Origin of the sequence: Myxococcus sp. AB036A (assembly GCF_006547355.1) — a bacterium.
Taxonomy (GTDB): domain Bacteria; phylum Myxococcota; class Myxococcia; order Myxococcales; family Myxococcaceae; genus Myxococcus; species Myxococcus virescens.
The window spans coordinates 1-57,671 of sequence record NZ_VHLC01000012.1 but is presented as its reverse complement, the minus strand read 5'-3'; the positions used below and the strand labels follow the sequence as shown (position 1 = coordinate 57,671).

General features: G+C 69.5%; 48 protein-coding genes (1 of these 48 running past the window's edge). 31 read left to right on the top strand and 17 right to left on the bottom strand.

The features are described 5' to 3' along the window. Window positions 1–282 carry the 5' portion of an NAD-dependent DNA ligase LigA gene (gene ligA / locus FL344_RS07480; protein WP_141590772.1) on the bottom strand. 1,737 nt of this gene lie to the left of the window's left edge, so 282 of the gene's 2,019 nt are visible here — the first part of the coding sequence; its start codon is at window positions 280–282; its stop codon lies beyond the left edge, outside the window. A gap of 532 nt (window positions 283–814) precedes the next feature. Between ligA and rho the strand changes: the two genes are divergently transcribed. Together rho and FL344_RS07470 are read left to right on the top strand one after the other, a co-directional pair. After that, window positions 815–2,443 carry a transcription termination factor Rho gene (gene rho / locus FL344_RS07475; RefSeq protein ID WP_186817784.1) on the top strand — a complete coding sequence of 543 codons (1,629 nt, stop codon included), beginning with the start codon at window positions 815–817 and terminating at the stop codon, window positions 2,441–2,443. Between the two features lie 25 nt (window positions 2,444–2,468). Beyond that, window positions 2,469–2,783 carry a hypothetical protein gene (locus FL344_RS07470; RefSeq protein WP_141618027.1) on the top strand — a complete coding sequence of 105 codons (315 nt, stop codon included), beginning with the start codon at window positions 2,469–2,471 and terminating at the stop codon, window positions 2,781–2,783. A 3-nt stretch (window positions 2,784–2,786) separates the two neighbouring features. Here FL344_RS07470 and FL344_RS07465 read toward each other — a convergent pair whose 3' ends face one another. The 4 genes from FL344_RS07465 to FL344_RS07450 form a co-directional block, all read right to left on the bottom strand. Further along, entirely contained in the window at window positions 2,787–4,013 is a 1,227-nt protein-coding gene (locus tag FL344_RS07465) for an AI-2E family transporter (protein WP_141590769.1), read from the bottom strand. Between the two features lie 119 nt (window positions 4,014–4,132). Continuing rightward, the gene (locus FL344_RS07460; protein ID WP_141618026.1) at window positions 4,133–4,591 is read right to left on the bottom strand and encodes a hypothetical protein; all 459 of its coding nucleotides are present in this window, start codon (window positions 4,589–4,591) and stop codon (window positions 4,133–4,135) included. A gap of 15 nt (window positions 4,592–4,606) precedes the next feature. Then, a complete protein-coding gene (locus tag FL344_RS07455; protein WP_141618025.1) occupies window positions 4,607–5,095 on the bottom strand; it encodes a hypothetical protein in 489 nt (162 codons plus the stop codon). A gap of 17 nt (window positions 5,096–5,112) precedes the next feature. Then, entirely contained in the window at window positions 5,113–5,868 is a 756-nt protein-coding gene (locus tag FL344_RS07450; RefSeq protein ID WP_141618024.1) for a glutamine amidotransferase, read from the bottom strand. Between the two features lie 203 nt (window positions 5,869–6,071). Here FL344_RS07450 and FL344_RS07445 point away from each other — a divergent pair, with 203 nt between their 5' ends. Together FL344_RS07445 and FL344_RS07440 are read left to right on the top strand one after the other, a co-directional pair. After that, complete coding sequence (locus FL344_RS07445; RefSeq protein ID WP_228558010.1) at window positions 6,072–7,535, top strand: glutamine synthetase family protein; 1,464 nt, start codon at window positions 6,072–6,074, stop codon at window positions 7,533–7,535. 23 nt (window positions 7,536–7,558) lie between these two features. Beyond that, window positions 7,559–8,743, top strand: a complete 1,185-nt coding sequence (locus tag FL344_RS07440) for an iron-containing alcohol dehydrogenase (RefSeq protein WP_141618023.1) — start codon at window positions 7,559–7,561, stop codon at window positions 8,741–8,743. A gap of 51 nt (window positions 8,744–8,794) precedes the next feature. On the opposite strand, the gene FL344_RS07435 is transcribed toward FL344_RS07440, so the two are convergent. Next, window positions 8,795–9,370 carry a hypothetical protein gene (locus tag FL344_RS07435; protein ID WP_228558009.1) on the bottom strand — a complete coding sequence of 192 codons (576 nt, stop codon included), beginning with the start codon at window positions 9,368–9,370 and terminating at the stop codon, window positions 8,795–8,797. Window positions 9,371–9,573: 203 nt separating this feature from the next. Then, window positions 9,574–10,452 carry a hypothetical protein gene (locus FL344_RS07430; RefSeq protein ID WP_141618022.1) on the bottom strand — a complete coding sequence of 293 codons (879 nt, stop codon included), beginning with the start codon at window positions 10,450–10,452 and terminating at the stop codon, window positions 9,574–9,576. 193 nt (window positions 10,453–10,645) lie between these two features. Here FL344_RS07430 and FL344_RS07425 point away from each other — a divergent pair, with 193 nt between their 5' ends. After that, complete coding sequence (locus tag FL344_RS07425) at window positions 10,646–11,587, top strand: hypothetical protein (RefSeq protein ID WP_228564848.1); 942 nt, start codon at window positions 10,646–10,648, stop codon at window positions 11,585–11,587. A gap of 36 nt (window positions 11,588–11,623) precedes the next feature. On the opposite strand, the gene FL344_RS07420 is transcribed toward FL344_RS07425, so the two are convergent. The 6 genes from FL344_RS07420 to FL344_RS07395 form a co-directional block, all read right to left on the bottom strand. Next, the gene (locus FL344_RS07420) at window positions 11,624–13,474 is read right to left on the bottom strand and encodes a glycosyltransferase family 39 protein (RefSeq protein WP_141618020.1); all 1,851 of its coding nucleotides are present in this window, start codon (window positions 13,472–13,474) and stop codon (window positions 11,624–11,626) included. Further along, window positions 13,471–14,421 (bottom strand): hypothetical protein, encoded by a 951-nt coding sequence (locus tag FL344_RS07415; protein ID WP_141618019.1) that lies wholly within the window; start codon window positions 14,419–14,421, stop codon window positions 13,471–13,473. The genes FL344_RS07420 and FL344_RS07415 overlap by 4 nt, the downstream gene beginning before the upstream one ends. After that, on the bottom strand, window positions 14,408–14,920 hold the full coding sequence (locus FL344_RS07410) for a hypothetical protein (protein ID WP_141618018.1): 513 nt from the start codon (window positions 14,918–14,920) through the stop codon (window positions 14,408–14,410). Before FL344_RS07410 ends, FL344_RS07415 begins: the two co-directional genes overlap by 14 nt. Before the next feature lie 58 nt (window positions 14,921–14,978). Then, complete coding sequence (locus FL344_RS07405) at window positions 14,979–15,932, bottom strand: CarD family transcriptional regulator (protein ID WP_141590747.1); 954 nt, start codon at window positions 15,930–15,932, stop codon at window positions 14,979–14,981. A gap of 82 nt (window positions 15,933–16,014) precedes the next feature. Next, window positions 16,015–16,221: a hypothetical protein gene (locus FL344_RS07400; RefSeq protein ID WP_011555575.1), complete on the bottom strand. Its 207-nt coding sequence runs from the start codon at window positions 16,219–16,221 to the stop codon at window positions 16,015–16,017. A gap of 88 nt (window positions 16,222–16,309) precedes the next feature. Beyond that, complete coding sequence (locus FL344_RS07395; protein WP_141618017.1) at window positions 16,310–18,643, bottom strand: serine/threonine-protein kinase; 2,334 nt, start codon at window positions 18,641–18,643, stop codon at window positions 16,310–16,312. A gap of 324 nt (window positions 18,644–18,967) precedes the next feature. On the opposite strand from FL344_RS07395, the gene FL344_RS07390 reads away from it, so the two are divergent. From FL344_RS07390 to FL344_RS07375, 4 genes are all read left to right on the top strand, one after another. Further along, window positions 18,968–19,792, top strand: a complete 825-nt coding sequence (locus FL344_RS07390) for a hypothetical protein (protein ID WP_141618063.1) — start codon at window positions 18,968–18,970, stop codon at window positions 19,790–19,792. A 110-nt stretch (window positions 19,793–19,902) separates the two neighbouring features. Beyond that, window positions 19,903–20,562, top strand: a complete 660-nt coding sequence (locus FL344_RS07385; protein WP_141618016.1) for an SRPBCC family protein — start codon at window positions 19,903–19,905, stop codon at window positions 20,560–20,562. An 8-nt stretch (window positions 20,563–20,570) separates the two neighbouring features. Further along, on the top strand, window positions 20,571–20,924 hold the full coding sequence (locus FL344_RS07380) for a helix-turn-helix transcriptional regulator (RefSeq protein ID WP_141254383.1): 354 nt from the start codon (window positions 20,571–20,573) through the stop codon (window positions 20,922–20,924). 225 nt (window positions 20,925–21,149) lie between these two features. Further along, window positions 21,150–22,955 carry an acyl-CoA dehydrogenase family protein gene (locus FL344_RS07375; RefSeq protein WP_141618015.1) on the top strand — a complete coding sequence of 602 codons (1,806 nt, stop codon included), beginning with the start codon at window positions 21,150–21,152 and terminating at the stop codon, window positions 22,953–22,955. A 21-nt stretch (window positions 22,956–22,976) separates the two neighbouring features. On the opposite strand, the gene FL344_RS07370 is transcribed toward FL344_RS07375, so the two are convergent. Beyond that, entirely contained in the window at window positions 22,977–23,687 is a 711-nt protein-coding gene (locus FL344_RS07370) for a PilZ domain-containing protein (RefSeq protein ID WP_026113772.1), read from the bottom strand. Window positions 23,688–23,951: 264 nt separating this feature from the next. Between FL344_RS07370 and mraZ the strand changes: the two genes are divergently transcribed. The 18 genes from mraZ (at window position 23,952) to ftsZ (ending at window position 51,596) form a co-directional block, all read left to right on the top strand. Further along, complete coding sequence (mraZ, locus tag FL344_RS07365; protein ID WP_090490200.1) at window positions 23,952–24,404, top strand: division/cell wall cluster transcriptional repressor MraZ; 453 nt, start codon at window positions 23,952–23,954, stop codon at window positions 24,402–24,404. Between the two features lie 46 nt (window positions 24,405–24,450). Beyond that, entirely contained in the window at window positions 24,451–24,837 is a 387-nt protein-coding gene (locus FL344_RS07360; protein ID WP_011555567.1) for an STAS domain-containing protein, read from the top strand. 6 nt (window positions 24,838–24,843) lie between these two features. Beyond that, complete coding sequence (gene rsmH / locus FL344_RS07355) at window positions 24,844–25,758, top strand: 16S rRNA (cytosine(1402)-N(4))-methyltransferase RsmH (RefSeq protein WP_141618014.1); 915 nt, start codon at window positions 24,844–24,846, stop codon at window positions 25,756–25,758. Next, window positions 25,755–26,174, top strand: a complete 420-nt coding sequence (locus FL344_RS07350) for a cell division protein FtsL (protein ID WP_141590731.1) — start codon at window positions 25,755–25,757, stop codon at window positions 26,172–26,174. The genes rsmH and FL344_RS07350 overlap by 4 nt, the downstream gene beginning before the upstream one ends. Next, window positions 26,171–28,189 carry a penicillin-binding protein gene (locus FL344_RS07345; RefSeq protein WP_141590729.1) on the top strand — a complete coding sequence of 673 codons (2,019 nt, stop codon included), beginning with the start codon at window positions 26,171–26,173 and terminating at the stop codon, window positions 28,187–28,189. The genes FL344_RS07350 and FL344_RS07345 overlap by 4 nt, the downstream gene beginning before the upstream one ends. A gap of 51 nt (window positions 28,190–28,240) precedes the next feature. Next, window positions 28,241–29,764 carry a UDP-N-acetylmuramoyl-L-alanyl-D-glutamate--2,6-diaminopimelate ligase gene (locus tag FL344_RS07340; protein WP_090490195.1) on the top strand — a complete coding sequence of 508 codons (1,524 nt, stop codon included), beginning with the start codon at window positions 28,241–28,243 and terminating at the stop codon, window positions 29,762–29,764. A 44-nt stretch (window positions 29,765–29,808) separates the two neighbouring features. Then, window positions 29,809–31,209: a UDP-N-acetylmuramoyl-tripeptide--D-alanyl-D-alanine ligase gene (murF, locus tag FL344_RS07335; RefSeq protein WP_011555562.1), complete on the top strand. Its 1,401-nt coding sequence runs from the start codon at window positions 29,809–29,811 to the stop codon at window positions 31,207–31,209. Then, complete coding sequence (gene mraY, locus FL344_RS07330) at window positions 31,209–32,387, top strand: phospho-N-acetylmuramoyl-pentapeptide-transferase (RefSeq protein WP_141590725.1); 1,179 nt, start codon at window positions 31,209–31,211, stop codon at window positions 32,385–32,387. The genes murF and mraY overlap by 1 nt, the downstream gene beginning before the upstream one ends. Before the next feature lie 19 nt (window positions 32,388–32,406). Continuing rightward, on the top strand, window positions 32,407–33,774 hold the full coding sequence (murD, locus tag FL344_RS07325; RefSeq protein ID WP_141618013.1) for a UDP-N-acetylmuramoyl-L-alanine--D-glutamate ligase: 1,368 nt from the start codon (window positions 32,407–32,409) through the stop codon (window positions 33,772–33,774). 4 nt (window positions 33,775–33,778) lie between these two features. Continuing rightward, entirely contained in the window at window positions 33,779–34,945 is a 1,167-nt protein-coding gene (ftsW, locus tag FL344_RS07320) for a putative lipid II flippase FtsW (RefSeq protein ID WP_141590721.1), read from the top strand. Then, window positions 34,942–36,093 carry an undecaprenyldiphospho-muramoylpentapeptide beta-N-acetylglucosaminyltransferase gene (gene murG, locus FL344_RS07315; protein ID WP_141618012.1) on the top strand — a complete coding sequence of 384 codons (1,152 nt, stop codon included), beginning with the start codon at window positions 34,942–34,944 and terminating at the stop codon, window positions 36,091–36,093. Before ftsW ends, murG begins: the two co-directional genes overlap by 4 nt. Then, the gene (gene murC / locus FL344_RS07310; RefSeq protein WP_141590717.1) at window positions 36,090–37,508 is read left to right on the top strand and encodes a UDP-N-acetylmuramate--L-alanine ligase; all 1,419 of its coding nucleotides are present in this window, start codon (window positions 36,090–36,092) and stop codon (window positions 37,506–37,508) included. Before murG ends, murC begins: the two co-directional genes overlap by 4 nt. A 4-nt stretch (window positions 37,509–37,512) precedes the next feature. Then, the gene (gene murB / locus FL344_RS07305; protein WP_141618011.1) at window positions 37,513–38,445 is read left to right on the top strand and encodes a UDP-N-acetylmuramate dehydrogenase; all 933 of its coding nucleotides are present in this window, start codon (window positions 37,513–37,515) and stop codon (window positions 38,443–38,445) included. Continuing rightward, window positions 38,442–39,398, top strand: a complete 957-nt coding sequence (locus FL344_RS07300) for a D-alanine--D-alanine ligase (RefSeq protein ID WP_141618010.1) — start codon at window positions 38,442–38,444, stop codon at window positions 39,396–39,398. Before murB ends, FL344_RS07300 begins: the two co-directional genes overlap by 4 nt. Window positions 39,399–39,552: 154 nt before the next feature. Next, complete coding sequence (locus tag FL344_RS07295) at window positions 39,553–40,407, top strand: cell division protein FtsQ/DivIB (protein ID WP_186817786.1); 855 nt, start codon at window positions 39,553–39,555, stop codon at window positions 40,405–40,407. 46 nt (window positions 40,408–40,453) lie between these two features. Next, window positions 40,454–41,686, top strand: a complete 1,233-nt coding sequence (gene ftsA, locus FL344_RS07290) for a cell division protein FtsA (protein WP_011555553.1) — start codon at window positions 40,454–40,456, stop codon at window positions 41,684–41,686. Window positions 41,687–42,083: 397 nt separating this feature from the next. Next, the gene (locus tag FL344_RS07285) at window positions 42,084–50,045 is read left to right on the top strand and encodes an Ig-like domain-containing protein (protein WP_141618009.1); all 7,962 of its coding nucleotides are present in this window, start codon (window positions 42,084–42,086) and stop codon (window positions 50,043–50,045) included. Between the two features lie 333 nt (window positions 50,046–50,378). After that, window positions 50,379–51,596 (top strand): cell division protein FtsZ, encoded by a 1,218-nt coding sequence (ftsZ, locus tag FL344_RS07280; RefSeq protein WP_090490184.1) that lies wholly within the window; start codon window positions 50,379–50,381, stop codon window positions 51,594–51,596. A 21-nt stretch (window positions 51,597–51,617) separates the two neighbouring features. Here ftsZ and FL344_RS07275 read toward each other — a convergent pair whose 3' ends face one another. After that, complete coding sequence (locus tag FL344_RS07275; RefSeq protein WP_141590707.1) at window positions 51,618–52,007, bottom strand: hypothetical protein; 390 nt, start codon at window positions 52,005–52,007, stop codon at window positions 51,618–51,620. A 137-nt stretch (window positions 52,008–52,144) separates the two neighbouring features. Here FL344_RS07275 and FL344_RS07270 point away from each other — a divergent pair, with 137 nt between their 5' ends. Genes FL344_RS07270 through FL344_RS07260 form a run of 3 tightly spaced genes read left to right on the top strand, consistent with a single transcriptional unit; the run spans window position 52,145 to window position 54,540 of the window. Continuing rightward, window positions 52,145–53,497 carry an acetyl/propionyl/methylcrotonyl-CoA carboxylase subunit alpha gene (locus FL344_RS07270; RefSeq protein WP_141618008.1) on the top strand — a complete coding sequence of 451 codons (1,353 nt, stop codon included), beginning with the start codon at window positions 52,145–52,147 and terminating at the stop codon, window positions 53,495–53,497. A gap of 45 nt (window positions 53,498–53,542) precedes the next feature. Further along, window positions 53,543–53,755 (top strand): biotin/lipoyl-binding carrier protein, encoded by a 213-nt coding sequence (locus FL344_RS38935; RefSeq protein ID WP_011555548.1) that lies wholly within the window; start codon window positions 53,543–53,545, stop codon window positions 53,753–53,755. 2 nt (window positions 53,756–53,757) lie between these two features. Then, a complete protein-coding gene (locus FL344_RS07260; protein WP_141590702.1) occupies window positions 53,758–54,540 on the top strand; it encodes an enoyl-CoA hydratase/isomerase family protein in 783 nt (260 codons plus the stop codon). Between the two features lie 34 nt (window positions 54,541–54,574). Here FL344_RS07260 and FL344_RS07255 read toward each other — a convergent pair whose 3' ends face one another. Both FL344_RS07255 and FL344_RS07250 read right to left on the bottom strand, forming a co-directional pair. Next, window positions 54,575–55,168, bottom strand: coding sequence for a response regulator (locus FL344_RS07255; protein ID WP_002634367.1), 594 nt, complete (start codon window positions 55,166–55,168; stop codon window positions 54,575–54,577). A 73-nt stretch (window positions 55,169–55,241) separates the two neighbouring features. Next, window positions 55,242–56,966, bottom strand: a complete 1,725-nt coding sequence (locus tag FL344_RS07250) for an FHA domain-containing protein (protein ID WP_141618007.1) — start codon at window positions 56,964–56,966, stop codon at window positions 55,242–55,244. A gap of 135 nt (window positions 56,967–57,101) precedes the next feature. Here FL344_RS07250 and FL344_RS07245 point away from each other — a divergent pair. Continuing rightward, window positions 57,102–57,671: rhomboid family intramembrane serine protease (locus FL344_RS07245; protein ID WP_141618006.1), on the top strand; the 570-nt coding region annotated here is incomplete at its 3' end.

Below are 57,671 nucleotides of genomic sequence, written 5' to 3'. Positions count from 1 at the left end.
GAGGCCCTGGTCCTCGAAGATGTTGGCCAGCGAGAGCATGGGTGCCCGGTGCACCACCTCGCCAAACTCCTCGGCCGCCGCGCCGCCCACGCGCTGGGTGGGCGAGTCCGGCGTCTGGAGGCTCGGGTGCTTCGCCTCCAGGTCCTGCAGCTCGCGCATCAGCTTGTCGTATTGCGCGTCGCTGACCTCGGGCGAGTCGAGGACGTAGTAACGGTAGTTGTGGTGCGCCAGCTCACGGTGGAGCTCACGGGCTCGGGCTGCGGCTTTCTGGAAGTCGTCCACGGTTCGCGGTCCTTACTCCAAAACACGGCGCGTCGGCGCGTGCCTCGAAAGGCGGCCACTCTACGGTTCCCGACTGACAAGGTCCGGTCGTCGCCTCCGCGTGAACCGCCTCCTGAGGGGAAGCGGACCCGGAGGGCCGGGTGTTGTCGCTGGCAGTGGCGATGCCCGCGCGCCGACCCGCCGGGTCCTCAGGTCCGGGGCAGGGGACTCCGGAAGGCCCGCACGGCCGGGTGGAAATGAGGGCCCCGGGGGCGCGTGTTGCTCATCTGGAAGCGACGCAACCGTGGCCCTCAAGATGCCTTGACAGGCCAGGAGGGGGTCAATAACGTCCCTTGCGGTTCATGGCGCAGGTGTATTCCGACGGCGCCGACTCTTCTCCCAACCACAAGGCTCACGCCCGCGCAGTCCCTTCCTGGGATTCCGGCGGGGCCGTCCTCCTGGAAGGTGCTTCCGAGGGCCGCGCGGACGTCTCCCCCCGCCATTCCACCCGTCCGAGTCCTCGGGCGCTTCATTCCTCCCAAGCGTTACAGACATGCGTAAAGCCCGTACTTCGAGAGAGAAGGCTGCCGACACCGATGTCGCCGTCGAGGCCGACACGGAGAAGCCACGCCGCAAGCGCGCCGCGAAGACGGTGGAGCGGGACGAGGCCGAGAAGCCCGCCCCGCGCGCCCGCCGCAGCGCCGCCCGCCGCGACGAAGAGCCCGGCGCCGAGGTCGAGGAGGCCCCCGCCGAGCCACCCCGTCCGGTGCTCACCCCCATCTCCCGCCCGGTGCGGGACGACGACCTCCAGGAAGCTCGTATCTCCGGCGAGTCCGAAGAGCCGGCCGCCTCCCTGCCGCCTCCTCCGGAGTCCCCTGAGACTCCCGCCATCACCGAAGTCACCCGGGATGGCGAGCCCATGCAGGTCATCAAGCTCAATGACCTGAAGCGGATGAAGATTACCGACCTCTCGAAGATGGCCCACGACGTGGGCATCGAGGGGTACCAGGGCCTGAAGAAGCAGGACCTCATCTTCGCGCTGCTGGGCGGCATCGCCGACAAGCGCTTCGAGGTCCACGCGGAGGGCGTGCTGGAGCTGCTCAGCGACGGCTTCGGCTTCCTGCGCAGCGCGGACAGCGACTACCAGCCCAGCCCGGACGACATCTACGTGTCCCCGTCGCAGGTGCGCCGCTTCAACCTGCGCCCCGGCGACACGGTGACGGGCCCCATCCGCCAGCCCCGCGAGGGCGAGCGCTTCTTCGCGCTCCAGAAGGTGGACAAGGTCAACTTCGCGGACCCGATGTCGGACGCGGCGCGCGAGCGCATCCTGTTCGACAACCTCACGCCGCTCTATCCGACGCGCAAGCTCAAGCTGGAGCACGAGTCGTCGGAGATGACCACGCGCATCATCGACATGTTCTGCCCCATCGGTCTGGGCCAGCGCTGCCTCATCGTGGCGCCGCCGAAGGCCGGTAAGACGGTGCTGCTGCAGAACATCGCGCACGCCATCAGCCGCAACCATCCGGACGTGTACCTCATCGTGCTGCTCGTGGACGAGCGCCCGGAAGAGGTGACGGACATGGAGCGCAGCGTGCGCGGCGAGGTGGTGTCCTCCACCTTCGACGAGCCCGCCACGCGCCACGTGCAAGTGGCGGAGATGGTCATCGACAAGGCCAAGCGCCTGGTCGAGCAGAAGTACGACGTCTGCATCCTGCTGGACTCCATCACCCGTCTGGCGCGCGCCTACAACACCGTGGTGCCCGCGTCCGGCAAGATTCTGTCCGGCGGCGTGGACGCCAACGCGCTCCACAAGCCCAAGCGCTTCTTCGGCGCCGCGCGCAACATCGAAGAGGGTGGCTCGCTGACCATCATCGGCACCGCGCTCATCGACACCGGCAGCCGCATGGACGAAGTCATCTTCGAGGAGTTCAAGGGCACGGGTAACTCCGAAATCGTCCTGGACCGGAAGCTGATGGAGAAGCGCATCTTCCCGACGCTGGACATCAACAAGTCCGGTACGCGCAAGGAGGAGCTGCTGCTCGGCCCGGGCGACCTGGTGCGCATCACCGCCCTGCGGCAGGTGCTCCACCCGTTCACCCCCATCGACGCGATGGAGTTCGTGCTCAAACACATGCGGCCCACCGCGTCGAATGCGGACTTCCTCGGGTCGATGAACCGGTAGAGATTGTCTGAGCAAGGAGTGTCCATTGCTCAGACACGGACGTTTCCGCCTGCTCACCCTCGTGCTGGGGGTGACGCTGGGCGGCGGTGGAGTGGGGTGTGACGGTTTGGGAGACCTGCCGCTGGAGGACGTACCCCCGGTGCTGTCCGACCAGACCTGTTACACGGACGACGACTGCGTGGCCGACGCGTGCTGTGGGCTGGGAACCGCCGTCACGCACGCGGACGAAGGCCCGACGTGTAGTGGCCCCTGTACCAGTGGCTGCCCGGAGGGCTCCATCGACTGCGGGCGTTGCATTCCCACCTGCCGTGAAGCGCGCTGCGCCGCCGCCTGCCAGTAGAGCTCAGGCGGCGGGCGGCTGACGTTCAGCGGGCAGCGGTCCGGGCGTGGCCAGGGCCACCGCGGGCGCGGGCTGGGCCTTGAGCCGCGCGTAGTCGAAGCACGCCACCAGGACGGACGCCACGGGCACCGCGAAGAGGGCGCCCACCAGCCCGAAGAGCCGCTCTCCGGCGATGAGGGAGAAGGCGACGATGACGGGGTGCAGGTGCGCCGCCTGCCCCATGATTTTGGGGTTGAGGAAGTACGCCTCGACCGCGTGGATGCCGATGATCCACGCGAGAATCGCCAGCCCCTTCTGGAAGCCGTCCGCCAGCGCGATGAGGACGATGGGCACCGAGCTGAGGATGGTGCCGAAAATCGGGATGAGGCTGAAGAAGGTGGCGATGGTCGCCAGCAGGAACGCGAACTTCACGCCGAACAGCAGCAGTCCCATGAACGTCAGGATGCCGTTGACGATGCAGATGGTGACCTGTCCGCGCACCACGCCGGACAACGAGCGGTCGATGCGCTCCAGCAGTTGCCGCGCGTCGGTGGCGTACTCCGGCGGAATCAGCGTGCCGAAGTAGTGGCGGATGGCGTGCGCGTCGATGGAGAAGAACGCGGCCACCATCAGCACGAAGAAGAGCATGAAGACGCCCGCGGCCACGCTGGTGACGATGCTGCGGGACACGTTGACGATGTCGCCCAGGTTCTCCTGCACCAGGATGGACACGCGCTTCACCGCGTCCCCCAGGAACTGCTCCAAATCCAGCGCGAAGCCGAAGGTGCCGTTGCTGCTCCCCGCGTCCGCGCCCTCCAGCGCGCGGTTGGAGAGCGCCACCGGAATGCCTCGTGTGCTGAGCCACGTCTCCGCGCGCTGCGCGAGCTCCTGGACGTGCTCCGGGGTGAGCGTGTTGGCGAACGTCACCGCCTCACGGCTGACGCGGGACAGCTCGCGGTAGAGCTGTGGCACCAGCGCGACGATGAAGAGGTACACGCCCACGAAGAAGCCTGCGTAGATGAGCAGCAGCGCCGTCCAGCGCGGCACCGGCCGGCCGGCCACCTTCACCCGGGAGATGCGCCCCACCAGCGGCTGCACCAGGTAGGCGATGAGCGCGGCGCCCGCGAAGGGCATGACCACCGAGCGGAAGGCCAACAGGACCAGCGCCAGGCTCAGCCACAACACTCCCAAGAGGAGCAGGCGCTTGCGTCGGTTGGCGGAGGCGGTGGTGTCCGAAGGCTGCTGCGACATGCCGTCTGGCTTACGGCAGTGCCCTCCCGGTGACAAGGGCCGCCACGTGAGTCGCCCGCTCGCGTCCGGGGAAGGCGATGGTGCCTGTTCAACATTTCACCGGGTCACCCGGCGGCGGCTCAGGCGCCAGGCACCGGGAAGGCGCCGAGCTTTGACTGGAGCCGCTCCAGGCAGTCGCGCATGTGCTTGCGCTTGACGCGGCCCTCCGTGGCCTCGCCCAGGCCCAGCATCTGCTCGGTGAGCCAGCGGCTGAGGAGCAGCAGGGGCAGCCGGTCGCTCGGCACCAGGCCTCGCTCCAGGTAGCGCTTGTTGCGCATGTAGTCGTCGTAGGCGTCCGTTTCGCGCGCCAACTCCCACTGCGCCAGCCGGAACGCCTCCGTGTAGACGGCCCGGGACGGCCGGGGCCGGGGCTCCGTGAAGAGCGGCGCGAAGTGGCCACCGGTGTCCAGGTCCAGCTCCTCGACGGGCGGCGGCCACTGCAGCAGGTCCTTGTGCAGCAGCTTCGCCACCTCCTCCAGGAGGTGCTCCAGCAGGGAAGTCGGTTTGAGGTCGAAGAGGTGGTCCCAGCGAGACGCCATGGCTTCTTTTCTACCTCAAATGCCGGCGTCGGCCGTGCCCGCGTCGGGGACGCCCGCGTCACCGTCGCCCGTGCCCGCGTCGGTGCCGCCGTCGTCCGTGCCCAGGCCCTGGCAGCAGGCGGGCACCTGCGTGAAGTAGAGCGCTGACTGGGAGCAGGACACGCGGATGTCGCGGCGGTAGGCGCTGCAGCCGGTGACGAAGCGGTCGCTCCCGCAGGTGGGCGGGGCCGCGGTCGCCGGGTCGCAGGACTCCAGGGTGACGGCGCACACGGCGCGGGAGCGGTAGAAGCGTGCGTCGTTGCGGTCGCCGGGGACGACGGTGCACGTCGTGCGCTCGGTGCACGCCTGGAGGATGGGGCCGCTGGAGCACGGGCCCACCTTGCACTCCGGCTCGCAGTTGAGCGCTTCCGAATCGTCACAGCGGGGCGCCTGGGTGCACAGGTCTTCCGAGCACGCGGTGGTGAGCAGGGCGAGGAGGAGGGTCGGCAGGGCAAGACGGGACACGGAGGGCCTCTGTCAGGTCAGGTGAAGCGCTCGAGGAAGTTCAGCAGGATTCTGCGGCCTGCGGGAGAGGGCGTGAGGCCCGCCAGCAGCTGACGGACGTATTCGCCGGGCGCGGCGCCTCGCGCCACGGAGTCCCGCTCCAGGCCCTCCCTGCGGGCCTCGATGACGGCGCGAAGGGTGTCCACGCCGGCCTCTGGGTGGAACTGCACGCCGCGCACGGTGGGGCGAAAGGCCAGCGCCTGCGCGGCGGTGTTCGCGTTGCCCGCAAGCACCTGCGCGCCGTCAGGGAGGTGCGAGACGATGTCCTCGTGCGTCGCCTGCGCGATGAAGCGCTCCGGCACGCCGTCGAAGAGTGGGTCCTGCTTGCCGGCCTCGGTGAGCGTCACCTCGACGCTGCCCGTCTCCCGCCCCTGGGGATTGCGCGAGACGCGGCCGCCATACGCATGCGCCAGGAGTTGCTGGCCGAAGCACACGCCCAGCACGGGCGTGCCCCGCTCACCGGCCTCCACCATGAAGTCCGCGGCGCGCTTCATCCACGGCTCGAGCGCCGTCACCGACAGCGGCGAGCCCGTCATCATCACCGCGTCGTAGCCATCCGCGCGCGTGGGCAAGGGGGCGCCCCGGTGCGCCAGCACGATGTCGAAGCGGTAGCCGGACAGTCCGATGGCTTGCAGAAACCACCGGTCGTAATCGCCGACGGAGACGCGCACGGCCTCGGCCGCGTCACCGGCTTTCAGCAAGAGGACGTTCTTCACCGCCGTAGGTTGCCGCATCGCATCCCCATTCCTACCGTGTCGTGCCCCGCGTGTCCGTTCCTGGCCAGTCGCAGTGGAACGCGCCCGTGTGTTTCGAGGTACCCACATGACCAGCGCCTGTTGGCTCACCTCCTCATTCCTCGACCCCAGTCTGCGCATGGGCGGGCGGCGGGTGGAGCCTCAGGTGCCGGGCGTTTCCAGCAAGAGAGGGGATTGAATCGATGCCGACCCGACCCAAGGCGAAGGTCCTGACCCACCCTGCCATGGCTCGCCGGGTTCGCGGCAAGGCCTCGCGTGCTCCGGCGCGAGGCCCGGCGCTGCGGGACGCGGCGAGCGTGGACACGCTGCGCCGCTGGCTGGATGAGAAGGGCATCCAGAAGGTGAAGGTGGGCGCGGTGGACGTCGATGGCGTCTGGCGCGGCAAGTACATCTCCCTGGAGAAGTTCCTCAGCGCCGCCAAGGGCGGCCTGGGCTTCTGTGACGTCGTCTTCGGCTGGGACTTGAGCGACGACCTGCTCGACAACACCCAGGTGACGGGCTGGCACACCGGCTACCCGGATGCCCACGCGAAGGTGGACCTGTCCACCGGCCGCGTCATTCCCTGGGAGCCGGACACCGCGGCGTTCCTGCTCGACTTCGAAAACCCCGACGGCACGCCTTTCGAGGCGAGCCCCCGGCAACTGCTCCAGAAGGTGGCCGCCCGCGCGCGGTCGCTGGGGTACCTGCCGCGCTTCGGCGCGGAGTACGAGTTCTTCATCTTCAAGGAGCAGCCGCAGAGCCTGCGCGACAAGGACTTCCAGGGGCTGACGCCGCTGACGCCGGGCATGTTCGGCTATTCGTGGCTGCGCACGTCGCTCAACGCGCCGCTGGTGCATGCGCTCATCGACGGGTGCAACGCCTTCGGCCTGGGCATCGAGGGTTTCCACACGGAGACGGGGCCGGGCGTCTTCGAGGCGGCCATCCGCTACGACGACATCGAGAAGTCGGCGGACAAGGCCGCGCTCTTCAAGACGGTGGTGAAGGAGATTTGCGCCCGCCACGGCGTCACCGCGTGCTTCATGGCGAAGGTGGACGCGAAGCTGCCGGGGTGCTCGGGGCACGTCCACCAATCGCTGTGGGATTTGGACGGGGAGCAGAACCTCTTCCACGACGCGAAGGCGCCCCACGGCATGAGCAAGCTGCTGCGCCACTACATCGGCGGGCAGGTGGCGCTGATGCCGGAGCTCACCGCGCTCTACTGGCCCACCATCAACAGCTACAAGCGCAGCGTGGAGAACACCTGGGCGCCCACCACCGTGACGTGGGGCCTGGAGAACCGCACCACCGCCATCCGCGTCATCGGTGAGAGCGCCAAGGCGATGCGCCTGGAGTACCGGCAGCTGGGCGCGGACATGAACGCGTACATCGGCATGGCGGTCAGTCTGGCCGCGGGCCTGTGGGGCATCGAAAACGAGGTGGAGCCGCCCGCCCCCTGCGAGGCCAACGCCTACGCGAAGAGCGACGCGCCGCCCTTGCCCCGCAACCTCAAGGACGCGGTGGCGCTGCTGAAGGGCAGCGAGCGCGCGCGGGAGTTGCTGGGCGACGGCTTCGTGGACCACTTCGTGCGCACGCGCGAGTGGGAGGTGCGTCAGTACGAGCGCGCCGTCACCAACTGGGAGTTGGAGCGTTACCTGGAGCTCATCTGATGAGCGCAAATGAGGCAGCCGCCATGAAGCCGTTCGACATTCCCTCCGAGCCGCGCGTCACCGAGATGGCGTGGCCCACGCGCATCGTCTTCGGCGCCGGCGCGCTGCTGCGCCTGCCCGCGCAGGCCCAGCGTCTGGGCATCCAGCGCCCGCTGCTGGTGACGGACGCGGGCGTGGTGAAGGCGGGGCTGGCCGCGCGCGTGGCGGACGTGCTCAAGACGGCGGGGCTGGCCTGTGAAGTCTTCGACCGCGTGGAGCCCAACCCCACCGAGCGCGACGTCTTCGCGGGCCTGGAGGCGTACCGGAGCCACTCCTGCGATGGCATCGTCGCGCTGGGGGGCGGCAGCGCCCTGGACGCGGGCAAGCTGATTCAGCTCCTCACCACGCACGAGCCGCCGCTCAGCCGCTACGACGACGCGAAGGGCGGCGACCAGTACGTGCGCGACGACCTGCCGCCGCTCATCGCGATTCCCACCACCGCGGGCACCGGCTCGGAGGTGGGGCGCTCGGGCGTGGTGACGCTGGAGGACACGGGCCGCAAGACGGTCATCTTCAGTCCGCACCTGCTGCCGCGCGCCGCCATCTGCGACCCGGAGCTGACGCTGGGGCTGCCGCCGGGCATCACCGCGGCCACGGGCATGGATGCCTTCACCCACTGCCTGGAGGCCTACCTGGCCAATGGCTTCCACCCGCTGGCGGACGCGGTGGCCATTGACGGCATCCACCGCGTGGGTCGCTCGCTGGAGACGGCGGTGCGCGACGGCAAGGACCTGGCCGCACGCACGGACATGATGGTGGCGGCGATGGAGGGCGCCATGGCCTTCCAGAAGGGTCTGGGGGCCTGCCACGCGCTGGCCCACGCGCTCACGCCCGTGTCCAACGTGCACCACGGCTTGGCGAACGCCATCGTCCTGCCCGTGGTGATGGAGTTCAACCGCGCGGTCTGCACGGCGCGGCTGGCCCGGGTCGCGGTGGCGCTGGGGGACACAACGCAGGCGCGCGAAGAGGTGCTCGCGGGCAACGCCATCGACCGGGTGCGCAAGCTCAACGCGGCGGTGGGCATTCCCTCGCGGCTGCGCGACGCGGGCGTCCAGGAGAAGGACCTGGAGCGGATTGCCGAGAAGGCCTTCCAGGATGCCTCGCACCTGAGCAACCCGCGGAAGGTGTCGCAGGCGGACCTGCTGGCCCTGGCGCGCGAGGCCTACTGAGCCGACGCACGCCGGGGGAGGGGAGATTCCCCCGGCGCGCCGCTTCATGGCTCAGGGCGCTTCGTCCATGGCGCCCATGCCGCCGCCCTCGGTGCCACCATCCGACAGCACCGGGGCACCCGTGCCCTCCGGTTCGGTGTCGCCTCCCGCGCCCACCACGGTGCCCGTCACGGGCGTGCCGCCTTCCTCGGGGGTGAACTCCAACGTCTCCACGAACACGCGGCCGGGCAAGCGCAGGTCCATGGCGTTGATGCGCTCCTGGCTCCGAAGCTCGTAGAGCTGCTGCGCCACCGGGCCCGCGGGGATGCGGTCGTCGGAGAAGAAGATGTACATGCGGACCTTCCCCTCCTGCACGGGGATGCGGAAGCTCGTGTGCGCCACGGGCTTGTTCGCATCACAGCGGATGGAGCGGTTCTCCCGCGTCAGCGTGAGCTGCCGGATGACGCCCTTCTCGGACACCGTGTACAGCATGCAGTAGGGAAGCTGGCCGTCGGAGGGGATGACCTCCACCGTGGCTCCGCCCGTCTTCCGCAGCTCGGCCCGCGTGGGCCTGTCCGTCGACTTCTTCCCGTCACAAGCCGCGCCACTCAGCGCGGCCACCGCCAACAACCCAGTCCAGCGCCTCATGTGTCCCTCCCGGGGTGTGGAAGAGCCTTCACCTGCCACCCTCCAGCCTACTTCGGAGCTTCGTCCTGAGGGGAGGTCAGGGGTTGTCCTGTGACAGGTCGCGCCAGCTGCAACGACCGCCAGTGCACACCGCAACCGGGCGGGCGCGCGCATGCACGGCGTCATGTCCTCCGCGCGCGACGTGGTCGCGCTCCTGACGGGGCTCAGGGACAGCCGGAGCTGACCTGGAGGGCGTCATAGGCCATCCACCCGTTGCGCTTCGTTCCCGTGGCGGCGATGACGTATCCGTAGAGGAATTTCATGGTGCCGGACTGCTGACGGTAGCGTCCCGCGCTGTCCTGGACCCATAGAGGAATGTCGATGGACGGCACGCCGTGCTCGGTGGGGACGTCCAGGCGCTGGAACTTCGTCCCCGCAGGGAAGTGGTCCACCGCGGGGCCGCCCAGCCCGAAGCCCGGCACGTTGAAGACCAGGTTCACCGAGCGCAGACCATTGGCGCGCACCAACGGCAGGTAGTCCCCGGCCCGCTCGTGTGTCGCCGTGCTGTCGTAGACGACCTTCTTGAATTCGAGCGTGGTGTCGTGCCAGTCGCGCACGGCGTAGCAGCCCAGGTTGCCCAGGCCCGCGCCCAGCGCGGAGACGTGGCCGACCTTCTGCTCGAAGGAAGTCCTCCCCAGGATGCTGGAGATGGGCAGCCACCCGGCGCTGGAGTTGGACGTCGACACCGCGAAGGCATGCAGCTCACCCGCGAAGGTGCGCGTCTGGCCATAGTTGAAGGCCGCGCTCGTTCGCATGTTGGTGCCTACCACCGTGCCATGGCCGTCCCGGATGGGAACGCCTGTCACCAGACCCCAGTTGTCGTCCTCGGGCGCGTTGGTGGGGACGCGGTTTCCACCAGACGCTTGCAGCTTGCAGTTGTAGGGGCTGACCAGACAGTAGGTGCCATTCACGCCGGAGAACGCCGGCTGCTCCCGTGAAGCGAGGGCCTCGTCCGGACTGGAATCGGCGGAGGACGGTGCCTCGCCTCCACAAGCCGAGGTCACGAGCGTTGCTGCGATGAAGGCATGGAGTGGGATTCGCATCTTGAGATGGGAATTCGACAGGATTTGAGAAAGCAAGCGAGCGGCTGTGCGGGCTTGTCGGCGGGCAGCGGAAATGGTCAATGATAGACACATTCCTTTCGCCGCCGCCCGCTGGGTAGCCTTTCTGGGGGACAGGCTCGACGGCGCCAGGGATTTGGATTCAATTCCTCCCCCCCCCCCGAAGGAGTTCTCCATGAAGAAAGTCGGCTCCCGAAGCCTCAAACCCAGCACTTCCTCCTCGAACCGCTACTCGCCGTACCCCAAGCCCCCGCCGAAGACGTCGGCCTCGCCGTCTCCATCGGCTTCGTCCTCGAATCGCACGCCGTCTCCGACGGATGGCTTTGACAGTGGGCCGGTGAGGACGCGGCCCCAGCGCGCGGCGGCGACAGGAGGGCCACGCCCCTCCAATGCGGACCTCTTCAAGCAGTCGCAGGCGGCGGGACTCCAGGATACGCACGCGGCGCGTCCGGCCAACATGGAGGCGCTCCGGACGGAGAAGGACGGTCCCAATGACAACCTGAACATGCTGGCGCACTACGGGAGCCAGGCGGCGAGCAAGAAGGGCATCTTCGCCTCGGGGCCGCTCGACCCCAGGGGCCTGGGGCCGCAGCAGGTGCAGACCGCGGTGCCGGACCGCGACAAGGGCGAGCACACCCAGGTCTTCGGGAAGATGACCGGCGGGGAGACGAGCTCCACGAAGTACCAGCAGAAGCTCGGCACGGCGGAGCCGCGAACGGACTACGAAATCCTCCACGGCATGGGCCACGGCGAGGGGGGCAAGAAGACGCAGTCGCCCAACAACCTGGCCTCGGCGTCCCATGGCGCGAACACGGCCATGATTCCTCCGGACAAGGCCATCTCCGGCAACCCGGACGTCATCGTGGACACGAAGTTCGCCATGCGCCCGGGCACGCAGCGCGCCGAGTACGTGGACCAGCGCTTCTTCCACAAGGACTTCCCCGACCAGCCTTTCTTCCAGCAGCGCATCGACGGGGACCGGCCCAAGGTCACCCAGAGCGAGTACAAGCAGCTGAAGGAACAGGTGGCGCCGCTCAGTGACGCGGAACTCCTGCGCGGGGCCGCCCACTTGATGAACTTCAGCAAGAAGGCGGGGAGCAGCGGCGGCGACACCTGAGCCCCGCGTCCCGGCGGACGCGGTGGCCTCGAAGGGCTACCGCGTCTCCGGCCGGACGTAGACGACCACCTGGGGCGTCTCATCCAGGTAGAGGCCCGTCGCCGGCGTGCGCGTGCCGAAGGCCTGCCACGTGAGGAACTCGTGCTCGCGGAACTCCTGGTGGTACTGGTACGCGACGATGTCCGCGTCCGCCGGACTGCCCACCGCGCGCAGGTCCTTCCGCAACATGCCGTTGCGCTGGTAGTCGCGGAACGAGCCGCCGTGCACTTCGTGCAGGAACAGGCGTGCGCCCTGCTTCGCGTTCGCGTTGATCCACGGCAGCACGCCGGTGACGTGGCTGGACCAGAACTGGCGCTGCATGCCCAGCGTGGCCGCGCCCGGCAGCCCTCCCGCCAGCTCCGAGTACGCCGCCGTCCCGTAGGGGAACACGCGCACCGAGTACACCAGCGCGGGGGCCAGCAGCACGGCGAACACCGGCACGGCCACCACGGCCTGCGGCAATGAGGGCCACTTCATCTTCAGCCGCTCCCACAGCGCCGTGCAGCCCCGGGCCACCGCGGCGCCCGCGAGGATGCCCAGGAACACCATGGACGGGAACCAGTGCTTCACCCCGCCGAAGTGCGGCACCTGCGGGTGGCTGATGATGAGGATGGACGCCACCGCGTTCACGCACACCAGCGCCTCCGTCATCGTCACCGGGCGCTCCACCCACGCGCGCGTCCGCGTGAAGGCCCCCAGCACCATGCGCGCCACCAGCGCCGCCAGGCCCGTCACCATGGGGACGAAGAGGCTGGTGGGCACCGTCAGCGCTGTCTTCACGACGACGTAGGCGAGCGGGAAGGGCGGCTCGCGCAGCAACTGGTTCAGATAGAACCAGGCGTAGTGGTTGTGCTTGGCGTGGAAGGCCAGGTACCACGCGGTGCGGTCCACCGGCTGGTGCCACAGGTAGGGCCAGTGCAGGTAGAAGATGACGGGCCCCAGCACCGCCATGGCGGCGATGGGCACCAGCGCGCGCGTCACCTGGGCGTTCACCTTGTCCACGCCCTTGAGCACCCAGGCGCCGCCCACCGCGAGCCCGGCGAACAGCAGCGTGTGCGGACTGAGCAGCAGGAACTTCCGCTGGAAGCCCTCACCGCCGCCCAACGACAGCACCAGCAGGCCGTAGAACACGGCCACCGCCGTGAACACGCCCACGAAGCGGCCCAGCCAGGCGCGGGCCTCCGGCTGACCCTCGCTGGCGCTGTATGCGCGCCACAGCGCGAAGGGCGTGAGCACGAAGGGGAGGAACAGCGCGTTGTGCTTGGTGGCCAGCGTCAGGCCAAAGGCCACGCCGCACCACAGGCCCCAGCGCACGTCCTCCATGGCGCGCCAGAAGCAGTACACGACGAGCAGCCACATGGCGGCCACGGGGACGTCGAAGCACGCCATCTCCGCGTTGAAGTACTGCCGCGGCACCAGCATGAAGGCGAAGGCGGCGAACAGCCCCGCGAGGCGGCCGTACATGGCGCTGCCCAGCAGGAAGGACAGCGCGGGAATCAGCGCCGCCATGGCGAAGGCGGGGATGCGGAACGCCGTCGCCGAACGTACCCATCCCAGCTCCGTGTGGAAGAGCAGGTGGCTCAGGCCGAACAGCGTCTTCATCAGCACCGGGTGCTCGTGGTTGTAGTCCCACGCGCGCACGATGGCCGCGTCCGTCAGCGCCCGGGCCGGTGACTGAAAGAGCTGCCGGAACCAGCTCGAGTAGCCCTCCGCCGCGATGAAGTAGACGCTTTCGTCGCGCGTGTAGCCCACCGCGGACTCCGTCAGCCACAGCGCCGCGAAGGCCAGCACCCAGAGGGCCCAGGCCAGGGACTTCTCGTCGCGCGTGGGGGCGCGTCCTTGCATCATCCCCGCACTCCCACTTCGGGCTCCACGGCCAGCACGTCCAGGCACACCTGCCGCCGGTCCGCGTTGTCCGCCTGCACCCAGACCTTCACCGTGTGTGGCGCGCCCTCGGGAAGCCGGGCCTCCGCCTTCTGCACGCCCTCCAGGCCCGGCGGTATCGCCAGCGACAGCAGCCGCGCGCCGCTCGCCGCGTCATCCACGCCCAGGTGCGTGGTGGAAAAGCGAGAATCCTTGGGGAAGGCGTGCTCGAAGATGATGCCGCCCTCCAGGCGCAGGCCCAGGCCACCGGGGACGCCGTCCAGCTCCGCCACCAGCCGCTGCTTGCCGCCCGGCGCGTGCATCCACAGGCAGCGCCGCGGCTCGTAGAGGATTTCGTGCCACTCCGGCGCCACGTACAGGTGCGAGGGCCCGGGGCAGCGGTGCACCTTGCCGTCGAAGGGACAGTCGCGGCGCGTGCCATCCGGCTGCTCCAGGTACACGCGGGCGCGCGCATAGGCCTCCGTGGCGGTGAAGCGCCGGGGCCGGTGCCGGCCGTTCTCATAGAGCGCCAGCGTCAGCGTGCCATGCCTCGACGTGGCGCCCATCGCGCGGCGGCCACGCAGGAAGGTTTCGAGGAAGCCCGCCTCGTCCGAGCGGGGCAGCTCCGGCTGGCCCAGCACCCAGACCCGTGGGTGCGCGGACAAGTCATCCTGGTCCGAGCCCAGGTAGCCGTACACCGGCAGGGTGGAGGGGACGAAGATGCGGGCGCGCTCCGTCCACCACGGGAAGAGCAGCACCGCGTCGCCGGGCTGGGCTTCCGCCTGGAGGCGCTCCGCCACCGCGCGGTAGTCCGCCTCCGACGGAAGGCGGCCGGGCAGGCGCAGGTGGAAGAGCAGGCACAGGAACGCGACCAGGAGCAGCCCCCCCAACTCCACGAGGGGCAGCGCGCGCGTGATGCTAGGACTTCGCAAGGCGAATCTTCTGCTCGCTCTTTTCGCGGCAGAAGGTGCAGAAGATGGCTTCACCCTGGGCGAAGGACGGCGTCCAGGGCGGGTACATCGAGCAGCGCGGGTCCAGGCAGTGGTGCAGCTCCCAGAGGTGCCCCAGCTGGTGGAGCGCGTGGCGGGAGACGGCCTTGAAGGCGCTCTCCAAATCCTTGTGCGGCGCGATGGTGAGGATGGCGCGGTCCTTCCCCTGGCGCGCGAAGCCCGCCGTGGGCGCCACGCCGCTGGGAAGCTCGCGGTCCTTCAGCTTGCGCGTGGTGAGGAGCAGCACCTTGTCGTCCTTGTAGGAACGGATGCCTTTCACCTCATCAATCAGCTTCTCCGCATCCAGCGGCTCGGACATGCCCGCGGGCACCTCCAAGCTGTCGGAGTGCTCACTGCCCACGCCGAACGCCGTGTAGAGCGTGCGGTTGAACTTCGCGAGCTGCTTGTCGTCGAAGGGGTCCAGCGTCACGACGCGAATCACGGGGCGTCACCTCGGCGGAAGGGCCCCATGTGCAGGGGCCCGTCGGTCCATGGGGCTGTCAGCTCTCACCCTCGGGCGGCTTGACCTTGGGCGGACGGCCGCGCTTCTTCGGCGCGGCGGGCGCGGCGCCTTCCGCCTCGGGCGGCTTGGGCTTGGGCGGACGGCCGCGCTTCTTCGGAGCAGGGGGCTCGGCGCCCTCTGCCGTGGCTTCCGGCTTGGGCTTGGGCGGACGGCCGCGCTTCTTCGGAGCAGGGGGCTCGGCGCCCTCGGCCGTGGCCTCCGGCTTGGGCTTGGGCGGACGGCCACGCTTCTTGGGAGCGCTCTCCTCGGAGGCCGCGGCCTCCTCGGACTCGCCTTCCTCGCTGGACTCCTCCTCGGACGGCTCGGAGGGCTCCTCGTCGGACGGCAGGTCCAGGTCGCTGTCCAGGCCCAGCAGGTCGCTGTCCAGGTCCAGGTCGCCTTCCTCGCGCTGGAACTCGGCGGCGGTGCGCTTGGGGCGCTCGCGGCCGGGCGGGAAGAGGACGATGTCGATGGCGTCCTCGGCGTTGACCTCGGCGGTGCCCAGCGCGGCGGCGACCTCCGTCACCAGCAGGTGCCGGGCATTGTCGTAGAGCTCGCGCTCCTTGGTCGGCAACGGGCGCAGCTCACTGAGAACCTGGAGCCCCTTCACCACCTCGGCCAGGCCCATGATGCCGCCTTGGGTCATCCGGTCCAGGTTGGTGCGGGCTCGTTGCTTCCAGTCGAGGTCGGCCTTGTCGCTGTCCGAGCGGAGGAAGGTGAAGATGGCCTCCACGTCCTCGGCGGATGCGACCTTGCGCACGCCGATGGCGAGCACCTTGCCCTCGGGGACCATCACGACGGCGCCATCTTCTTCGCGGCGCATCGTGACGAAGGTGAGCTTCTGTCCCGCCACTTCCTTCATATCGATGGCGGAGACGCGGCAGACCCCCTGGTTCGGATAGACGACCCGGTCGCCAACCGCGAGCTGGAGTGACGCGGACCCTTCAGGCATGTCCCCCTCACGGGTGAGGTTGGTGGGCTGAACGTCGGAACAGGCCCGGGCTTAGCACCGAGCCACGTCGGACGCCACGAGTTTACCGGTGGATTGCCGCCGTACGTGCGTCCGTTTGCTGAACCCTGAGGAGGTTGCCCAGCACCAGCTTCTGCCGCGCGTCCAGCGCCGCCTCGACCTGTGCATCCGTTGGCTCCATCCCGTCCACTCCCGGCCGGGCGTCCACGCGCGCGGCCATCCCCAGGGTTCCCATCAGGCCGAACACGGCCACCGCCACCAGCTTCTTCATGGTGAGTCCTCCGTGGCGCCCAGGGTAGGGGGCAGCCTCCGGTGATCAACTTTTCAGCAACAGGTCGCTGCACCGCTGTAGCGGCCCGTTACCGGGTGGTAGCGGGAGGCCCTGGTGAGGGGGCGGGCGAGGTGCCGGGCGCCGCCACGGGCGAGACCTCCAGCACCAGGCTGCCGGTGTTGTCGGCCAGGTGGTCGTCGGGGAACGCGAGCTGCAACCAGGTGGCGCCCCGCAGGCGCAGGGGACGGCCCACCTCCAGCAGCGTCAGCAGGCCGGACGCGGTCTCCGGGCCCTCGCCGGCGCCGTACAGGCCCAGCACGCGGCCCACCGGTCCCCCGTCGAAGCCCCGTGTGCGCGCGGACTCAGCGGTGTCCCGCAACACGACGTCGTAGTGCGTGTCCGGCTCCAGCCCGCGCAGCAGGAAGCGGTCGACGCGCGACAGCTTCACCGCGTGTGTCCGGGCGTCCACCCGCAGGGTGGTGACGGCGCCGTCGTTGTCCCATTCGCGCACGCGGACCATCAGCGTGCCGTGGTTGTCCGTGCGGTTCGCGTCCAGCAGGAAGACGTGGAGGCGCGAGGCGTGGCGCACCAGTCGCTCCTCGCCGTCCAGCACGCCGAAGGACTCGCGTGCCGCCAGACGCGCGTCACCCTCCAGGAAGTACCCGGCGTGCTCCACCATGCTGGCATGCCCCAGCGAGGCCCAGCCCTCCACCCGGACGCTGTAGGTGCGCGACGGGTCCAGCCGCATCTGCGCGGTGGAGAGGTAGGGCACGCGGAAGGCGTGCACCACGCTGGACAGGGCCATCTGCCCGGCGGGCATCCGCACCTCATGAGGAGGCGGGGCGCGGTGTGGCTGCTGGGCGGGGCCTTGAATCCGCTTGGGGAGCAGGCGGGCATGGACGGCCAGGGTGGTGCCGCGCTCGGCGCGCACCGTCTGGCTCCACGCCACCATGCCCGGGACCTGGACCTCCAGCAGGTGTTCCGCGTCCGCGGGGAGCTGCGTGAGCAGGGCGGGGGTGCGCGCGGTCTGTTGCTGGCCGTTCACCCGGATGGCGGCGCCTGGAGGGGAGGAACTCAGCTCCACGGAGAAGGTGCCTGTGCTGTTCGACACCAGCAGGGCCAGCGTGGCTGTCAGTGCCACGATGATGGGCGCGCCCAGGGTGACGGCCCGGGGCATGCCCATCGTCCGCGATGCCGCGGCATCCAGGGGCGGGACACCGGGCTCGGGCGGCGCTCCGGGGCCGGGCAGCGCGGGGAGCGGCAGCGTGGTGCGCTCCATCCGCCCTTCGACGGGCGCGGAGGCCTGGGCGGGGGGCAGCTCGAACTCGGCGATGGGGGTCCGCTCCTCCTCCTCATCACCCGGCGGCTCGCGGACGGGCGGCGCCATCTCCCGGAGGGCGCGGCGCTCCAGGGGGGACTGGGTCCACCGGGCCATCTGCGCGAGGAACTCGCGGGGCAGCAGCACGGGGCGGCCTTCGCCCACCAGCTCCGCTTCGAAGAGGTAGCCCATGAAGTGGGCGCGCGCGCTGGAGGACACGTCGGGCGCGGCCGTGTGGAGGTGGCGTGTGAGGGCCTCGGCGAAGGCCTCCGCGGTGGCGTAGCGCTGCTCGCGCTCCACGGCCAGCGCGGTGAGCAGGATGCGCTCCAGCGCGGTGGGGATGCCTGGGTTGAGGTCGCGGGGCCGCGGGAAGTCGCCCAGGGCGAGCTTGCGCAGCACGTCCGGCATCTTCCCTTCGAAAGGGAGGCGGCCGCACAGCATCTCGTAGATGACGATGCCCGCGGCGAAGATGTCCGAGCGCGCGTCGGGCTCGCGCCCGCGGACCTGCTCCGGCGCGAAGTAGGTGTACTTGCCCTTGAGGTCGTGCTCCACCGGCTCGGCGCTGCCGGCAAGCCGCGCCCGCGCGATGCCGAAGTCGACCAGCTTCACCTGGCCTTCGTAGCTGAGCAGCACGTTCTGCGGGCTGACGTCGCGGTGGACGATGTGGAGCGGTCGGCCGCGTTCATCCAGCCGCGTGTGCGCGTAGCCCAGCCCTTCCAGCATCTCCACGGCGATGAGCAGCGCCAGCGGCTGGGGCAGGGTGTACATGCCCTTCTCCCGCGCGCGCCGCATGACGCTCGACAGGGTGCGGCCGTCCACCCACTCCATGGCGATGAAGTACTCGCCGTCCACCTCGCCGAAGTCGAAGACCTGGGCGATGTTGCCGTGGCTCAGCCCCGCGGCGATGCGGGCCTCGTTGACGAACATCGACAGGAAGGCGCTGTTGCCCGCATAGCCCGGGAGGATTTTCTTGATGACCACCGGCTTGGTGACACCCGCCGCCGCTGTCATCCGAGCGCGGTAGATCTCCGCCATCCCGCCCGTCGCGATGCGCTCGAGCAGCTTGTATTTACCGAAATGAAGCCCTTCGGAAAGCTGCTGCACGTTCGTTCCGGCTCCTTCGGGTGCAGGTGGCCGCTGCGCCAAGGGGGCCCGTGCTGTCTTGGCAGGGCCACCTGAATGTATCATGGGGTAGGTAAAACGCCATGACGGGAAAAATCCGTTGACTGTGATTCGATGGTGGGTGCGCCTCTTCCTATGTTTCGTGACATCCACCGTCACGGCGGTGCCCGAGGTGTGGTGGGTGCCGGGGGCCAGGGTCGGGCGCCGAAGGATGCCCGCTCGGCGAGCCATGTATCGATGCGTCATCACCAGCGACGTTGGATGGCGGCCATTTGGGGGGAGCGCCACGTGAGGACGGTGCGGGGCATGTATGCGGCCACCCAGGCGCTCGCCCTGGTGCTGCTCGTCGTGGTGGGCGCCGGCTGTCGGGAGGAGAAGCAGGCCGAGCCGCTCAAGTCATTGAAGCCCGAGCCCTTGCCCTCGCTCGCCGTGCCGGGCGAAGCGGCTCCGGACGCACCCCGACCCGCGCCGCCATCCGAAGTGGAGGTGGCGGGCCCCATCCAGGGTGAGCCGCTTCCGGCCTCCGCGCTCCGGGTGGCGCTGGCGGGGGAGCGCGTGCGCGTGGGCGAGGAGACCTTCGAGCCGGCGCGCCCGGATGACGCCGCGCGGCTGGCGCAGCGCGTGAAAGGGCACGCGGTGTTGGTGGTTCCGGACGCGGACACGTTCCTGGTGCAGACGTCGGAGCTGTTCACCGTGCTGCGGGACTCGGCGGAGTCCGTGTGGCTGGCGCACCCGGATGGGCCCGTGGCCTATCCCGTGGTGCTGCGGGACGAAGCGGGCTTCCGTGCGTGGCTGGAGGAGGTCGCGCCGGGCAAGCTGCGCATCATCATGCGCGCGGACGGCTTCGAGCTGACCACCAGCGTGGGCAAGTTGCCGGGGCCGGATCCGAATGGACCCTCGGTGCCGGTGCGGGCGGGGCGGCAGGACATCGTCACGCTCCGCCGCGGCCTGGGCTTGCTCAAGGGGCGCTTCAAGACGTCCGAGGACATCTGCCTCGTGCCCTCGTTCGGCACGGAGGTGGCGCAGGCGGCGCGGGCGCTCGGTGGAAACTTCACCGCGCCGGGTGAGCCGCTGTTCGACACCCTGTGCTTCGTCTACCCCACGCCGCACAAGGCCCCGGACGGAGGGTGAACCCGCTGTGTGGAGTCCACCGTGGCCGCGCTCTCGTGTCATCGCCTTGAGCGTTGACATCTTCGATAAGTCGCCGTTTATATAAGCCCACGCTTATTCATGGAGGCGACATGATGGATGTGAAGCGGTACCTGGGGGCCGTCGTGCGGGAGGTGGAGAGCCGTGAGCATGAGGGCAAGCCCGCACGGGTCGTCGTCGCCACGCGCGATTACGACACGACGGTGGAGGACCTCTGGGACGCGCTGACCAACCCCGAGCGCATCCCCCGCTGGTTCCTTCCGGTGTCCGGCGACCTGAAGCTGGGTGGGCGTTACGAGCTCAAGGGCAATGCCAGCGGCACGGTCACCCGTTGCGAGGCTCCGCGGCACCTGGAGTTGACGTGGGAGTTCGGAGGGACGGTGAGCTGGTTGGAGGTCATCCTGGCCAACGCGCCTGGCGGTGGCACCCGGCTGCGGCTGGAGCACATGGCCCATGTGAGCCCCTTCTGGGACGACTACGGCCCTGGGGCGACTGGCGTCGGCTGGGAGCTGGGGCTGATGGGCCTGGGCATGCACCTGGAGTCCGGCGGCGCCGCTGTCGACAGCGCGGCGGTGGAATCCTGGACGACCTCGGCAGAAGGCAAGGCGTTCATCACGGCCAGCAGCGAGGGCTGGGGCCAGGCGGATGTGACGCGGGGAGAGGACGCTGCGGCGGCGAAGGCACGCGCGGCGCGGACGACGGCCTTCTATACTGGAGCGCCGCCGCCCGACGTGCGGCATCCGGGGACCTGATAGCCACGATGCATGCCTTCGACGTCCTGGGTGAACCGGTGCGCAGACGGATCCTCGAGCTCCTGGCCGAGGGGGAACGCCCCTCTGGCGAGGTGACCGAGTCCATCCAGGCGGAGTTCGGCATCAGTCAGCCGGCGGTCAGCCAACACCTGAAGGTGCTGCGCGACAGCGGCTTCGCGGAGGTTCGCGCCGAAGGGACCCGCCGCCTCTATCGCGTCGACCCGGCGCCGTTGCAGCAGGTCGACGCGTGGCTGGAGCAGTTCCGCGTGTTCTGGACACCGCGCCTGGAGGCGCTCGCCACCGAGGTGGCGCGGGGCAAGCGGGCTCGGGCCAAGGCCGACACCGAGGGCGGCGGTCCGTAGCCAGGCGTGCGCGGTGTCCAGGACCGCCTGCTTCGGCTGACTTGAAGGGCACCGCTCGCCCCTTCGCTTGCGGGAAGGCGCTGCCTGCCGGACAGCGGACTTCATCTGAAGCGAAGCAGGGCAGTGGCCTGGCGAGGACTCGCCGGGCCTTCGCGGGCGACTTCCAGCCGGAGGATTAGATTCAGGCCCCAGGGCGGGGTGCGCTCGCCCGCTGGAGGGATACTCATGGATGTCGCATCCAAGGCCACTTCGCAGCAGGGGCTTGCTCCCGGGGGGGCGTTCCTCTTCGAGGAGGTGGGCTCGGCCCGCATCCTCACGCCGGAGACCTTCACGGAGGAGCAGCGCCTCTTCTTCAAGACGGCGCTCCAGTTCTCCCGCGAGCAGGTGCTCCCCCTGTCCGAGCGAATCGAGGCCAAGGACAACGCGCTCCTGCGCCAGTTGCTGCGACAGGCCGGTGAGCTGGGCCTGCTGAGCGTGGACATCCCCGAGGCCTACGGCGGCACCGGCCTGGACAAGACGACGTCGCTGCTGCTGGCGGAGGCCATGAGCCTCAACGGCTCCTGGTCGGTGACGTTCGGCGCGCACACCGGCATCGGGACGTTGCCCATCGTCTGGTTCGGCAACGCCGCGCAGAAGGCGAAGTACCTGCCGAAGCTGGCCACGGGGGAGTGGGTGGCGGCCTACGCGCTCACGGAGCAGGGCAGCGGCAGTGACGCGCTGGGCGCGAAGACGAAGGCAGTCCTATCCCCCGACGGCAAGCACTGGATTCTCAACGGCTCCAAGCTCTACATCACCAACGCGGCCTTCGCGGACGTGTTCGTCGTCTTCGCCAAGGTGGACGGGGACAAGTTCACCGGCTTCATCGTGGAGAAGGACACGCCCGGCCTCACCGTGGGGCCGGAGGAGCACAAGATGGGCATCCGCGGCTCCTCCACGTGCCCGCTCTACTTCGAGGACGCGCGCGTCCCGGTGGAGAACCAGCTGGGCGAGGTGGGCAAGGGCCACAAGATTGCCTTCAACATCCTCAACTACGGCCGCCTCAAGCTGGGCGCGGGCGTGCTGGGGGGCATGAAGCTCCAGCTCCAGAACGCGCTGCGCTTCACGCAGGAGCGCAAGCAGTTCAACGCGCCCATCGTCCAGTTCCCGCTGTCACGCGAGAAGCTGGCCCGCATGGCCGCGCTCGTCTACGCGGTGGAGAGCATGACGTACCGCACCGCCGGGCTCGTGGACGCGCGCCTGGGGCAGGGGGACAAGGACGCACCGGACTACGAGGCGCGTCTCCTGGAGGCGGTGGAGGAGTACGCCATCGAGTCCTCCATCATGAAGGTGCACGGCTCGGAGTCCTTCGGCCACCTCGTGGATGACGCCGTCCAGCTCCACGGCGGCGCGGGCTACATCGAGGAGTACCCGGTGGAGCGCTCGTACCGCGACGCGCGCATCAACCGCATCTTCGAGGGCACCAACGAAATCAACCGCATGCTCATCACCGGCATGCTCCTCAAGCGCGCGGTGAAGGGCGACCTGCCGCTGTTCGCCATGGCCGGCAACGTGGCGGAGGAGCTGTCCCGGGGCGAGCGGCCCCGTGCGCGCGTGCAGGACGCCCTGGCCCCGCAGGAGGTCGCCGCCGAGGCCGCCAAGCACCTGGCGCTCCACGGCCTGCGCGTGGCGGCGGAGACGTTCGGCCCGGAACTGGAGCAGCACCAGGAGGTGCTCGCGGCCCTGTCGGACGTGGTGATGGACGCCTTCGCGCTGGACTCCATGGTGACGCGCACGCGCCAGGCCGCCACGTCCGGCGCGTTGGACCCGGTGCGGGTGGCGATGACGCAGCTCTACGCGCTGGACGCCATCCCCCGCGCCTACGACAGGACGCGCCGCGCGCTGTGCGCCACGTTGAAGGGGGGCGCGCTCGACCAGGAGCTCGAGCGCCTGGGCACGCTGGACGTCTTCACGCCGTATGACCCGGCGGCGCTGCGGGAGACCGTGGTGGCGGCCCTGGAGTCCGCGGGCGGCTACCCCCTGGGCGCGGTGTAGCCCGCGGGGGCCTCCGGGCCGTCACGGCATCCGCGCGACGGCCTCCATGCCGAAGCTCACCCGGGCCTTCCAGGGGACGGGCGGCAGCGTGGCCAGGGACAACAGCCCCTCCAGCCGCTGCTGCATGTCCGGCCGGAGCCGGCCGAAGGTGGCGCCGAAGCCCGGCGCCACCGTCCCCGAGTTCTTCCGGGGCACCGTGGAGGTCCACACCACCTCGCCGTGCAGCATCATGGGCCCCTCCCGGAAGTCCATCTCCAGCAGGAAGGGCGTGCCCACCTTCACCTGGCGCGGCAGGGAAGGGGCCTGCACCTCCAGGCCCACGCCGCCCCGGGAGATGTCCCGGACGACGAAGCCCGGGGACAGGGGGGCCGCCTCGACGGCGCGCAGGTACAGGGGCAGCCGTGGGAAGCGGCGCAGGCCGGAGTGTTCGTCCGCGGAGTAGATGCGCTGGAGGATGGCGTCCAACGCGCTGCGGTCTTCTCCGACCCCGTAGCGGACGGTGAGGAGGAAGCGCTGGGACTCCTCGTGTGGGACGACCTGGACCACTTCCCCCAGCACTTCCACGGGCCGAGGCACACCGCCCGCATGGAGTTCGAAGGTGAAGCGGGTCCCCAGCGGCAGGCTGCGGCGCGTCTCCAGGGTGACGCCCCCCAGTCCGACACTGCGCGTGTACTCCCCCACCAGGGACTGCGGCGTCTTGTAGGCCACCTTCAGCCGAACGTTCGTGTTCACGCGACTGACACTTTGCGCCTGGGTCAGGGGGGAACTCAAGTTTACCCCAGCGCAATAGGTAGGGCGTCGTACGGCGCCAACCACTGGACCTTCCAGGTGTGACGACCTTTCCGGACGTCCGGCGCGGACAAACCGCTGTTTCAACCTGTTGCGGTTTCTTGACCCCCCCAGGTGGGGCGCGTATGTATGCCGCCCGGAAGTGGCAAGGAGTGGGAAGGAGTGGAGGTTCATCCCTCAGCGGGCTGAAAAGGTGGATCGTCCCGAGTGTTCCGAGGCGTCTATGAGCACCAGATCGACGCGAAGGGGCGGACGAGCCTCCCGGCGAAGCTCCGGGACACGCTGGTGGGCGCCTACGACGAGAGGCTCATCCTCACGACGGCGCTCGACCGATGCCTCCACGCCTACCCGGTGCGGGAGTGGGAAGCGCTGGAGCTGTCGTTGGCCAAGCGCAACCCGATGGAGCCTGGGGTGAAGACGCTGATGCGCTTGTACGTGGCCAGCGCGCAGGAGTGCCCGCTGGACAAGCTGGGGCGCCTGCTCATCCCTCCGACGCTCCGCTCCTATGCGGGGCTGGAGAAGGACGTGGTGTGGGCGGGGATGGTGAAGGTCATCGAGTTGTGGAGCCGCGAGGGGTGGGCGAAGGCGCAGGAAGAAGCGCGCCAGGAAGCGACCTCCGCGGACGTGATGAAGGTGCTCGCCGAGCTGCGGCAAGCGTGACGGGAAAGTCGACAGGACCCCGAAGTACCGGGAGGGTGGCAAGCGTATGAACCAGGTTCTGGAGGTTCGGCCAGGGTTGGCGGGCGCGGCGATTGCCGCCGGCCGTGTCGAGACGCTCATGCTGGAGGGCGAGCTGAGCGAGCAGGACCTGCTCGAGCTGTGCGACGACCTGGGCCGCAAGCTGCAACGCGGCACGCGTCAGGTGGTGCTGGACTTCGGGGACGTGGGGCACCTGAACTACCGCGGCGTCAAGCCGCTGATGGCGCGCACGGATGCCTTCCGCCGCGCCGGCGGGGACGTGAAGCTGTCCGGACTGTCGCCGTACTTGGCCGCCATCTTCCGCGCGGCCGGCGCGCACGACTGTTTCGAAATCTACCCGCACATGAACGATGCCCGAGCCGCCTTCGCGCTGGCGCGGGCACCCTTCGTCTGACGGCCCGTGACGGCTTCGGACTTCCAGCACCAGACCGTCCTCCTGCGGGAAGCAGTGGCGCTGCTCCAGCCGGCGGATGGGCGGGTCATCATTGACGGGACGCTGGGTGGCGGTGGCCACTCGGAGGCGCTGCTGGCCTCGGGCGCCACGGTGGTCGGCGTGGACCGGGATCCGGTGGCGCTCGCCGCGGCCACCGCGCGCCTGGGCGCGAACCCGCGCTTCCAGGGCCGCGCCGGCAATTTCGCCGAGCTGCCCCGCGTCGCCGCGGACCTGCTGCCCGTGGATGGCGTGCTGGTGGACCTGGGCGTGTCGTCTCCGCAGTTGGACGTGGCCGAGCGCGGCTTCTCCTTCTCCAAGGACGGCCCGCTGGACATGCGCATGGGGCCGGACGGCCTGACGGCGGCGGAGCTGATCGCCACCACGGATGAGCGCGAGCTGGTCCGCATCCTCAAGGACTACGGTGAAGAGCCCTTCGCGCGGCCCATTGCCCGCGAGCTGAAGAAGGCCCTGCCCACGCGCACGCTGGAGGCCGCGGAGGTCGTGAAGCGGGCGGTGCCGCGCAAGGCGTGGCCCAACCGCATCCACGTGGCCACCCGGACCTTCCAGGCGCTGCGCATGGCCGTCAACGGCGAGTTGGAGGCGCTGGACGCGCTGCTGGCCGCCATCCCCGGGCTCCTCAAGGTGGGGGGCCGCGCCGCCGTCATCGCCTTCCACTCCCTGGAGGACCGGAAGGTGAAGGAGGCGTTCCGCGCGCTCGCGGGGCGCTGCACCTGTCCGCCGGGCCTGCCCGTGTGCGTATGCAGCGGGGTGGGGGATTTTGCCCTGGTGACGAAGAAGGCCGTGGCCGCCTCCGAGGCGGAGGTCGAGGCCAATCCCCGTTCACGCAGCGCGCATCTGCGCGTGGTGGAGAAACTCCGATGAGCAAGGTGCACTCCCGGGTGTCGGCGTTGCGTTCTTCCGTGACGGTGGGCGGCGTGCTGCTGCACCTGTTGCCGGCCGTGTGCCTCTTCGCCCTCTTCGCGGCGGTGGGCATCCTGCACGTCTCCAGCCGGGTGCTGGTGGTGGACATGGGCTACCGCCTGTCGCGCGAAGAGGCGGAGAGCCGCATCCTCACGCGCGAGAATGACCGGCTGAAGCTGGAGCTGGCCACGCTCAAGGCGCCGGGCCGGCTGGAGCGCGTGGCGCGCGAGCAGTTGAACATGGCCATGCCGCGCGGCGGCGCCGTGGTGTCGCTGTCGGCGGACAAGCCGGCGCGTGGCAGCGGCGCGCGCGCGGAGTCCCCGGACGCCACGCAGCCCACCGTCCGCGTGGCGGGCCGCGCCGGAGCGGGTCGGTGAGGGATTTCAAGGCGGCGCGGGCTCCCGAGCCCAACGCGAAGTGGCTGAAGCTGCGGGTACGGCTGCTGTTCGGGCTGTTCCTGATGCTGCTCGGCGTCGCCTTTGGTCGTGCGGTGCAGCTCCAGGTCTTCGAGCAGGAGAAGCTGCGCGGCATGGCGCAGGACCAGTACGTCCGGCACATCGAGATTCCAGCCCGCCGTGGCGACATCTTCGACCGGCGCGGCACGCCGCTGGCCCAGAGCGTGGAGGTGGACTCCATCTGGGTGGACCCCTCCATGCTGCCCGACGTGAAGGCCGCGTCCCGGGCGCTGGCCAAGGCGCTGAAGATGGACTCGGACGAGCTGGGCGCGCGCCTGGCCCGGGCCAGGCGCTTCGCCTGGGTGAAGCGCCAGGCCAAGCCCGCCGAGGTCGCCGCGGTGAAGGCGCTGGCGCTGCCGGGCGTGGGCTTCTCCAAGGAGCCCAAGCGCTTCTACCCCCAGCGCGAGCTGGGCGCCCACGTGGTGGGCACGGTGGGCATGGACGGCCGCGGCCTGGAGGGCCTGGAGCTGGCCTTCCAGGACGAGCTGTCCGGACAGAACTCCTCCACCTCCGGCTTCCGTGACGCCAAGGGCCGCAAGCTGCTGGTGCAGGGCGCGTTGGATCCGCTCCAGCGGCAGGGCGCCGCCGTCACCCTCACGTTGGACCGCCACCTCCAGTACGTCGCGGAGAAGGCGCTCAGCCGTGCGGTGGAGGACGCCAAGGCCGTGGCCGGCATGGCGGTGGTGTTGGATCCGCGCACGGGCGAGCTGCTCGCCGTCGCCAACCACCCGCGCTTCAACCCCAACACGCCGGAGTCCAGCTCGCGCTCGGGCATGCGCAACCGCGCCGCCCTGGACACCTTCGAGCCGGGCTCCACGCTGAAGGCCTTCGTGGTGGCCGCGGCGATGGAAGAGAAGGCCATCACCGCCGACAGCCTCTTCTTCTGTGAGAATGGCGCCTGGCGGGTCGGCCGCCACACCATCAACGACACCCATTCCTACGGCTGGCTCACCCCGCAGGGCATCCTTCAGAAGTCCTCCAACATCTGCATGGCGAAGATTGCCCAGGCCATGGGACGGGAGAATTTCGTGAAGGGCTACCGGGCCTTCGGCTTCGCCGAGCGCACCGGCCTGTCCCTGCCGGGCGAGGGGCGCGGCGTCCTGCCGTTCCCGAAGGCGGAAGTCTCCCTGGCCACCCAGTCCTTTGGACAGGGGATGACGGCCACGGCGGTGCAGATTGCGGCCGCATATGGTGCGCTGGCCAACGATGGGGTGCTGATGCGGCCCTATCTGGTGTCGAAGGTGGTGGACCCGGACGGTGTCGTTCTGCTGGAAAACCGTCCCACGGAACTGCGCAGGGCGGTCTCCGCGAAGGTTGCCCGGCAGGTCGTGGGCATGCTCGAAAGCGTGGTGGCCAAGGGAGGAACGGCCCTCAAGGCCGCCATGGAGGACTACCGGGTGGCCGGAAAGACGGGCACCGCACAGAAGGCAGACCCGGTGGCGCGGGGGTATTCGGACAAGCGGATCGCCTCCTTTGTCGGGGTGGTACCGGCCGAGTCTCCGCGAGCAGTGATTCTTGTCGTAGTGGACGAACCCAAGACGGACGTATACGGGGGGACCGTGGCTGCCCCTGCTTTCAAGGAGATTGCGACCGCCGCCATGGCTCACCTGGCCGTGCCCCCGTCCCGGACGGTGGCACCCGAGGTGGCCGTGGCCGCCGAGTCCCCCGCGCCTGCCGCGGCGAAGCCGGGGGCGAATGCCTCCGGTGCCGCCCGGACGGCACTGGCGGACGCGGTGACGGAGACCCCTGAACCCGGCACGGTACGTGTGCCGGACCTTCAGGGAGAAGTAGGACGTGAGGCCGTGGTGAAGCTGCTCGCCGCGGCGCTGGAGCCACAGGTATTGGGCAGTGGACGCGTGGTATCTCAAACCCCCGCCGCCGGTTCACTGGTGGAGAAGGGGGCCCGGGTGACGCTGGAGCTCGCCGCGCGGCAATAAGGCCGCGTCCGCTCCAGGCCCCGCTCTTGCAATGCGTGTGAAGGGGAAGAGATGAAGCTGACGGATGTCCTCGCAGGATGTGGTGCCGAGCAGACCTCGGGCGGCCGTTCCGCGGTTGACGTCACCGGTGTGACGCAGGACTCGCGGCGCGTGAAGCCGGGAGACCTGTTCGTCGCCATTCCTGGCACGAAGGAGGATGGGGCCCAGTTCATCGGTGAGGCCGTGTCCCGTGGCGCCGTGGCGGTGGTGTCGGAGAAGCCGGTGCCGTCCTCTCAGGTGCCCTTCTTCAAGGTGAGCAGCGCTCGAAAGGCGCTGGCGCTCATCGCGGCCAACTTCTACGGCCGCCCGGCGGACCAGCTGACGTTGCTGGGCATCACCGGTACGAACGGGAAGACGACCACCAGCTACCTGCTGGAGGCCATGAGCACCGCGGCGTACGCGTCCACCGGTGTCATCGGGACGCTGGGCTACAAGTTCGCTGGCCGCACGGTGGAGTGCGCCAACACCACGCCGGATCCGCTGGAGCTGCACCGCATCCTCCGGGAGATGGTGGAGGCGGGCGTGGAGACGGTCATCATGGAGGTGTCCAGCCATGCGCTCGCGCAGGAGCGCGTGCACGGGCTGACCTTCAAGGCCGCGGGCTTCTCCAACCTGAGCCGCGACCACCTCGACTACCACAAGGACATGGAGGACTACTTCCAGTCCAAGCGGAAGCTCTTCGCGGAGAACCTGTCCGCCACGGGCGTGGCGGTGGTGAACGGCGACGACACCTACGCCAGCCGCATCTACAACGAGCAGCGCGGCCAGAAGCGCATGGCGTGGAAGTTCAGCCGTCAGGGCTCCGGGGAGATTTCCGCGGCCGACGTGAGCTTCTCGCTCCAGGGCATCAAGGGCGTGCTGAAGACGCCCGCCGGTGACATCCCACTCAAGAGCAAGCTCCTGGGGCCCCACAACCTGGAGAACATCCTCCTGGCGGTGGGCATTGGCCTGGGCGCGGGCTTCGCGCGGCGCGACGTGCAGGAAGGCATCGAGCGGATGATGCCGGTGGCCGGCCGCATGGAGCGCGTGGAGAACTACGGTCCGTCTGGCGCCCCCGCGGTGCTGGTGGACTACGCGCACACGGATGACGCGCTCAAGCGCTCCATCGAGGCGGCGCGCTCGCTGGCCAAGGGCCGCGTCATCGCGGTGTTCGGCTGCGGCGGGGACCGCGACAAGGGCAAGCGTCCGCTGATGGGCGCGGTGGCGGGTGAGGGCGCCGACCTGGCCGTCATCACCAGCGACAACCCCCGCACCGAGGACCCGGAGGAGATCATCTCCCAGGTGACCGCGGGCATCGAGAAGAGCGGCCTGCGCCGCATCTCCGCCGGCAAGGCGAAGAGCGGTGAGAAGGGCTACCTGGTCGACGCGGACCGCCGCGCGGCCATCGAGCAGGCCATCAGCCTGGCGTCCGCGGACGACGTCGTCCTCATCGCGGGCAAGGGCCACGAGACGTACCAGCAGGTCGGCGAGGAGAAGCTCGTGTTCGACGACCGGCAGGTGGCCGCGAAGGCGCTGGCCAACCGCATCGCTGGCTGAGCCCGAGCCTCCCAAGCCCCGTCGACCCGCCCATCTCTCACACCATGGCAGCTTCCTTCAGCGACGAAGAGGTGGTGCAGGCGACCGGGGCGACCCGGCGTGGCGGCCCGGCCCCGGCCGCCTACGCTACCGTCTGTACCGACACGCGGGCACTCACCCCCGGGTGCCTCTTCGTGGCCCTGGTGGGTGAGCGCTTCGACGCCCACGCTTTCGTGGACGCCGCGGCGAAGGGCGGGGCGGCTGGCGCGGTGGTGGCACGCGGGCGCCCGTTGCCCGCGCTGCCCGACGGGCTGACGCTCTATGAAGTGGATGACACCCTGCGGGCCCTGGGCGCGCTGGGACGGCACCACCGTCAGCGCTTCCGGATTCCGGTGTGCGCGGTGGGTGGCTCCAACGGGAAGACGACCACCAAGGAGATGGTGGGCGCCATCCTGGCCACGCGCGGGCCGGCGCTGAAGACCGAGGGCAACCTCAACAACGAGATTGGCGTCCCGCTGACGCTCTTCCGGCTGGAGCCGCGCCACGTCGCGGCGGTCATCGAAGTGGGGATGAACCAGCCGGGGGAAATCGAGCGGCTGGCGCGCGTCGTCCAGCCGGACGCGGGCGTCATCACGGTGGTCCAGCCCGAGCACCTGGAAGGGCTGGGCAGCATCGAGGGCGTGGCGGCGGCGGAGGGCGAGCTGTTCCAGGAGATGGGCCACGGCACCACCATCGTGGTGAACGTGGACGACGCGCTCATCCCCGCGCAGGCGGAGCGCAGCGGAGCGCAGCGGCTGACGTTCGGCCGGGCGGAGCACGCGGACGTGCGGCTGGCGGACGTGAAGACGCTGGGCCGCGAGGGCATGGTGGCCACGGTGCGGCACCTGGGCCGCGAGTGGCCGGTGCGGCTGCACTTCGTGGGGCCACACAACGCGCAGAACGCGACGGCGGCCTTCGCGGTGGCGCTGGCGCTGGGCTACACGCCGGAGGAGTGCGTGCGCGGCCTGGAGTCGGCGCGGCCGTACTCGCGGCGCCTCAACGTGGTGGACGGGCAGCACGGCGTGACGGTCATCGACGACTGCTACAACGCCAACCCGGCCTCCATGGACGCCGCGCTGGAGACGCTGGGCACGCTGGTGCCCGCGAGTGGCCGGGCCGTGGTGGTGCTGGGGGACATGCTGGAGCTGGGGCCGGGCGAGCTCGAGGAGCACGCGCGCCTGGGCGGCCAGATTCCCTCGCACGCGGCGCTGGCGGCATTTTTCGGTCCCCGCTCCTTGAAGGGGTGGGAGGCCGCTTCCATGGGTGAATCCGCCGCCCACTTCACCGACGTGGAGCCGCTGATGGCGTGGTTGGCGCCGCGGCTTCGCGAGGGTGACGTGGTGCTGGTGAAGGGCAGCCGCGGCATGCGGCTGGAGCGGGTGGTGGCCGCCCTGACGGGCACGGCCGCCCCCGGAGGAAACCACTAGTGCTGTACCTCCTCTACGAGGTCATCCAGAACTCCGAGGCGGGGCGCGTACTCAACTTCCTGCGCTACCCCACCTTCCGCATCATCGCAGCGGGCGTCTTCGCGCTCCTCCTGGGCATGCTCATCGGGCCCAAGCTCATCGCCCGGCTGCGGCTGAAGCAGCACGGGCAGAGCAACGTGCGCGAGGACACGCCGGATTCGCACCAGAAGAAGAAGGGCACGCCCACCATGGGCGGCGCGCTCATCCTGCTGTGCATCGCGGCGGGCACGCTGCTGTTCGCGGACCTGAAGAGCCGCGCCGTCTGGGTGATGCTGCTGCTGACGCTGGGCTACGGCTTCATCGGCTTCCTGGATGACTGGCTCAAGCTGTCCAAGCGCAACTCCAAGGGCCTGGCCGGGCGCAAGAAGATGGCGCTGCAGACCTTCTTCTTCCTCGTCGCCGTGTTCGGCTTGCTGACGACGTGGACGCTGCCGGACGGCTCCTTCGGCCCCACGCTGCTCATCAACACCAAGCTGACGCTGCCCTTCATCCCCACGCGCTGGTTCAACCCGGACCTGGGCTGGTTCTACGTCTTCTTCGCGTGGATTGTCGTCGTGGGCACGTCCAACGCGGTGAACCTCACGGACGGCCTGGACGGTCTGGCCATCGTCCCCACCATCGTGTCCGCCATCACCTTCGCGGTGCTCTGCTACGTGGCGGGCACCACGCTGAGCATCGCGGACTCGGAGGTGGTGGGCGGCGTGTCGAAGCTGGTGGCCACGCCGCTGTACCAGTACCTGGGCGTCCTCCAGGTGCCGGGCGGCGCGGAGCTGGCGGTGTTCTGCGCGGCCATCGTCGGCGCGGGCATCTCGTTCCTGTGGTTCAACACCTACCCGGCGTCCGTCTTCATGGGCGACATCGGCTCGCTGGCCCTGGGCGGCGCGCTGGGCGGGCTGGCGATGCTGTCCAAGAACGAGGTGGTGTCCGCCATCATCCACGGCATCTTCTTCGCCGAAATCCTGAGCGTGATGATTCAGGTCACGTCCTTCAAGATGACGGGCAAGCGCGTCTTCAAGATGGCGCCGGTGCACCATCACTTCGAGCTCAAAGGGATGGCCGAGCCGAAGATCATCGTCCGTTTCTGGATCGTCTCCATCCTCTGTGGTGGCGTGGCGCTCCTGTCCCTGAAGCTCCGCTGAAGCCGGAGGTGGCACGGCCATGACGTTGGCGCTGTCCGGTCAGAAGGTGCTGGTGTTCGGGCTCGCGAAGAGCGGCGTGGCCGCGTTGCGCCTGCTGCGTCAGCAGGGCGCGGACGTCACGGCGCTGGACGCACGTGGCGAGGACGCGCTGGGCGCGGTGGCCCACGAGGTGAAGGCGCTGGGCGCCACGCTGGTGTCCGGGCCCACGCCGCCGGGGCTGCTCGCGTCGCAGGACCTGGTGGTGGTGAGCCCGGGCGTGCCGCTGGCGCTACCGGAAATCCAGGCCGCGCGCGCGGCGGGCGTGGCGGTGTGGGGCGAGGTCGAGCTGGCGGGCCGCCTGCTGTCCGGCGTACCGCTGTTCGGCATCACCGGCACCAACGGCAAGAGCACCACCACGGCGCTCACCGGCACGCTCTTCGCCAGCGGCGGCAAGCGCACCTTCGTGGGTGGAAACCTGGGCCGGCCCTTCAGCGAGGCGGCCCTGTCCCCGGATGACTGGGATGCGCTGGTGGTGGAGCTGTCCAGCTACCAGTTGGAGGGCATCCGCACGCTGCGCCCCCGGGGCGCGGCCATCCTCAACCTGACGCCGGACCACATCGACCGCTACCCCAGCCACGCGGCGTACGGCGAGGCGAAGGCGCGCATCTTCCAGCAGCAGCAGGCCGGCGACTTCGCGGTGGTGAACGCGGACGACGCGGACGTGCTGGGCCTGGCGCGCGGCGCGAAGGCGCCGGTGTACGGCTTCAGCCTCACGGGCAAGCCGGTGGCGGACGCCCCGGCGCTGGCGGGCCTGGCGGTGGCGGAGCCGGGCGGCTTCCGGCTGGCCTTCCTGGGCGAGCACTACACGCTGACGAACCGCGCGCTGCGCGGCGCCCACAACGCGCAGAACGCGATGGCGGCGGCGCTTCTAGCGCGCCTGGGCGGCGTCACTTCCGGCGAGGTGCAGGCGGGGCTGGACGGCTACCCGGGCCTGCCGCACCGGCTGGAGAGCGTGCGCGTGCTGGATGGCGTCGAGTGGGTGAATGACTCGAAGGCCACCAACGTGGATTCGGTGCTGGTGGCGCTGCGCGCGTTTTCCAGCGGCGTGTGGCTGATTGCCGGCGGCAAGGGCAAGGGCGCGTCGTACGCGCCCATGGTGGAGGCAGGGCAGGGCAAGGTGAAGGGCGTGCTCACCATCGGCGACGACGCGGACACGCTGGCCCGGGCCTATGCCGGCGCGGCGGAGGTCCACGCGTGCGGCACCCTGGCCCATGCGGTGGCGCGGGCGCGGGAGTTGGCGGAGCGGGGTGACAAGGTGCTGCTGTCGCCCGCGTGCGCGTCCTTCGATCAGTTCAAGAACTTCGAGGACCGGGGCGATTCGTTCAAGCGCCTGGTGGAGGCGCTGTGACGGCATGAAGAACCCTTCTCCTCCGTCCTCCGCCCTCGTGCGCTTCGACCCGGTGCTGCTTTGCGCGGTGCTCGGGCTCGTGAGCTTCGGGCTGGTGATGGTGTACTCGGCCAGCGCGGTGCTCGCGCAGGACAAGCTGGGCGACAGCCTCTACTTCCTCAAGCGCCAGCTCGTCGCCGCGGGCCTGGGGCTGGTCGCCATGGCCGTGGCCATGAAGATTGGCTGGCGCCGGCTGGCGCGCTGGGCCTATCCGCTGCTGCTGGCGGCCATCGTCCTGTTGGTGCTGGTGAACATCCCCGGCATCGGCAGCACGGCGGGTGGCGCGCGGCGGTGGATTCGCCTGCCGGGCTTTGGCCTGCAGCCGGCGGAGGTGGCGAAGTTCGCCTGGGTCGTCTACCTGTCCTACTCGCTGGCGAAGAAGCGGGAGAAGGTGGCGAAGTTCTCCGTGGGCTTCGTTCCGCACCTCGCGCTGTGCGGCATCCTGGTGTTGCTTTGTATGATGCAGCCCGACTTCGGCAGCAGCGTGCTGCTGGTGTTCATGCTCTTCGTGCTGCTGTTCGCGGCCGGCGCGAAGCTGAGCTACCTGGTCGGCATGGTGCTGCTGGCGTTGCCCCTGGCCTACGTGGCCATTGCCTCCAGTCCGTACCGCATGAAGCGCATCCTGGCCTTCATGGACCCGTGGGCGCACCGGCATGACGTGGGCTACCAGGTGGCCGAGTCGCTGATGTCCATCGGTTCGGGCGGCGTGGTCGGCCTGGGCCTGGGGGACGGGCGGCAGAAGCTCTTCTTCCTGCCGGAAGCCCACACGGACTTCATCTTCTCCATCATCGCCGAGGAGACGGGCCTCATTGGCGTGGGCCTGCTGGTGGTGCTGTACGGCGTCGTGCTGTGGCGCGGCGTCCGGGCCAGCCTGGCGGCGGGGGAGACGTTCGGAACGTACCTGGGGCTGGGCATCAGCTCCATCATCGCGTTCCAGGCCGCGGTCAACATGTGCGTGGCCATGGGGTTGCTGCCGACGAAGGGGCTGACGCTGCCCTTCGTGTCGTACGGAGGTTCGTCGCTGGTGGTGTTGATGGGCGCGGCTGGAGTGCTGTTGTCGTTGAGCGCGAACACCCAGGGGGTCGCGAGGCCCAGCCGGGTGGGAACCGACATGCGGGAGGTGGCGGCATGATGAAGGTGCTCATCGCGGGTGGGGGCACGGGCGGACATCTCTTTCCGGGCATCGCCCTGGCGGAAGAGGTGGTGACACGGCATCACCGCAACGAGGTCGTCTTCGTGGGCACCGAGCGCGGCATCGAGTCGCGCGTGGTGCCGAAGGAAGGTTATCCGCTGGAGCTGGTGAAGGTGCAGGGCCTCAAGGGCAAGGGCTTCGTGTCCCTGCTCAAGGCGCTCTTCGCCCTGCCGCTGGCCTTCATCGAGTCCTTTCGCATCCTCGCCCGGCAGAAGCCGGACGTGGTGGTGGGCGTGGGTGGCTACGCCAGTGGGCCGGTGGTGCTGGCCGCGTGGCTGATGGGCATCCCCACCGCCATCCAGGAGCAGAACGCGCTGCCCGGCTTCACCAACAAGGTGCTGGGCCGCATCGTGCGCGTGGTGTTCATCGCCTTCGAGGAGGCGCGCGCCTTCTTCCCGGAGAAGAAGGTCCAGCTCATCGGCAACCCCATCCGCCGCAAGCTGATGGACAACTACCTGCGCAGCCACGTCGCGCACGAGCGCTTCTCCGTGCTCGTTTTCGGCGGCAGCCTGGGCGCGCGGGGCATCAACCAGCGGATGACGGAAGCGCTGGACTCGCTGGGCGACCTGAAGGACAGCCTGCACTTCGTCCACCAGACGGGGAAGAACGACCTGGAGTCGGTGCGCAAGGGCTACGCGGACAAGGGCTTCCAGGCGGAGGTGGTGGAGTTCATCGACGACATGTCCAGCGCCTATGCCCGCGCGGACCTGGTCGTCTGTCGCGCCGGCGCGACGACGCTCGCGGAGCTGACCGTCTGTAAGAAGGCCAGCATCCTGGTTCCCTTCCCCCACGCCACGGACGACCACCAGGCCGTCAACGCGCGGGCGTTGGTGGATGCTGGCGCGGCGCTGATGTTTCGCGAGTCGGAGCTCACCGGGGAGAAGCTGGCGCAGACGATTCGCGAGCTGAAGAGCCACCCCGAGCGCCTCAAGAGCATGGAGAAGAAGGCGGGCCTGTTGGGCCGTCCCGAGGCCGCCAAGGAACTGGCGGACGTGTGCGTGGACCTGATGGTCCAGACGTGGGGCCCCAACGGCCGCGAGCGCACCCCCATCGAAGCCGAGAAGAAGGCCCCCAGGAGCCATTCGTGACACGTAACAAGCCCCCCAGCCTCTTCAAGACGCGCCATGCGGCGCAGGTCCACTTCGTGGGGCTCGGTGGTATCGGCATGAGCGGCATCGCCGAGGTGCTGCTGAACCTGGGCTACCGGGTGTCCGGCTCCGACTTGCGCGAGAGCGACATCACCCGGCGCCTGGTCCGCATGGGCGCGACCTTCTTCGAAGGCCACCGCGCGCAGAACCTGATTCAGGCGGACGTGGTGGTGATTTCCTCCGCGGTGCGCAAGGACAACCCGGAGGTGGTCGCCGCCCGGCAGCGGAAGATTCCCGTCATCCCCCGCGCGGAGATGCTCGCGGAGTTGATGCGCCTGAAGTACGCGGTCGCCGTGGCCGGCAGCCACGGGAAGACGACGACGACGTCCATGGTGGCCACCGTGCTGAGCGCGGCGGGGCTGGACCCGACGGCGGTGGTGGGCGGCAAGGTGAACGTGCTCGACTCCAACGCCAAGCTGGGCAAGAGCGAGCTGATGGTGGTGGAGGCCGACGAGAGCGACGGCAGCTTCCTCCACCTGCATCCGTCCATTGCCATCGTCACCAACATCGATCCGGAGCACATGGACCACTACGGCGACCTGGACACGCTCCAGTCCGCCTTCGTGGAGTTCTGCAACCGGGTGCCGTTCTACGGCCTCAACGTGCTGTGCCTGGACAACCCCAACGTCCAGGCGCTGTTGCCGCGCATCGAGAAGCGCTTCGTCACCTACGGCAGCTCGCACATGGCGGACTACCGGCTGGAGAACATCCAACTGGATGGCTTCACCACGCGCTTCCACGCCTACCGCCGGGAGGAGTCGCTGGGCGAGTTCCGCGTGCGGATGGTGGGCGCGCACAACGCCTTCAACGCGCTGGCCGTCATCGCCGTGGCGGAGGAGATGGACATCCCGCTGGAGACGGTCCGCGAGTCGCTGGCCGAGTTCGGCGGCGTGCAGCGGCGCTTCACCGTGCGCGGCGAGGCCCAGGGCATCACCGTGGTGGACGACTACGGGCACCACCCCACGGAAGTGCTGGCCACGCTGGCCGGCGCACGGCGGGCCTTCGGACGCCGGGTGGTGGTGGCCTTCCAGCCGCACCGCTACACGCGCACGCATGACCTGATGAAGGAGTTCACCACCTCCTTCAATGATTCGGACGTGCTCTTCGTCACCAGCGTCTACGCGGCGGGCGAGGAGCGCATCCATGGCGCCACGGGCGACGCGCTGGCGGACGCCGTCCGCGCCCACGGCCACCGCGACGTCACGTTCGTGGAGAAGCGCACCGACCTGCCGGCGGCGCTGCTGCCGCGTCTGCGCGAGGGTGACCTGGTGCTGACGCTGGGCGCGGGTGACATCACCCACGTGGGGCCGGAGTTGCTCGAGCTGCTGCGCACCACCCCCCTGTCGAAGGACTAGCGCCATGGTGGAAGCGGGCGTGAAGACGGCGCTGGCGGCGCGCGTGGAGTCGCTGGGCGGCTGCGAGGTGAAGGCGGGCGAACCGCTGGCGCCTCTCACCAGCGTCCGGGCCGGCGGCGCCGCGGAAGCCCTGGTGCGCCCGCGCTCGCCAGAGGCGCTGGTGGCGCTGCTGAAGCTGGCGCGCGAAGAGGGTGTCCCCGTTTCGATTCTGGGCGGCGGCGCCAACACGCTGGTGGGGGACGGCGGGGTGCCCGGCCTGACGCTGAAGCTGCCAGGAGACCTCTTTCCGGAGGTGGCCGACGTGGGCCCCGAGGAAGGGCGGCTCACCCTGGGCGCGGGGGCGGCCATCGTCCGCCTCATCAACGTCATGCGGGCCCACGCGTTGGTGGGCGCGGAGTTCCTGGCCGGCATCCCCGGCACGCTGGGCGGCGCGGTGTCGATGAACGCCGGCACCAAGAACGGCGAGGCCTTCCGCGTCATCGAGGCGGTGGAAGTGGCCACGGCGGACGGGGTGGGGTGGCTGACGAAGGCGCAGGTGCCGTATTCCTACCGTCACTCCGAATTGCCGCCGGGCGGCGTCGTCACCCGGGTGCGTTTCGCGCTGCGCAAGGGGGACGTGGTGGCCTCCAAGGCCGTCATGGACGCGGACCTGGGTTACCGGAAACGGACACAGCCGCTCAGTCAGCCCAACTTCGGCAGCGTCTTCACCAACCCGCCGGGCGACCATGCCGGACGGCTCATTGAACTGGCGGGCCTGAAAGGGTACTCGCTGGGGCGCGCGCAGGTGTCCACCCTGCACGCCAACTGGATTGTGAACCTGGGCGGTGCCACCGCCCGTGACGTGCTGGGACTCGTCACCCTCATGCGGCAGCGGGTGCTCGAGCAGTCCGGCGTTGACATGAAACCCGAAGTCAAGCGCCTGGGAGACTTCCTGTGACTCCGAACCGCGGTGCCTTCACGAAGGACGAGCTCAAGCAGAAGCGTGTCGGTGTGCTGTTGGGCGGAATGTCCGCGGAGCGCGACGTGTCCCTGCGCACCGGTGAGGCCGTCTCCGGGGCGCTGCGCGGGCTGGGCTACGACGTGGTGGAGATTGACGTGGGCCGGGATTTGCCCGCGCGTCTGGCGGCGGAGAAGGTGGACGTGGCGTGGCTGGCCGTCCACGGGCGTTATGGCGAGGACGGCTGTCTCCAGGGACTGCTGGAGTCGCTCTTCATTCCTTATACCGGCAGCGGCGTGCTGGCCTCCGCGCTGGGCATGGACAAGGTGTACGCCAAGCAGGTCTACGTGGCCCACGGCATCCCCACGCCCGCGTACCGTTCCTTTAGGGACGCCGCGTCGGCGCTGGCGGCGGTGGACAGCCTGCCCTTCCCGTTTCCAGTGGTGGTGAAGCCCAGCCGCGAAGGCAGCAGCGTGGGCGTGCACATCTGCAAGACGCGGGACGCCTACGAGGCCGCCGTGACGGACGCGGCGAAGTACGCGGGCACCCTGCTGGTGGAGCAGTTCGTCAAGGGACGCGAAGTGCAGGGTGGCGTGCTGGACGATGAGGCCCTGGGCGTCATCGAGGTCCGCGCCGCGCGCGAGTTCTACGACTATGACGCGAAGTACAAGGCGGGCACCGGCACGCAGTACCTCTTCCCCGCGCCCCTGCCTCCGGATCAGTATGCGCGGGTGAACGAGGTGTGCCTGGCCGCGCACCAGGCCCTGGGGTGTAGCGGGGGCTCGCGGTCGGACGTCATCGTCACTGACGGAGGCGATGTGTTCCTGCTGGAAACCAACACGCTGCCGGGCATGACGGCCTCGAGCCTCTTGCCCAAGATTGCCGCGGGGCGCGGTATCGACTTTCCCGCCCTGTGTGAGCGCCTGCTGCTGGGCGCGTGTCTCAAGGCCTGAGCGTCTGGTATGGGGCCGGCGCAACTTGGCGTCGGCCTCCTTCGAAAATTTCCGAAGCCCCTGTGTGGCGGCTTGCGCTACAGCGACGTGCCTGTAGCCAAAAACTGGCGTGGCTCCCGAACCGGGCACAGCATGCGTCAACCCTTTTCTCCCCATGGCCTTCGGTAAATCCAAGAACCGCCGCCGTCAGGACGCCGCCCAGCAGAAAGAGGCGGTCCGGGGCGCGGTGCGCTCGCACGGGCCGGGCGTGCTCAAGGTGCTGGGGCTGACCCTGGGCACCGGGTTGCTGGTGTGGGGTGGGGTGGCGCTGCGGGAGTGGGCGCTGACGTCGCCGCGCTTCGAACTGGAGGCGGTGTCCTTCTCCGGCCTCCAGCGCGCCTCCCGGGTGGAGCTGCTGCGGCTGGCGGCGCTGACGAAGGGGCAGAACCTGTGGACGCTGGACGTGGACGCGCTGGAGCGCGCCATGCACCAGCACCCCTGGCTGCGCACGGTGGAGGTGACGCGTCGCTTCCCCAACCGCGTGTCGGTGGAGGTGACGGAGCACGTGCCGGTGGCGATGGCGGTGCTGGGGGAGCTGTACGTCCTGGACGAGGAGGGCGAGCCCTTCAAGCGGGTGACGCCCGGGGACGGACTGGACCTGCCCCTGGTGACGGGCCTGGACCGGGAAGGTTATGTGGCGGACCCGGCGGCGGCGCGGGAGCGCCTCCGTTCGGCGCTGACGGTGGCCAGCGCGTACGCGCGGCTGTCACCCGAGAAGGCCGAACAGTTGTCGGAGGTCCGCCTGGAGGCGCAGAGCCTGGCGCTGGTGACGGCGTCCGGGCAGGAAGTGCGCCTGGGTGAAGGAGATTCAGAGGTCAAGCTGCAGCGTCTTGCCCGTGTCCGGCGCGAACTGGGTGCGAGGGGGCTTGCAGCGGAGATCATTCACCTGGATAACCGTGCCCGGCCCGGCTGGGTGGCGGTGAAGATTTCGAGCCCCGCGTCCGAGAGGAGCGGGGCTTCGATGCGGTAAGAGGACGCGCCCCTTTCACGAGAGTGGGGGGCCTGGGAGGGTTGTCATGGCGAAGCAGAAGTCGGGGGAGATCATCGTCGGCCTCGACATCGGCACGACGAAGATCTGCGCCATCGTCGGAGAGCTGACCGACAGCGGCATCGACATCATCGGTATCGGGACGCATCCGTCGAAGGGTCTGCGCAAGGGCGTGGTGGTGAACATCGAGGCGACCGTCTCTTCCATCCGCCGCGCGGTGGAAGAAGCGGAGCTCATGGCGGGGGCGGAGATTTCCCACGTCTACACGGGCATCGCCGGAGGCCACATCAAGGGCTTCAATTCCCAGGGCATCGTCGCCGTCAAGGACAAGGAGGTCCGCGAGGCGGACATCGCCCGGGTCATTGATGCGGCCAAGGCCGTGGCGATTCCGCTGGACCGGGAAGTCATCCATGTCCTCCCGCAGGAGTTCATCATCGACGACCAGGGCGGCATCAAGGAGCCCCTGGGCATGGCGGGCGTCCGGCTGGAGGCCAAGGTCCATATCGTCACCGGCGCGGTGTCCAGCGCGCAGAACATCGTCAAGTGCGCAAACCGCACCGGCCTGAATGTCTCCGACATCGTCCTTCAGCCGCTGGCCAGCGCGGAGGCGGTGCTGGGCGAGGACGAGAAGGAGCTGGGCGTGTGCCTCGTCGACATCGGCGGCGGCACCACGGACATCGCCATCTTCTCCGGCGGCTCCATTGTCCACACGGCGGTGATTGCGCTGGGCGGCAACAACCTCACCAGCGACATCGCCATTGGCCTGCGCACCCCCGCGCACGAGGCCGAGCGCATCAAGCAGAAGTACGGCTGCGCGCTGTCGTCGCTCATCAACAAGGACGACACCATTGAAGTGCCCAGCGTCGGGGGCCGTCATCCCCGCGTGCTCGGGCGGCAGATTCTCTGCGAAATACTGGAGCCGCGCGTGGAGGAGATCTTCCAGCTCGTGCACCGCGAAATCCAGAAGTGCGGCTACGAGGACCTGCTGGCCTCGGGCGTGGTGATTACGGGTGGCTCCACGCTGCTGGCCGGCATGCCGGAGCTGGCCGAGGAAGTGCTGGGCCTCCCCGTCCGCCGCGGCATGCCGCGCGGCATTGGCGGTCTGGTGGATGTGGTGAAGAGCCCCATGTACGCCACCGGCGTGGGCCTGGTCGTCTACGGCGCCCGCCACCTGGACCGGCGCATGTTCCGCATCCGCGAGGAGAACGTGTACAAGAAGGTGAAGGGCCGCATGCGCGAGTGGCTCGAGGAAATCTTCTGACGCGCCGGGCCGAGCGCCCACCGCGTTGCCAAAGGGCTCTCCGAAAGGGGGGCCCTTTTTTGTTGGCCGTGGGCCACACACCCTGCGTCCCGGTTGACGCGTCAGCGTCCTGGTTTGACGCGTCAGCCGACCTGGTGGGTTGCCCTCCGAAGTGCCCGAGCCGGTCCAGTTTCCGGAATCTGGATCCGTGGTTCGGATGGGGCACGGGATACCCCGTGAGCCGGGCGCTGAAATCCTCGGAATCTCCAGGGTCGTAGATTGGACAGAGGCTGGCTCCCGGATTGCTATGTGCGGCATTTGCCGCTGGGCCCACACCCCCCCCAACGACCCCAGGTTTATGACTCGAAAGACCTTTTACGTTCCCCTGCTTGAGCGGGTTTCCCGAGGACGCCTCGGCTTGGCCGTCGCACCCCTGGTGCTGCTGTGCGCGGCGCTGCTGGGTCCTGTGGCGAAGGCCGCTGCAGATACCTTCGGCCTGGGGAACGGGAGCAGCGGCGCGCTGACCATCAACGCCGCTAACCCGCCCATTAATACCTACACGCGCGTGACGACCGCCGCGCCAGCGGGGCAGAGCTTCGTGACGGTGGAGTCGTCCGCGGGCTTCGCGGTGGGCAACTTGGTGATGGTGTTCCAGGCCACGGGCCTGGCGGCGCCCGCGTCTGGGAGTCAGGCCCCCGTCAACCTGACGGGAGGCCCGGTGGGTCGCTGGGAGCTCTCGCGGATTCAGAGCCTCACGGCGACGCGGCTCAACTTCACGCAGCCTCTCACGGTGGCCTTCGGAGCTACCGGGACGCAGGCGATTCGGGTGCCCGAGTACACCAGCGTGACGGTGAACGCCGCGGGCAGCATCACGGCGCAGCCCTGGAATGGGACGACGGGCGGTGTGCTGGCCTTTCTGTCGCAGGGCGCGGTGAGCAACGCGGGGGCCATCCACGCGGATGGCCTGGGTTTCCGCGGCGCGTTTGCCTGGAACGGCGACGGTGATGGCTGCACTGGCCTGGATCAGGAGTGGCCGGGCGGAGCGTCGAAAGGCGAGGGGCTGGTGCCCGCTCGCTTCGGTGGTGAAGCCTTTCCTGTCGCAGGGACGTCGGGCCGGGGCAACATCGCCAACGCGGGTGGCGGCGGCGTCTGCCACAACTCCGGCGGTGGTGGCGGCAGCAACGCGGGCGCAGGTGGCATCGGCGGGCGCACCTGGAGCGGGGAGGACAGTCCTACGGTTTCCCGGGCCATGGGTGGGCTCGGTGGCGCCAGTCTGGACTTCGATGCGGTGAGCCATGGGCTGTTCGGCGGTGGCGGTGGCGCTGGACATGGCAATGACGACGCGGCCGGCGCGGGGAGCGCGGGCGGCGGATTCGTGTTCGTCCGCGCTGCCTCACTTTCGGGGACCGGTCGCGTTTCGGCGAACGGGCTGGCGGGCGGCAACGCCCTGGGGGATGGAAATGACGCCGCAGGCGGCGCGGGTGCTGGCGGCACCGTGTACCTGCGCGTCACCGGAGTCCTGAACTGCTCGGCCAACCAAGTGTCGGCCCGTGGTGGCAACGGCGGTAGTACGATTTTCCCCGAGCACGGAACGGGCGGCGGCGGTGGCGGTGGTCGCGTGCTGGTTCAGGGCGCGACGGTCGGGTGCACACCGGCCGTCATTGGCGGTGCTGCGGGCACGCAGCCGACGGCCAGCGCTCCGGACGGGCTCACGTATGGTGCCGCCCCTGGCAATTCCGGTGTCGTCACCATCCTGCCGGGTGCCTTCCCGGCGAATGTGGCGGCTCCTGTGGTGGTGACGCCTGCCAACGGCTCCACCACGGGCTTTCGTCCGGTCATCAGCGGTACTGCCCCCGCGAACTCCACGGTGATCATCTTCGTGGATGGTGTCGAAGTGGGCCGTGCAACGGCGGACCCCTCGGGGAACTTCAGCCTCACGCCGACCGCGGATCTGCCCGTCGGTGCTCACACGGTGAATGCCTACGCACTGCTCCAGGGCGTGTCGTCCGTGCTGAGCAACACCAATACCTTCACCGTGGTCTCCGACACCACGCCTCCAGATACCACCATCGTGAGTGGGCCGCCGGCGGTGTCGAACTCCACCAGCGCCACGTTCGACTTCGCCTCGAACGAGGGCCCGGTGACGTACGAGTGCTCGCTGAACGGTGGTCCGTTCGTGGCATGCACGGACCCGCAGACGTTCCCAGGCATGAGCGAGGGCGACCAGACGCTGGCGGTGCGCGCGGTGGACGCGGCGGGCAACATGGACCCGACACCCGCGACGTACGCGTGGACGGTGGATACGACGGCACCGGACACGACGATTGTCAGCGGTCCTTCGGGGACGACGACGTCCCCCAACGCCACGTTCGACTTCAGCTCCAACGAGAACCCGGTGACGTACGAGTGCTCGCTGGACGGCGCGCCCTTCGTGGCCTGCACGGACCCGCAGACGTTCCCGGGACTGGCGGATGGTTCGCACACCCTGACGGTGCGCGCGGTGGACGCGGCGGGCAACGTGGACCCGACGCCCGCCACCCGGACGTGGACGGTGGATGCCACCGCGCCGGACACCACCATCGTGAGCGGCCCGCCGGCGGTGACGAATGCCACCAGCGCGACGTTCGACTTCAGCTCCAATGAGAGCCCGGTGACGTATGAGTGCTCGCTGAACGGCGCGCCCTTCACGGCCTGCACGGACCCGCAGACGTTCCCGGGACTGAGCCAGGGCAACCAGACGCTGGCAGTGCGCGCGGTGGACGCGGCGGGCAACATGGACCCGACGCCAGCGACGTACGCGTGGACGGTGGATACGGCAGCACCGGACACGACGATTGTCAGCGGTCCTTCGGGGACGACGACGTCCCCCAGTGCCACGTTCGACTTCAGCTCTGATGAGAACCCGGTGACGTACGAGTGCTCGCTGGACGGCGCGCCCTTCGTGGCCTGCACGGACCCGCAGACGTTCCCGGGACTGGCGGATGGTTCGCACACCCTGGCGGTGCGCGCGGTGGATGCGGCAGGCAACATGGATCCGACGCCCGCCACCCGGACGTGGACGGTGGATGCTACCGCGCCGGACACCACCATCGTGAGTGGGCCGCCGACGGTGACGAACGCCACCAGCGCGACGTTTGACTTCGCGTCCAATGAGAGCCCGGTGACGTACGAGTGCTCGCTGAACGGCGCGCCCTTCGTGGCCTGCACGGACCCGCAGACGTTCCCGGGGCTGAGCGAGGGCGACCAGACGCTGGCGGTGCGCGCGCGGGATGCCGCTGGCAACGTAGACGCCACCCCCGCGACGTACGCGTGGACGGTGGACCTCACGCCCCCGACGCTGCCGACCATCGACTCGCCCGCGGACCAGGAGGAGGTCGCCACCGGGACGCCGACGCTGACGGGAACGGGTGAGCCGGGCAGCAACATCTACCTGGACGTGGGTGGCGCCACGCACGGCCCCATCCTGGTCGATGAGAACGGCAATTGGACCTTCACGGTGCCGGAGCCGCTCGACGAGGGGCCGCACACGGTGTCCATCACCAGCGTCGACCCGGCGGGCAACTCCGCGGGTCCGGTGACGAGCACGTTCATCGTCGACCTCTCGGCGCCTGACACGTTCATCGACTCCGGCCCGACGCTGCTGACGCGGGACGCGACCGCCACCTTCGACCTTCGCTCGGAAGGCGGAGGCGTGGCCTATGAGTGCAGCCTGGATGGGGGCGTCTATGTGGCTTGCGCCGACCCCGCGACCTTCACGGGGCTGTCGGATGGGGACCACCTGCTCCTGGTGCGCGCGGTGGACGCGGCGGGCAACGTGGACCCGACGCCCGCGCAGTACGCGTGGACGGTGGACACGACGGCGCCCGACACGCTCGTCGTGAGCGGTCCGGCGACGCCGACCTCGTCGAATTCGGCCTCGTTCGAGTTCGCCGCTTCCGAGCCAGGCTCCACCTACGAGTGCAGCCTGGACGGCGCGGCCTACGTGCCGTGCGCGGAGACGGTGACGTACGAGGGCTTCGCGGAAGGGGAGCACACGCTCCTGGTGCGCGCGGTAGACGCGGCCGGCAACGTGGACCCGACGCCCGCCGAGCACACCTGGACGGTGGATTTGACGCCGCCGGTGGCGCCGCTCATCACCACGCCCGCGAACGGCGCGGTGCTGGATGACGGGGTGGTGACCATCACCGGCACGGCCGACGGCGCTGAGTCCGTGACGCTGGTGCTGGATGGCGTGCCCTACGGCCCCATCCCGGTCGATGCCGGTGGCAACTGGACCTTCACGCCGCCGGTGACGCTGCCGGACGGTCCGTACACGGTCGTTGTCACGGCGACGGATGATGCGGGCAACACCAGCGCTCCGACGAGCTCCACCTTCACGGTGGATACGACGGCGCCGGATACCGCCATCGACAGTGGCCCGGCGGTGGTGACGAACGTGGCCACCGCGGACTTCGTCTTCTCGTCGAACGAGTCTCCGGTGACGTACGAGTGCTCGCTGAACGGCGCGCCTTTCACGGCGTGCCCAGCGCAGGCGCAGTTCGGCCCGCTGCCGGACGGTGACCACACGCTTGCGGTGCGCGCGGTGGATGCGGCCGGCAACGTGGACCCGACGCCCGCCGAGTACACCTGGACGGTGGATGCAACGCCGCCGGTGGTGGTCATCACCACGCCCGCGAATGGCGCGGTGCTCGATGTGCCGGTGGTGACGTACTCCGGAACGACGGAGGCGGGCAGCACTGTGACGGTGGTGGTGGATGGCGTCACGGTGGGCACGGTGGTGGCCGACCCGTCTGGCAACTGGTCGCTCCCTGTGGGCGACACGCTGTCGGAAGGTCCCCACTCGGTGTCCGTCACGGCGGAGGACGAGGCCGGCAATACCGGCACGACGGTGACGCACACGTTCATCGTGGACGCGGAGCCGCCGGAGACGACGTTCACCTCGACGCCGCCCGCGCTCTCCAACAGTGATTCGGCGACGTTCGACTTCGACTCGGACGAATCCCCGGTGACGTACGAGTGCAGCCTGGACGGCGCGGCCTTCACGGCGTGCACGGACCCGGCCACCTTCACGGGCTTGGATGACGGCGAGCACTCCCTGGCGGTGCGTGCGGTGGATGAGGATGGCAACGCGGACCCGACGCCGGCCAGCTACACCTGGACGGTGGACACCTCCGCGCCGGACACCCTCATCATCTCCGGCCCGCCGCTGACGGAAGCGCCTGGCACCGCGACGTTCGACTTCGATTCGGACGAATCCCCGGTGACGTACGAGTGCAGCCTGGACGGCGCGGCGTACGTGCCGTGCTCGGACCCGGTCACCTTCACGGGCCTGGCGGGAGGCAGCCACACGCTGAGCGTCCGCGCGGTGGATGAGGCGGGCAACGTGGACGGCACGCCGGCGACCTACAACTGGTCGGTCGCGGTCGACACGGATGGCGACGGCCTGACGGACGCCGAGGAGGTTGTGCTGGGCACCGACCCGGAGAACCCCGACACGGACGGTGACGGACTGCCGGACGGCATCGAGGTGAATACCGCGGGGACGGATCCGCTCGACGACGACTCGGATGACGACGGCATCCTGGATGGCAACGAGGACGCCAACCACAACGGCATCGTCGATGAGGGTGAGACGGACCCGAACAACTGGGATACCGATGGCGACCTGCTGTCGGACGGTCTGGAGCTGGGCCTCGCCGAGCCCCAGGGCGCCAACACGGACACGACGCGCTTCGTGGCGGACTCCGACCCGACCACGACGACGGACCCGCTCAACCCCGACACGGACGGCGGCAGCGTGCGTGACGGCATCGAGGACGCCAACCGCAACGGCCGGGTGGACCCGGGCGAGACGGATCCGCTCAACCCCGCGGACGACGTCGACTCGGACGGCGACGGCATCGATGATGCGACCGAAATCGCGCAGGGCCTGGACCCCAACGACGCGGACAGCGACGACGACGGCGTGCCGGACGGCATCGACGGCATCACCGACACGGATGATGACGGCCTCATCGACGCGTTGGACCCGGACAGCGACAACGACGGCATCCTGGACGGCACGGAGATGGGCGTGACGCTGGAGAGCGCTCCGGCGGACACGGACCGCAGCTCGCCCAACTTCCGTCCGGACGCGGACCCGAGCACCACCACCGACCCGAAGAACCCGGACACGGACGGTGACGGCCTGCGCGACGGCGAGGAGGACGCCAACCACGACGGCCGCGTCGACAGCACGGAGACGGACCCGAACAACCCGGACACGGACGCTGACGGCCTGACGGATGGCGTGGAGGTGCGTGGCAACAACCCCACCAACCCGCTGAACCCGGACACGGACGGCGACGGCTTGCTGGACGGTGCGGAGGACGCCAACCGCAACGGCTCCTTCGACAACGGCGAGACGGACCCGAACAACGCCGACACGGACGGCGGCGGCGTGAACGACGGCGAGGAAGTCACCGGCGGGACCAACCCGCTGGACGGCAACGACGACTTCGTCATCTCCGGCCGTGGGTGCAGCACGAGCGGGGCGGGCACCTTCGCTCCGCTGGCGCTGCTGCTGCTCGGGCTGCCACTGCTGGGCCGCTACCGCCGCTCGGCGGGGCGGGCCGCTGGGGCCCCTGTGGCCGCCGCCGCCGTGCTGGCGCTGGCGGTCCTGATGGTGTCGCGGCCGGCCGTGGCGCAGGTGCCCACGCTGTCCGCGTCCCAGTCCATCGACGTGCAGCAGTACAAGCCGGGGCCGAGCTCGAAGGACATCCTGGGCGTTCAGAGCGCCCAGGTGCATTCCCACCTGGGTTGGAACGTGGGCGTGTCCGTCAACTACGCGGACAAGCCGCTCAACTTCATGGACCCGCGCTCGGGCCGGTACATCACCGCGCTGGTGCGCAGCCAGGTGGGTGTGGACCTGATGGGCTCGGTGGGCCTCTTCGACCGCTTCGAGCTCGGCGTGCTGCTGCCGGTGACGCTCCAGCGTTCGCAGGCGGCGCCCATGGTGGACCCGTCCTTCGCCCAGGGCGTGGGCTCGGGTGGCATCGGTGACCTGCGCCTGGTGCCCAAGGCCCGCCTCCTGGAGGAGGGCTCCTTCGGCCTGGCCCTGACGGTGCCGGTGGTGCTGCCCACGGGCGGCGGCTCCGACTTCCTCGGGGGCTCGGGCGTGGGCGTGCAGCCGCGCCTGGTGGCCGAATACGGCGAGCGGTTTCGCGTGGCTGCCAACGTGGGCGTGGACTTCCGGGAGAAGCAGCAACTGCGCAACCTGAACCTGGGCAACGCGGTGTCCTACGGCGTGGGCGCCGAGCTGCCCTTCACGGTGAGCGAGGTGCCGCTGGCGCTCGCGGCCACGCTGGTGGGCGCGGTGAACCTGGAGCAGCAGGACACCGAGGAGCGCCCGCTGGAGCTGTTGGCGGCGCTGAAGTACCGCGCGCTGGGCGGCTTCTCCGCGCACGTGGGCGGTGGGCCGGGGCTCACCCGCGGCTACGGCACGCCGGGCTTCCGGCTGCTCGCGGGCTTCAGCTACAGCCCGGAGCCGTCCCGCGAGCCGAAGCAGGCCGCGCCCGTGGACACGGACGGCGACGGCATCCTCGACATCGACGACGCCTGCCCGACGGAGCCCGAGGACAAGGACGGCTTCCAGGACGAGGACGGCTGCCCGGACCCGGACAACGACGCGGACGGCATCCCCGACACGGCGGACACGTGCCCGAACGAGCCGGAGACGGTCAACGGCTTCGAGGACACGGATGGCTGCCCGGACGTGGCGCCGCCTCCGCCGCCGGTGGACACGGATGGCGACGGCATCATGGATCCGGATGACCGCTGCCCCAATGCTCCCGAGGACAAGGATGGTTTCCAGGACGAGGACGGCTGCCCGGACCCGGACAACGACCGGGACGGCATTCCCGACGCCGAGGACAAGTGCCCGAACGAGCCGGAGACCATCAACGGCTTCCAGGACGAGGACGGCTGCCCCGACAAGGGCAAGGTGAAGGTGCTCGTCGATGGCGAGCGCATCGTCATCCTGGAGAAGGTCTACTTCGCCACTGGAAAGGACGTCATCCTGGCCCGCTCGTTTCCGCTGCTGAAGCAGGCGGCCGCGGTGCTGCGCGCCAACCCGCAGGTGGAGTTGCTCCGCATCGAGGGCCACACGGACGACCAGGGCAACGACGCGAAGAACCTGGACCTGTCCCAGCGCCGCGCGAACAACGTGCGCGCCTTCCTGGTGAAGGAGGGCATCGCCGAGGGCCGCATGGAGGCGGTGGGCTACGGCGAGACGAAGCCGGTGGACACCAACAAGACGGCGAAGGGCCGTGAGAACAACCGCCGCGTGGGGTTCACCATCCTCCGCGTGGGGAAGGTGGAAGTGGAACGCGAGGCGCACTGACCCACGGGCTCTGAATCCCCGGTGAAACACACCGGGTGATTTCAGCGAGGGTGGCTCCGAAAGAGATTTCGGGGCCACCCGTCGTTTTTTGGGGCATGCTGCGCCCCACCCGCCAAGCAGTGCCGTGTATCGCGAGTCAAGGGGCGAAGTTCACCCACCGCGTCGCACGCCTGCACGTCCATGGGTTGGCGTAAGTGCGCGTCAGGACTCAGACGCGCAGCATCCCGCTACAGGCTCGTAGCGGAATACTTGCCAAAGCGTGGGACTTGCTGATGATTGTGGGGGTTGGGAGCACGCGCGCTGCATCGTGCGACTCCGGGCGAGAGGACCACCATGGACCAGTTCGATCAGAACAAGCAGGCCGCCAAGATTCGGGTCGTCGGGGCGGGTGGGGCCGGCTGCAACGCCGTCAATACGATGATCCTGTCCAAGCTGGACCGGGTGGACTTCATCGCCGCCAACACCGATGTCCAGGCGCTCGCCGCGAGCAAGGCGCCCACCCGGCTTCAGCTGGGCCAGACGCTGACGAAGGGCCTGGGCGCGGGCGCCAACCCGGAGATGGGCCGCGAGGCCGCCCTGGAGTCGCGTGACCAGATTGCCGCGGTGCTCGAGGGCGCCGACATGGTGTTCGTCACCGCCGGCATGGGTGGCGGCACCGGCACGGGCGCCGCGCCCATCATCGCGGACATCGCCAAGAGCCTGGGTTGCCTCACGGTGGGTGTCGTCACCAAGCCCTTCCTCTTCGAGGGCAACAAGCGCCGCAAGCAGGCCGAGCAGGGCATCGTGGAGCTCAAGGCCGCGGTGGACACGCTCATCACCATTCCGAACCAGCGCCTGCTGTCGCTCTCCAACGAGCCGATGCCGCTGTTGGAGACCTTCAAGCGCGCGGACGAGGTCCTGCTGAACGCCGTGCAGGGCATCAGCGACCTCATCCAGTACCACGGCTACATCAACGTCGACTTCGCCGACGTGAAGACCATCATGAGCGACAAGGGCATCGCGCTCATGGGCACGGGCAACTCGACCGGTGACAAGCGCGCCCTGATTGCCATGCAGCAGGCCATCGCCAGCCCGCTGCTGGAGGACGTCTCCATCGACGGCGCCACGGGCCTGCTCATCAACATCACCGGTGGCCGCGACATGACCCTACAGGAGGTCAACGAGGCCCTGACGCTGGTGCACGACGCCGCCGACAGCGAGGCGGAAATCATCTTCGGCTCGCTCATCGACGAGAACATCTCGGATGAGGTGAAGATCACCATCATCGCCACGGGCTTCGTGCACCGCGACGCGCCCAAGGTCCGCACGGTGGCGCCGGTGGTGCAGGTGCCACTGTCGCGTCCGGCGCCGTCCGTGCTCGCGAACGCGCGCGAGGAAGTCGCCAGCCTGGTGCCCACGAAGGGCAGCGGCTCGCGGCCCCTGACGGTGGAGAGCGCCAAGTCGGTGAGCGCCCGCACCGCGGTGGTGAAGGACGCGCCGCTGCCGCTGGACGAGGACCAGTTCGACATCCCCACCTTCCTGCGGCGGCAGGGCCAGACGGAACTGCCGTAAGGGGCAGGGGAGACGCGGGGCTCAGCGAGCGGGAAGCTGGGCCACGCTGGCTTCGTCGCGTGCAGACAGGGTGTCCGCGCGGGCGAAGAGGCCGTCGACTTCCGAATAGAGCGCGTCCACGCGCTCCGGAAGCCGGGCCGCGGGCAGCACGCCGTCGCCGGACACTTCCTCCAGGCGCGCGTGGGCCCGCTGCAGCAGCTGGAGCGCCTTCAGCAGGGAGAGGCCGCGGCGCGTGCCCTCCTCGGTGAAGAGGGTGCCGCTCTGCGTCAACGTCTCGAGCGTGGTGCGCACGAAGCGCACGCGGTCCGCGTGCCGGCCACGGTAGAGGTCCAGGCGCTTGGCGCGCCGCGCGTGGTGCAGATTGACCACGCCGCCAGGGCTTGAGGAGGTGGGGGGCGTCACGGGGAGCAAGGTACGACACCGCCTCGTAGACCCGCAAATTTACTGGACTGTAGGGACCTGTTGCACGTCCGTTCGCACCCTTGTCTTGGGAGGGAGCGAGGGTTAGGTTCGCCGCCCTTTCGCACCCGCACCCCAGGGGTTTCGCCATGTTCCAGAAGCTGCTCATCGCCAACCGGGGAGAGATTGCCCGCCGCATCGGCGTGGTGGCCCGGGGCATGGGGCTCAAGACGGTCGCCGTCTATTCGGACGCGGACGCCGAGCTGCCCTTCGTGAAAGAGGCCGACGAGGCGGTGCGCATCGGCCCCGCACCGGCCAAGGACAGCTACCTCAACACCGCCGCCATCCTGGACGCCGCGAAGCAGACGGGTGCGCAGGCCATCCACCCGGGCTACGGCTTCCTGTCGGAGAACGGCGAGTTCGCCCAGGCCTGCGCGGACGCGGGGCTCATCTTCGTGGGACCGCCGCCGGAGGCCATGGCGCGGATGAAGGACAAGAGCCAGGCCCGCAAGCTGGTGTCCGCCGCGGGGGTTCCCGTGGTGCCCGGCAGCGAGGGCGTGGTGCCCGACGTGGCCAGCGCGCTGGCGGAGGCCGAGCGCATCGGCTACCCGGTGCTCGTCAAGGCGGCCAGCGGCGGCGGTGGCATTGGCATGGCGGTGGCCAGGAACTCCGCGGAGATGGAGAAGGTCTACCGCCAGTGCACGGACCGGGCGAAGGCCGCCTTCGGCAAGGAAGGCGTGTACGTGGAGCGCTACTTCCCGGCGCCCCGGCACATCGAGGTCCAGATTCTGGGGGACCAGCACGGCCACCTCATCCACTGCCTGGAGCGGGAATGTTCCATCCAGCGGCGCCACCAGAAGGTGGTGGAGGAAGCCCCCTCCGTGCTGTTCGCGGACGGGCGCAACCCGGAGCTGGCGCAGAAGCTCTTCACGGCCGCGGTGGCCGCGGCGAAGGCTTTCGGCTACGCCAACGCCGGCACGGTGGAGTTCCTCTACTCGGACGGTGAGGTCTACTTCATCGAGATGAACGCCCGCCTCCAGGTGGAGCACCCGGTGACGGAGCTGACTACGGGGCTGGACCTCATCGGCTGGCAGCTGCGCATCGCCGCGGGCGAGCGCCTCACGGTGAAGCAGGAGGACGTGAAGCGGCGCGGGGCGGCGCTGGAGTTCCGCATCTACGCCGAGGACCCGGTGAAGTTCTTCCCGTCCCCCGGGCCGCTGAAGGTGTTCCAGCCGCCCACGGGCGAGGGCGTCCGGCTGGACGCGGGCTACGGCGAGGGCAACACCGTCACGCCCAACTACGACCCGATGATTGCCAAGCTCATCATCACCGGTGAGACGCGGGCGCAGGCGATTGAGCGCTCCGTGGCGGCGCTCCAGTCGTTCCGCATCGAAGGCATCAAGACGAACATCCCGCTCCACCTGCGCATCGTGCAGGATGCGGCCTTCCAGGCCGGCGAGCTGGACACGCACTTCCTGGAGCACCACGCCAAGCCGGCGTAGCGGGGCCCGCTCCAGCCCCAACCACCCCTGAGGAGGCACGGATTCATGGCGGACGTAGCGGCGCACATCACCGGCACGGTGTGGAAGATTGAGGTTCAGGTCGGCCAGCAGGTCAACGCGGGCGACACGCTCGTCATCCTCGAATCCATGAAGATGGAGATGCCCGTGGAGGCAGAGGATGGCGGGACGGTGAAGGAGATTCGGGTGAAGGAGGCGCAGTCGGTCAACGAGGGCGATGTCCTCGTGGTGCTCGGTTAGCAGTGGAGCCCGTCGTCGCGACAGGCGCTTCGCTGAACGTCGAGGACCGCGACGACGGGGTCCGGGTGTTGACGCTGTCCAACCCGGCCCGCCGCAACGCGCTCGATGACGGCCTTCTGGCGCGGCTGGACGCGGCGCTGGAGCCCGCCCCGCATGTGCGCGCCTTGCTGGTGCGCGGCGCGGGCGGGGCTTTCTGTTCCGGCTATGACTTGACGCACCTGGGCCCCCCGGGCGCGGGCGGACGGCTGCCGGATGACTTGCTGGTGGAGTGCCTGCTGAAGCTGGAGTCCCACCCCGCGCCCAGTGTGGCGCTGGTGGAGGGCCCTGCGGTGGGTGCCGGCTTCGACCTGGCGGCCTCGTGCGACTTCCGCATTGGCACGCCCAACGCCGTCTTCCTCATGCCCCCCGCGAAGCTGGGCATCGTCTACTCCCCGGAGGGGCTGGCTCGGGCCGCGCGGCTGGTGGGCGTGGCGCGCGCCAAGCAGCTCTTCCTGGCTGCGCGGAAGCTGAGCGCGCGGGAGGCCCTGGAGTGGGGGCTGCTGGATGACTGCCTGGCGGACGCGGAGACACGCGCACTGGCGCTGTGCGCCACCCTGGCGAGCCATGCACCGCTGGCGGTGTCGGGGATGAAGGAGTCCTTCGGGCGTCTGGCTCGGGCTCCATTGGAGGAAGCAGACCGGGCGCGGCTGCGCGGCTTGCGCGCGGCGGCCTTCGGGAGCGAGGACGCGAAGGAGGGGCGGGCGGCCTTCCTTGAAAAGCGCCCGCCCCGCTTCTCCGGCCGCTAGTCAGGGCGGCCGGCGGGGCACTGCCTCGGCGACATCAGGTATCGCCGAAGAGCTCGCCCATGCGCAGCTGCAGCGCCGAGGCAATCTTGTACAGCGAGGAGATGGAGGCGGAGGACTCCGCGCGCTCAATCTGCGACAGCAGCGACACCGACAGGCCCGTGCGCCGCGCCAGCTGCTTGAGCGTGAGCTCCTGCGTCTTGCGTGCGTCGCGGATGGTGCGGCCAATAGCGCGGTGCAGGTCCGCCTCCGGGTCCTGGGACAAGCCCTTCTTCTGGAGGGCGTTGCGGACCGCGGTGATGAACTGCTCCGGCTCCATGGGCTTCTTGACGTAGTCGGAAGCCTGCGCCTTGAGCGAGGCCACCGCCGTGTCCACCGTGGGGTACGCGGTGGCGACGATGACGGCCACGTCCGTGTCGTACTTGCGAATCTGCTCCAACACCTCGGTGCCCGACATCTGCGGCATCATCATGTCGAGGATGACGAGGTGGAAGTCGGAGCCCCGGAGGATTTCCACCGTCTGGGTGGGGTCCGTCGTGGTCACGACCTCGTAGCCTTCACGGGTCAGGACCAGCTTGAGGTAGTCGCAGTTGTCCTGCTCATCATCAACTACCAGGATGCGAATCTGCACAGCGTCTCCTCGCTGCAGTTCAGTGCGATGGGACCGGAATACCCTCGGGGGCGAGGGTGATTCCGGCAGACCACTACTTCTTGGGATTCTCGTAACTCTCGACCAAACCCTTCACGCGCTCGTAGTACGCGTGATTGGGCGCAAGTTCCAGGAATCGCTTGTAGTGAACCGCGCCCTTCTCGGGCTGGTTGTCATTCGCGTAGGCGGACCCGAGGTAGAGGTGGCACTCGGCGCGGGTGGGTTCCAGGTCGAGGCACTTGTTCAGCTGCTCGATGGCCTGCCGGTAGCGCAGACCCTTGATGTGGTCGAAGCCGTCCGCCTGGGCCTTGGCCGCCGCGGACTGCGCGGCAGGCGGCGCCTTCTCCGTGCCGGAGGTGGGAACCGCGGCGGGCGGAGCCGCCTTCTTCTGGGCCTCGGCGACCTGCGTCTTCAGCGCCGCGTACTCCTTGGCGAACGCCTTGGTGGCGGCGCTCTCGCGCAGGGCTTCCTCGGCCTCCGGCAGCTTGCCGTCGCCCAGGGCGTTGCGGACGTCGTCGAGCCGCCGCTTCATCAACTGCTCGGCGCGCGCCTCGTCGAGCCGGGTCTCCACGTCACGGGGGCGCTGGCCGTTGGCATCCTTGATGCGCTCCAGCGCCTCCACGGCCGCGTCGAAGTCTCGCGCCGCAATCGCCTTGTCAGCGACCGCGCGCTGCTCCTCCATGGAGGGACCACGCGGGGGCGGTGGCGTTTCAGGCGTCTGCGCAGCCGCCGTTGCCGTCGTGGGCGGGGTGTCGTTGGCCGCGGCCGGTTCGTCGATGGTCGGCTGCGGATCCTCGTCCAGAGGGGGCGTGGGCGCCTGCGCGATGACGGGGGGCGCCGTCGGCTGGGTGCCCTGCTGGTTCATGTACCAGAGGGCTCCGCCGCCTCCGCCGAGCAGCAGGGCCGCGAGGCTCGCCACCAGGGGCAGCTTCGAGCGCGAGCCGCCACCCGCGGCCACGTCGTCCGACGCGTCACCGGCGTTGACGAAGCGCAGCTTCACGTGCCCCAGTTCGATGATGTCACCGGTGGCGAGCGTGGCCTGTGCGTAGCTCTCACCGTTGACCGTCATCCCGTTGGCGGACTGCATGTCGATGACGCGCCACTCGCCCGCGTCCTCGCGGACGAGCTTGGCGTGGGTGCGCGACAGCGACCGATGATCCAAGGTGATGTCGTTGTCGTCGGTGCGGCCGATCCGCAGCTCCGTGCGGATGCAGGCGAACTCCTGGCCCTTGAGCTCGTCCGGGGACAGCACGAGCAGGCGGGGAGCGTCCTCGGCGGGCACGTCCACCACCTTGCGCGGCCGATCCGCCTCCACCTGGTCCAACCGGATGATGGAGGTGGAGTGACGGCGCGCGTCCGCGGCGCTGAGGGAGGGCGGGGTGTGCTCGCTCTCCTCCGGCTCGTCGTCGTCGGAGTCGTCCTCCTCCGGCTCGGGCTCCGGCCGACGGGCGGGCACTTTGGTGGTGATGGGGCCTACGGCGTTGGCCGCGCCCTCCGCTTGGAGCGCGAGGTCGTAGTCGCCAATCTGGACCAGGTCACCCTCTTTCAGGGGCGACTGACCCGCGATTCGCTCGCCGTTGATCCGGGTGCCGTTATAGCTCCCCAGGTCTTCCACTACGACGTGGCCATTGAGTCGCACCAATCGTGCGTGACGGCGAGACACATTCCGTTCCGTCAGGCGGATGGTGTTTCCCTCCTGACGGCCGATGGTGATCTCGTCACGCACGAAAGGAACAACGGTCTTGCGCCCCTCGTCGTCTTCGATGATGAGCTTCAGCACGGGTCCGATCCGCGTACAGTCATAGCAGAACGGCCTTTCCCTGTACAAGCCATGTATCCCCCTCAAAAGACACGACTTTCTCCCGAGGAAGAGGGGCAGCCGAGGCTGTTGTCCATCGGTCAATCGGCCGGTGGAATGCGACTTGGGGGGGCGCCCTGGCTCACGTTGATCCTCGCCACCGTGCTGGTGGGCATCCACGGCGCGGCGCGAGCCGCGGGGCCGGTGGGGCTGGACACCCTGCTGCGGTGGGGCGCGAAGGCGGGGCCTCTGGTGGTGGACGCGGGCCAGGTCTGGCGGCTCGTCACCGCCCACTTCCTGCACCGGGACTTCCCCCACCTGGCGCTCAATGTCCTGGTGCTGTTGGCGGCGGGAAGCGGCCTGGAGCGCCTGTGCCGGCGCCGGGACTACGCGGCGCTGCTGGTGGCGGCGGGGCTGGCCACCATGGCGGGCTCGCTCGGCAACTCCGGGGGGGTGAGCGTGGGGGCTTCCGGGCTCGTATATGCCTGCGTGGGGGCGTTGCTCGTCCTGGGCCGGCGTCACCGGGCGAAGCTGCCGGCGCGGTGGATGTCCAGCGAGGCCGCGGTGCCCACGGTGCTCGTCTTCGTATGGATAGGGTGGACGTCGGTGGGCGTGGACAACGCGGGGCACCTGGGCGGATTGCTCGCGGGGCTGCTGGCGGGCGTCTTCCTGGAGCCACGCTGGCAC

Bases quoted from the DNA above. Each gene is read 5' to 3' on its own strand.
- rho (WP_186817784.1), top strand. From the start codon at position 815: ATGCGTAAAGCCCGTACTTCGAGAGAGAAGGCTGCCGACACCGATGTC.
- FL344_RS07465 (WP_141590769.1), bottom strand. From the start codon at position 4,013: ATGTCGCAGCAGCCTTCGGACACCACCGCCTCCGCCAACCGACGCAAG.
- FL344_RS07460 (WP_141618026.1), bottom strand. From the start codon at position 4,591: ATGGCGTCTCGCTGGGACCACCTCTTCGACCTCAAACCGACTTCCCTG.
- FL344_RS07450 (WP_141618024.1), bottom strand. From the start codon at position 5,868: ATGCGGCAACCTACGGCGGTGAAGAACGTCCTCTTGCTGAAAGCCGGT.
- FL344_RS07445 (WP_228558010.1), top strand. From the start codon at position 6,072: ATGCCGACCCGACCCAAGGCGAAGGTCCTGACCCACCCTGCCATGGCT.
- FL344_RS07440 (WP_141618023.1), top strand. From the start codon at position 7,559: ATGAAGCCGTTCGACATTCCCTCCGAGCCGCGCGTCACCGAGATGGCG.
- FL344_RS07435 (WP_228558009.1), bottom strand. From the start codon at position 9,370: ATGAGGCGCTGGACTGGGTTGTTGGCGGTGGCCGCGCTGAGTGGCGCG.
- FL344_RS07430 (WP_141618022.1), bottom strand. From the start codon at position 10,452: ATGCGAATCCCACTCCATGCCTTCATCGCAGCAACGCTCGTGACCTCG.
- FL344_RS07425 (WP_228564848.1), top strand. From the start codon at position 10,646: ATGAAGAAAGTCGGCTCCCGAAGCCTCAAACCCAGCACTTCCTCCTCG.
- FL344_RS07420 (WP_141618020.1), bottom strand. From the start codon at position 13,474: ATGATGCAAGGACGCGCCCCCACGCGCGACGAGAAGTCCCTGGCCTGG.
- FL344_RS07405 (WP_141590747.1), bottom strand. From the start codon at position 15,932: ATGCCTGAAGGGTCCGCGTCACTCCAGCTCGCGGTTGGCGACCGGGTC.
- FL344_RS07400 (WP_011555575.1), bottom strand. From the start codon at position 16,221: ATGAAGAAGCTGGTGGCGGTGGCCGTGTTCGGCCTGATGGGAACCCTG.
- FL344_RS07390 (WP_141618063.1), top strand. From the start codon at position 18,968: ATGTATGCGGCCACCCAGGCGCTCGCCCTGGTGCTGCTCGTCGTGGTG.
- FL344_RS07385 (WP_141618016.1), top strand. From the start codon at position 19,903: ATGATGGATGTGAAGCGGTACCTGGGGGCCGTCGTGCGGGAGGTGGAG.
- FL344_RS07380 (WP_141254383.1), top strand. From the start codon at position 20,571: ATGCATGCCTTCGACGTCCTGGGTGAACCGGTGCGCAGACGGATCCTC.
- FL344_RS07375 (WP_141618015.1), top strand. From the start codon at position 21,150: ATGGATGTCGCATCCAAGGCCACTTCGCAGCAGGGGCTTGCTCCCGGG.
- FL344_RS07360 (WP_011555567.1), top strand. From the start codon at position 24,451: ATGAACCAGGTTCTGGAGGTTCGGCCAGGGTTGGCGGGCGCGGCGATT.
- FL344_RS07350 (WP_141590731.1), top strand. From the start codon at position 25,755: ATGAGCAAGGTGCACTCCCGGGTGTCGGCGTTGCGTTCTTCCGTGACG.
- FL344_RS07340 (WP_090490195.1), top strand. From the start codon at position 28,241: ATGAAGCTGACGGATGTCCTCGCAGGATGTGGTGCCGAGCAGACCTCG.
- murF (WP_011555562.1), top strand. From the start codon at position 29,809: ATGGCAGCTTCCTTCAGCGACGAAGAGGTGGTGCAGGCGACCGGGGCG.
- murD (WP_141618013.1), top strand. From the start codon at position 32,407: ATGACGTTGGCGCTGTCCGGTCAGAAGGTGCTGGTGTTCGGGCTCGCG.
- ftsW (WP_141590721.1), top strand. From the start codon at position 33,779: ATGAAGAACCCTTCTCCTCCGTCCTCCGCCCTCGTGCGCTTCGACCCG.
- murG (WP_141618012.1), top strand. From the start codon at position 34,942: ATGATGAAGGTGCTCATCGCGGGTGGGGGCACGGGCGGACATCTCTTT.
- murB (WP_141618011.1), top strand. From the start codon at position 37,513: ATGGTGGAAGCGGGCGTGAAGACGGCGCTGGCGGCGCGCGTGGAGTCG.
- FL344_RS07295 (WP_186817786.1), top strand. From the start codon at position 39,553: ATGGCCTTCGGTAAATCCAAGAACCGCCGCCGTCAGGACGCCGCCCAG.
- ftsA (WP_011555553.1), top strand. From the start codon at position 40,454: ATGGCGAAGCAGAAGTCGGGGGAGATCATCGTCGGCCTCGACATCGGC.
- ftsZ (WP_090490184.1), top strand. From the start codon at position 50,379: ATGGACCAGTTCGATCAGAACAAGCAGGCCGCCAAGATTCGGGTCGTC.
- FL344_RS07270 (WP_141618008.1), top strand. From the start codon at position 52,145: ATGTTCCAGAAGCTGCTCATCGCCAACCGGGGAGAGATTGCCCGCCGC.
- FL344_RS38935 (WP_011555548.1), top strand. From the start codon at position 53,543: ATGGCGGACGTAGCGGCGCACATCACCGGCACGGTGTGGAAGATTGAG.